This is a genomic window from Streptomyces sp. NPDC006235 (assembly GCF_040613735.1).
Classification (GTDB): Bacteria; Actinomycetota; Actinomycetes; order Streptomycetales; family Streptomycetaceae; genus Streptomyces.
Map to the genome: position 1 here is coordinate 1 of NZ_JBEXSR010000052.1, position 56,377 is coordinate 56,377.

53 protein-coding genes, 1 pseudogene and 1 riboswitch are annotated in these 56,377 nt (G+C 71.2%); of the genes and pseudogenes, 36 read left to right on the forward strand and 18 right to left on the reverse strand.

What is annotated here, in order from left to right; all coding sequences use genetic code 11:
• Window positions 1-429 precede the first annotated feature (429 nt).
• Both ABZ192_RS38020 and ABZ192_RS38025 read right to left on the reverse strand, forming a co-directional pair.
• Window positions 430-2,382 carry an ABC transporter ATP-binding protein gene (locus tag ABZ192_RS38020; RefSeq protein WP_356929027.1) on the reverse strand — a complete coding sequence of 651 codons (1,953 nt, stop codon included), beginning with the start codon at window positions 2,380-2,382 and terminating at the stop codon, window positions 430-432.
• Window positions 2,379-4,208, reverse strand: coding sequence for an ABC transporter ATP-binding protein (locus ABZ192_RS38025; protein WP_356929028.1), 1,830 nt, complete (start codon window positions 4,206-4,208; stop codon window positions 2,379-2,381). Before ABZ192_RS38025 ends, ABZ192_RS38020 begins: the two co-directional genes overlap by 4 nt.
• Before the next feature lie 183 nt (window positions 4,209-4,391).
• Here ABZ192_RS38025 and ABZ192_RS38030 point away from each other — a divergent pair, with 183 nt between their 5' ends.
• The 4 genes from ABZ192_RS38030 to ABZ192_RS38045 are packed head-to-tail and all read left to right on the forward strand — an operon-like array spanning window position 4,392 to window position 8,002.
• Window positions 4,392-5,297, forward strand: a complete 906-nt coding sequence (locus tag ABZ192_RS38030) for an ABC transporter ATP-binding protein (RefSeq protein WP_356929029.1) — start codon at window positions 4,392-4,394, stop codon at window positions 5,295-5,297.
• Entirely contained in the window at window positions 5,294-6,043 is a 750-nt protein-coding gene (locus ABZ192_RS38035) for an ABC transporter permease (RefSeq protein WP_356929030.1), read from the forward strand. The genes ABZ192_RS38030 and ABZ192_RS38035 overlap by 4 nt, the downstream gene beginning before the upstream one ends.
• A 26-nt stretch (window positions 6,044-6,069) precedes the next feature.
• Window positions 6,070-7,320 carry a sensor histidine kinase gene (locus ABZ192_RS38040; RefSeq protein WP_356929031.1) on the forward strand — a complete coding sequence of 417 codons (1,251 nt, stop codon included), beginning with the start codon at window positions 6,070-6,072 and terminating at the stop codon, window positions 7,318-7,320.
• Complete coding sequence (locus tag ABZ192_RS38045; RefSeq protein ID WP_356929032.1) at window positions 7,313-8,002, forward strand: response regulator transcription factor; 690 nt, start codon at window positions 7,313-7,315, stop codon at window positions 8,000-8,002. The genes ABZ192_RS38040 and ABZ192_RS38045 overlap by 8 nt, the downstream gene beginning before the upstream one ends.
• A 20-nt stretch (window positions 8,003-8,022) precedes the next feature.
• On the opposite strand, the gene ABZ192_RS38050 is transcribed toward ABZ192_RS38045, so the two are convergent.
• Window positions 8,023-9,561: an MFS transporter gene (locus ABZ192_RS38050; protein ID WP_356929033.1), complete on the reverse strand. Its 1,539-nt coding sequence runs from the start codon at window positions 9,559-9,561 to the stop codon at window positions 8,023-8,025.
• A 153-nt stretch (window positions 9,562-9,714) separates the two neighbouring features.
• On the opposite strand from ABZ192_RS38050, the gene ABZ192_RS38055 reads away from it, so the two are divergent.
• A complete protein-coding gene (locus ABZ192_RS38055) occupies window positions 9,715-10,377 on the forward strand; it encodes a TetR/AcrR family transcriptional regulator (RefSeq protein WP_356929034.1) in 663 nt (220 codons plus the stop codon).
• Between the two features lie 9 nt (window positions 10,378-10,386).
• Here the strand turns inward: ABZ192_RS38055 and glgX are convergent, their stop codons facing one another.
• Window positions 10,387-12,639, reverse strand: a complete 2,253-nt coding sequence (gene glgX / locus ABZ192_RS38060) for a glycogen debranching protein GlgX (protein ID WP_356929035.1) — start codon at window positions 12,637-12,639, stop codon at window positions 10,387-10,389.
• Window positions 12,640-12,825: 186 nt separating this feature from the next.
• Between glgX and ABZ192_RS38065 the strand changes: the two genes are divergently transcribed.
• The 8 genes from ABZ192_RS38065 (at window position 12,826) to ABZ192_RS38100 (ending at window position 20,565) form a co-directional block, all read left to right on the forward strand.
• Window positions 12,826-14,070 (forward strand): Ig-like domain-containing protein, encoded by a 1,245-nt coding sequence (locus ABZ192_RS38065; RefSeq protein ID WP_356929036.1) that lies wholly within the window; start codon window positions 12,826-12,828, stop codon window positions 14,068-14,070.
• Window positions 14,071-14,294: 224 nt separating this feature from the next.
• On the forward strand, window positions 14,295-15,458 hold the full coding sequence (locus ABZ192_RS38070) for an Ig-like domain-containing protein (protein ID WP_356929037.1): 1,164 nt from the start codon (window positions 14,295-14,297) through the stop codon (window positions 15,456-15,458).
• A 323-nt stretch (window positions 15,459-15,781) separates the two neighbouring features.
• Entirely contained in the window at window positions 15,782-16,549 is a 768-nt protein-coding gene (locus tag ABZ192_RS38075) for an enoyl-CoA hydratase-related protein (RefSeq protein ID WP_356929038.1), read from the forward strand.
• Window positions 16,550-16,723: 174 nt separating this feature from the next.
• A complete protein-coding gene (locus tag ABZ192_RS38080; RefSeq protein WP_356929039.1) occupies window positions 16,724-17,326 on the forward strand; it encodes an ATP-binding protein in 603 nt (200 codons plus the stop codon).
• A 110-nt stretch (window positions 17,327-17,436) separates the two neighbouring features.
• A complete protein-coding gene (locus ABZ192_RS38085) occupies window positions 17,437-18,615 on the forward strand; it encodes a PQQ-binding-like beta-propeller repeat protein (RefSeq protein WP_356929040.1) in 1,179 nt (392 codons plus the stop codon).
• Between the two features lie 93 nt (window positions 18,616-18,708).
• Entirely contained in the window at window positions 18,709-19,344 is a 636-nt protein-coding gene (locus ABZ192_RS38090) for an ADP-ribosyltransferase (protein WP_356929041.1), read from the forward strand.
• A gap of 45 nt (window positions 19,345-19,389) precedes the next feature.
• Window positions 19,390-20,304: a MerR family transcriptional regulator gene (locus ABZ192_RS38095; RefSeq protein ID WP_356929042.1), complete on the forward strand. Its 915-nt coding sequence runs from the start codon at window positions 19,390-19,392 to the stop codon at window positions 20,302-20,304.
• A 48-nt stretch (window positions 20,305-20,352) separates the two neighbouring features.
• Complete coding sequence (locus tag ABZ192_RS38100; protein WP_020271014.1) at window positions 20,353-20,565, forward strand: EF-hand domain-containing protein; 213 nt, start codon at window positions 20,353-20,355, stop codon at window positions 20,563-20,565.
• 69 nt (window positions 20,566-20,634) lie between these two features.
• Here ABZ192_RS38100 and ABZ192_RS38105 read toward each other — a convergent pair.
• Window positions 20,635-21,425 (reverse strand): annotated as a pseudogene (locus tag ABZ192_RS38105) (ATP-binding cassette domain-containing protein).
• Window positions 21,422-23,137, reverse strand: coding sequence for a 2-isopropylmalate synthase (locus ABZ192_RS38110; protein WP_356929043.1), 1,716 nt, complete (start codon window positions 23,135-23,137; stop codon window positions 21,422-21,424). Before ABZ192_RS38110 ends, ABZ192_RS38105 begins: the two are co-directional and overlap by 4 nt.
• A 195-nt stretch (window positions 23,138-23,332) precedes the next feature.
• Between ABZ192_RS38110 and ABZ192_RS38115 the strand changes: the two genes are divergently transcribed.
• Together ABZ192_RS38115 and ABZ192_RS38120 are read left to right on the forward strand one after the other, a co-directional pair.
• The gene (locus ABZ192_RS38115) at window positions 23,333-24,025 is read left to right on the forward strand and encodes an FCD domain-containing protein (RefSeq protein ID WP_356929044.1); all 693 of its coding nucleotides are present in this window, start codon (window positions 23,333-23,335) and stop codon (window positions 24,023-24,025) included.
• 78 nt (window positions 24,026-24,103) lie between these two features.
• Entirely contained in the window at window positions 24,104-24,766 is a 663-nt protein-coding gene (locus tag ABZ192_RS38120) for an NAD(P)-binding domain-containing protein (RefSeq protein ID WP_356929045.1), read from the forward strand.
• Between the two features lie 14 nt (window positions 24,767-24,780).
• Here the strand turns inward: ABZ192_RS38120 and ABZ192_RS38125 are convergent, their stop codons facing one another.
• From ABZ192_RS38125 to gcvT, 5 genes are all read right to left on the reverse strand, one after another.
• Window positions 24,781-25,338, reverse strand: a complete 558-nt coding sequence (locus ABZ192_RS38125; RefSeq protein WP_356929046.1) for a glycoside hydrolase family 25 protein — start codon at window positions 25,336-25,338, stop codon at window positions 24,781-24,783.
• Window positions 25,339-25,519: 181 nt separating this feature from the next.
• On the reverse strand, window positions 25,520-26,887 hold the full coding sequence (locus ABZ192_RS38130; RefSeq protein ID WP_356929047.1) for an L-serine ammonia-lyase: 1,368 nt from the start codon (window positions 26,885-26,887) through the stop codon (window positions 25,520-25,522).
• A gap of 95 nt (window positions 26,888-26,982) precedes the next feature.
• The gene (glyA, locus tag ABZ192_RS38135) at window positions 26,983-28,245 is read right to left on the reverse strand and encodes a serine hydroxymethyltransferase (protein WP_356929048.1); all 1,263 of its coding nucleotides are present in this window, start codon (window positions 28,243-28,245) and stop codon (window positions 26,983-26,985) included.
• Between the two features lie 14 nt (window positions 28,246-28,259).
• The gene (gene gcvH, locus ABZ192_RS38140) at window positions 28,260-28,637 is read right to left on the reverse strand and encodes a glycine cleavage system protein GcvH (RefSeq protein WP_086562694.1); all 378 of its coding nucleotides are present in this window, start codon (window positions 28,635-28,637) and stop codon (window positions 28,260-28,262) included.
• A gap of 99 nt (window positions 28,638-28,736) precedes the next feature.
• Window positions 28,737-29,855, reverse strand: coding sequence for a glycine cleavage system aminomethyltransferase GcvT (gene gcvT / locus ABZ192_RS38145; protein ID WP_356929049.1), 1,119 nt, complete (start codon window positions 29,853-29,855; stop codon window positions 28,737-28,739).
• A 146-nt stretch (window positions 29,856-30,001) separates the two neighbouring features.
• Window positions 30,002-30,101: riboswitch (glycine riboswitch) on the reverse strand.
• Between the two features lie 183 nt (window positions 30,102-30,284).
• On the opposite strand from gcvT, the gene ABZ192_RS38150 reads away from it, so the two are divergent.
• The 9 genes from ABZ192_RS38150 to ABZ192_RS38190 all read left to right on the forward strand — a co-directional run bounded on the left by ABZ192_RS38150 (window position 30,285) and on the right by ABZ192_RS38190 (window position 39,945).
• The gene (locus tag ABZ192_RS38150) at window positions 30,285-30,953 is read left to right on the forward strand and encodes an AAA family ATPase (protein ID WP_356929050.1); all 669 of its coding nucleotides are present in this window, start codon (window positions 30,285-30,287) and stop codon (window positions 30,951-30,953) included.
• Between the two features lie 67 nt (window positions 30,954-31,020).
• On the forward strand, window positions 31,021-31,809 hold the full coding sequence (locus tag ABZ192_RS38155) for an enhanced serine sensitivity protein SseB (RefSeq protein ID WP_356929051.1): 789 nt from the start codon (window positions 31,021-31,023) through the stop codon (window positions 31,807-31,809).
• A 162-nt stretch (window positions 31,810-31,971) separates the two neighbouring features.
• Window positions 31,972-32,772, forward strand: a complete 801-nt coding sequence (locus ABZ192_RS38160) for an enhanced serine sensitivity protein SseB C-terminal domain-containing protein (protein ID WP_356929052.1) — start codon at window positions 31,972-31,974, stop codon at window positions 32,770-32,772.
• A gap of 340 nt (window positions 32,773-33,112) precedes the next feature.
• Window positions 33,113-34,111, forward strand: coding sequence for an ABC transporter permease (locus tag ABZ192_RS38165; RefSeq protein WP_356929053.1), 999 nt, complete (start codon window positions 33,113-33,115; stop codon window positions 34,109-34,111).
• A gap of 8 nt (window positions 34,112-34,119) precedes the next feature.
• A complete protein-coding gene (locus ABZ192_RS38170) occupies window positions 34,120-35,889 on the forward strand; it encodes an ABC transporter substrate-binding protein (RefSeq protein WP_356929054.1) in 1,770 nt (589 codons plus the stop codon).
• Window positions 35,890-35,980: 91 nt separating this feature from the next.
• Complete coding sequence (locus tag ABZ192_RS38175; RefSeq protein WP_037673243.1) at window positions 35,981-36,991, forward strand: ABC transporter permease; 1,011 nt, start codon at window positions 35,981-35,983, stop codon at window positions 36,989-36,991.
• Window positions 36,988-38,070: an ABC transporter ATP-binding protein gene (locus ABZ192_RS38180; protein WP_356929055.1), complete on the forward strand. Its 1,083-nt coding sequence runs from the start codon at window positions 36,988-36,990 to the stop codon at window positions 38,068-38,070. The genes ABZ192_RS38175 and ABZ192_RS38180 overlap by 4 nt, the downstream gene beginning before the upstream one ends.
• A 14-nt stretch (window positions 38,071-38,084) precedes the next feature.
• Window positions 38,085-39,206, forward strand: coding sequence for a dipeptide ABC transporter ATP-binding protein (locus ABZ192_RS38185; RefSeq protein WP_356929056.1), 1,122 nt, complete (start codon window positions 38,085-38,087; stop codon window positions 39,204-39,206).
• Window positions 39,207-39,270: 64 nt separating this feature from the next.
• On the forward strand, window positions 39,271-39,945 hold the full coding sequence (locus tag ABZ192_RS38190; RefSeq protein WP_307177611.1) for a trimeric intracellular cation channel family protein: 675 nt from the start codon (window positions 39,271-39,273) through the stop codon (window positions 39,943-39,945).
• On the opposite strand, the gene ABZ192_RS38195 is transcribed toward ABZ192_RS38190, so the two are convergent.
• Window positions 39,836-41,071, reverse strand: a complete 1,236-nt coding sequence (locus ABZ192_RS38195) for an alpha/beta hydrolase-fold protein (protein WP_356929057.1) — start codon at window positions 41,069-41,071, stop codon at window positions 39,836-39,838. The two genes, ABZ192_RS38190 and ABZ192_RS38195, sit on opposite strands and share 110 nt — an antisense overlap.
• 147 nt (window positions 41,072-41,218) lie before the next feature.
• Here ABZ192_RS38195 and ABZ192_RS38200 point away from each other — a divergent pair, with 147 nt between their 5' ends.
• The gene (locus tag ABZ192_RS38200) at window positions 41,219-42,079 is read left to right on the forward strand and encodes a thioesterase family protein (protein ID WP_356929058.1); all 861 of its coding nucleotides are present in this window, start codon (window positions 41,219-41,221) and stop codon (window positions 42,077-42,079) included.
• Here ABZ192_RS38200 and ABZ192_RS38205 read toward each other — a convergent pair.
• Window positions 42,066-42,653, reverse strand: coding sequence for a TIGR03086 family metal-binding protein (locus ABZ192_RS38205; protein WP_356929059.1), 588 nt, complete (start codon window positions 42,651-42,653; stop codon window positions 42,066-42,068). The genes ABZ192_RS38200 and ABZ192_RS38205 overlap by 14 nt on opposite strands.
• A gap of 104 nt (window positions 42,654-42,757) precedes the next feature.
• Between ABZ192_RS38205 and ABZ192_RS38210 the strand changes: the two genes are divergently transcribed.
• Window positions 42,758-43,735 (forward strand): YafY family protein, encoded by a 978-nt coding sequence (locus tag ABZ192_RS38210; protein ID WP_356929060.1) that lies wholly within the window; start codon window positions 42,758-42,760, stop codon window positions 43,733-43,735.
• Between the two features lie 33 nt (window positions 43,736-43,768).
• Here the strand turns inward: ABZ192_RS38210 and ABZ192_RS38215 are convergent, their stop codons facing one another.
• The gene (locus tag ABZ192_RS38215) at window positions 43,769-44,407 is read right to left on the reverse strand and encodes a TetR family transcriptional regulator (RefSeq protein WP_356929061.1); all 639 of its coding nucleotides are present in this window, start codon (window positions 44,405-44,407) and stop codon (window positions 43,769-43,771) included.
• 116 nt (window positions 44,408-44,523) lie between these two features.
• Here ABZ192_RS38215 and ABZ192_RS38220 point away from each other — a divergent pair, with 116 nt between their 5' ends.
• The 3 genes from ABZ192_RS38220 (at window position 44,524) to ABZ192_RS38230 (ending at window position 46,345) form a co-directional block, all read left to right on the forward strand.
• Window positions 44,524-44,691, forward strand: coding sequence for a hypothetical protein (locus ABZ192_RS38220; RefSeq protein ID WP_356929062.1), 168 nt, complete (start codon window positions 44,524-44,526; stop codon window positions 44,689-44,691).
• 56 nt (window positions 44,692-44,747) lie between these two features.
• Complete coding sequence (locus ABZ192_RS38225) at window positions 44,748-45,014, forward strand: hypothetical protein (RefSeq protein WP_020276693.1); 267 nt, start codon at window positions 44,748-44,750, stop codon at window positions 45,012-45,014.
• 161 nt (window positions 45,015-45,175) lie between these two features.
• Window positions 45,176-46,345, forward strand: a complete 1,170-nt coding sequence (locus ABZ192_RS38230) for a cysteine desulfurase family protein (RefSeq protein WP_356929063.1) — start codon at window positions 45,176-45,178, stop codon at window positions 46,343-46,345.
• 7 nt (window positions 46,346-46,352) lie between these two features.
• On the opposite strand, the gene ABZ192_RS38235 is transcribed toward ABZ192_RS38230, so the two are convergent.
• Window positions 46,353-46,730 (reverse strand): helix-turn-helix domain-containing protein, encoded by a 378-nt coding sequence (locus ABZ192_RS38235; RefSeq protein WP_356929064.1) that lies wholly within the window; start codon window positions 46,728-46,730, stop codon window positions 46,353-46,355.
• Window positions 46,731-47,129: 399 nt separating this feature from the next.
• Between ABZ192_RS38235 and ABZ192_RS38240 the strand changes: the two genes are divergently transcribed.
• On the forward strand, window positions 47,130-47,612 hold the full coding sequence (locus ABZ192_RS38240; RefSeq protein ID WP_356929065.1) for a hypothetical protein: 483 nt from the start codon (window positions 47,130-47,132) through the stop codon (window positions 47,610-47,612).
• 34 nt (window positions 47,613-47,646) lie between these two features.
• Here ABZ192_RS38240 and ABZ192_RS38245 read toward each other — a convergent pair whose 3' ends face one another.
• Entirely contained in the window at window positions 47,647-48,312 is a 666-nt protein-coding gene (locus ABZ192_RS38245) for a peptidoglycan recognition family protein (RefSeq protein WP_356929066.1), read from the reverse strand.
• A 60-nt stretch (window positions 48,313-48,372) separates the two neighbouring features.
• On the opposite strand from ABZ192_RS38245, the gene mnmA reads away from it, so the two are divergent.
• A complete protein-coding gene (gene mnmA / locus ABZ192_RS38250) occupies window positions 48,373-49,503 on the forward strand; it encodes a tRNA 2-thiouridine(34) synthase MnmA (protein ID WP_356929067.1) in 1,131 nt (376 codons plus the stop codon).
• Window positions 49,504-49,599: 96 nt separating this feature from the next.
• Here the strand turns inward: mnmA and ABZ192_RS38255 are convergent, their stop codons facing one another.
• Both ABZ192_RS38255 and ABZ192_RS38260 read right to left on the reverse strand, forming a co-directional pair.
• Window positions 49,600-50,382 carry an alpha/beta hydrolase gene (locus ABZ192_RS38255; RefSeq protein WP_356929068.1) on the reverse strand — a complete coding sequence of 261 codons (783 nt, stop codon included), beginning with the start codon at window positions 50,380-50,382 and terminating at the stop codon, window positions 49,600-49,602.
• A 61-nt stretch (window positions 50,383-50,443) separates the two neighbouring features.
• On the reverse strand, window positions 50,444-50,767 hold the full coding sequence (locus tag ABZ192_RS38260) for a DUF427 domain-containing protein (RefSeq protein ID WP_356929069.1): 324 nt from the start codon (window positions 50,765-50,767) through the stop codon (window positions 50,444-50,446).
• 81 nt (window positions 50,768-50,848) lie between these two features.
• On the opposite strand from ABZ192_RS38260, the gene ABZ192_RS38265 reads away from it, so the two are divergent.
• The 5 genes from ABZ192_RS38265 to ligA are packed head-to-tail and all read left to right on the forward strand — an operon-like array spanning window position 50,849 to window position 56,176.
• A complete protein-coding gene (locus ABZ192_RS38265) occupies window positions 50,849-51,652 on the forward strand; it encodes a class I SAM-dependent methyltransferase (protein WP_356929070.1) in 804 nt (267 codons plus the stop codon).
• Complete coding sequence (locus ABZ192_RS38270) at window positions 51,649-52,188, forward strand: TIGR00730 family Rossman fold protein (RefSeq protein WP_356929071.1); 540 nt, start codon at window positions 51,649-51,651, stop codon at window positions 52,186-52,188. The genes ABZ192_RS38265 and ABZ192_RS38270 overlap by 4 nt, the downstream gene beginning before the upstream one ends.
• 41 nt (window positions 52,189-52,229) lie before the next feature.
• A complete protein-coding gene (locus ABZ192_RS38275; RefSeq protein WP_356929072.1) occupies window positions 52,230-52,928 on the forward strand; it encodes an SDR family oxidoreductase in 699 nt (232 codons plus the stop codon).
• Window positions 52,929-52,957: 29 nt separating this feature from the next.
• Complete coding sequence (locus tag ABZ192_RS38280; RefSeq protein ID WP_356929073.1) at window positions 52,958-53,965, forward strand: methionine synthase; 1,008 nt, start codon at window positions 52,958-52,960, stop codon at window positions 53,963-53,965.
• Window positions 53,966-53,980: 15 nt separating this feature from the next.
• The gene (gene ligA, locus ABZ192_RS38285; RefSeq protein WP_356929074.1) at window positions 53,981-56,176 is read left to right on the forward strand and encodes an NAD-dependent DNA ligase LigA; all 2,196 of its coding nucleotides are present in this window, start codon (window positions 53,981-53,983) and stop codon (window positions 56,174-56,176) included.
• Window positions 56,177-56,377: the final 201 nt, after the last annotated feature.

A 56,377-nucleotide genomic window follows, 5' to 3' on the forward strand; every position in this document is an offset into this window, starting at 1 on the left:
TACGACAAACAGCCCGACCGCTACCTCGCCGCCATAACCCTGGCCAGCACACTCATCTGGCTCGATGCGTGATCGATAAGACGCTACCTAGGGGCTGCGGTGGCGGTGCCGCTCTGCACGGCGGCGGCGATCAGCGCGGCGACGCCGGCGAGGGCCACGGCCGCGGTACGGCGGGGGGTGTGGGGAGTGCGTCTGTGGGGGGTGCTTCTTCGCGAGGAACTGCTTCTCAACACTGACTCCTTCTGCGGGACCGGGGGTCGCCCGGCCTGGGGAGGTGGAGGTGTTGCTGTGGGGTTGCTGTGGAGCAGTCGTGGGAAGCGTGGCAGGCGAGCGCGCTTTCTGTCAGGAGCGCGTCAAGAGTATGGCCGGAAACGGTTCGTTGACCGGAAAGCCGTGTTCGCTATGCGGATGGTCCCTGTCGTCGCCGTCCTACGCCAGGCTGTCCCGCCAGGCCCGGTGCAGATCCGCGAACCTGCCCGTGCCCGCGATCAGTTCGGCCGGTTCGCCGTCCTCGACGATCTTCCCGTGTTCCATCACCAGGACCCGGTCCGCGATCTCGACGGTCGACAGCCGGTGCGCGATGACCACCGCCGTACGGCCCTTCAGCACCGTCGCCATCGCCCGCTGCACCGCGCGCTCGCCCGGGACGTCCAGCGAGCTGGTCGCCTCGTCGAGGATCAGCACCGCCGGATCGGCCAGCAACGCCCGCGCGAACGCGACCAGTTGCCGCTGACCGGCCGAGATGCGGCCGCCCCGCTTGCGTACGTCGGTGTCGTAACCGTCGGGCAGGGAGCTGATGAAGTCGTGCGCGCCGATCTCCTTCGCCGCGCGCTCCATCTCCTCGCGGGAGGCGTCCGGCCGGCCGATCGCGATGTTGTCGGCGACCGTGCCGGAGAACAGGAAGGCCTCCTGCGTCACCATGACCACCCCGCGCCGCAGTTCGGGCACGGCGAGGTCGCGCAGGTCGACGCCGTCCAGCAGCACCCGGCCCTCGGTCGGGTCGTAGAACCGGGCGAGCAGCTTGGCCAGCGTCGACTTGCCGGCGCCCGTGGAGCCGACGACCGCGACCGTCTGCCCGGCCGGGATCGTCAGGTCGAAACGGGGCAGCACCTCGCCGCCGGTGCGGTAGCCGAAGCGGACGCCGTCGAAGACCACGCCACGGCCAGGGTGTTCGCTCTCGAGCGGCGGGAGCTGCCGCGGTGTGGCCGGCTCGGGGACCGACGGGGTCTGGGCGAGCAGCCCGGCGATCTTCTCCAGCGAGGCCGCCGCCGACTGGTACGAGTTGAGGAACATGCCGAGCCGGTCGATCGGGTCGTACAGGCGCCGCAGGTACAGCACGGCCGCCGCCAGCACGCCGAGGGCCAGCGTGCCGTCCGCGACCCGGTAGGCGCCCCACAGCACGATCGAGGCGACAGCCGTGTTGGCGACCAGCCGCGAACCCGTGACGTACCGGGCCATCTCCAGCGTCGCGTCGCCGTTGGTCCGCTCGTGCCGCTGGTTGAGCGCGCCGAAGTCCGCGTCGTTGACGGCCTCGCGGCGGAAGGCGCGCACCGGGCGGATGCCGTTCATGGTCTCGACGAACTTGACGATGACGGCCGCGATCGCCGTCGACCGTGCCCGGTACACCCGGCCGGCCCGCCGCTGATACCACCGCACGAGCGCGTGGAGCGGCACCAGGGACGCCACCGCGACACCGCCGAGGCCCAGGTCGAGCCAGAGGAGCATGGCCGAGATGTAGACGAAGGACAGGATGACCGTCACGAGTTCCTGGAGGCCCTCGTCCAGCAGCTCGCGCAGCGACTCCACGTCCGTGGTGGAGCGGGAGATGAGCCGGCCCGAGGTGTAGCGCTCGTGGAAGTCGACACTCAGCGCCTGCGCGTGGCGGAAGATCCGGCCGCGCAGGTCCAGCAGCACGTCCTGGCTCACGCGGGCCGCGGCGCCGACGAACGCGAACTGGAGTCCGCCCGCGGCCAGCGCGCACGCCAGATAGCCGACGGCCACCGCGATCAGCGGCCCGTTGTCCTGCGCCCGGAACGCCGGCACGGCACGGTCGATGGCGTACGCCACGAGCAGCGGGCCCGCCTGCACGACCGCCTGCTGGAGCAGCAGCAGGAGCGTCGTGACCGTGACGCGGGCCTTCATGGGCGCGAGCAGGGAGCGCAGCAGGGCGGCGGTGGCGCCTGGGGGCGTGGGCAGGACGTCCCGGTCGAAGGGGTCGCCGGTGGCCGGGGTACGGGCGTCGGCTTTCCCGTCGCGGGCCTTCCCGTCGCCAGGTTTCGTGGCTTCGGGCCTCTCGTCGTCGGGTTTCCCGCCGTCGGGTGTCCGGTCGGGTTTCCCGCCGTCGGGTGTCCCGTCGGCCGGTGCGGTGGTGGCCGCCGTCATCGTGCGTCCTCCTGTTCGGCCGGCTGTTCCCCGGACGGTTCGCCTGACTGTTCCCCGGACTGTTCGCCGGACATCAAGTGCGCGTACTCGGCGTTCGTACGCAGCAGTTCGTGGTGGGTGCCGACCGCGGTGATCCGGCCGCCGGAGAGCAGGGCGACCCGGTCGGCGAGCAGCACGGTGGACGGGCGGTGCGCCACGATCAGGGCGGTGGTGTCCGCGAGGACCCGCCGCAGGGCGGCCTCCACGGCGGCCTCCGTGTGCACGTCCAGGGCCGACAGCGGGTCGTCCAGGACGAGGAACTCCGGCTGCCCGACGACGGCTCTGGCCAGTGCCAGGCGCTGCCGCTGCCCGCCGGAGAGGCTGTGGCCCTGCTCGCCGACCTGGGTGTCCGTCCCCTGCGGCAGCGCGTACACGAAGTCGGCCTGGGCGACGGCCAGGGCGCGCTCCAGCTCGGCCGGACCGGCCGTGTCGTCGGCGCCCATGAGAACGTTGTCGGCGACCGGGGCCGAGAAGAGCGTGGGCTCCTCGAAGGCGACCGCGACCCTGGCGCGCAGCTCCTGCCTGGACAGCGTCGTGATGTCGACGCCGTCGAGGGTGATGCGGCCCGACGTCACCTCGTAGAAGCGGGGGATGAGCGCGGTGAGGGTCGTCTTGCCGCTGCCCGTCGTGCCGACCAGGGCCATGGACTCGCCGGGGCGGACGTGGAGGTCGATCCCGTCCAGGACGGGAGGGGAGTGGGGCGGGGCGTCGGGGTAGCGGAAGGTGACGCCGTGGAACTGCAGACCGGGCCGGGCAGCGGGCACCGGCGCCGCGTCACCGGCACTCCCCGGCTCCTCCACCCCTTCGTCCATCACCTCGAAATACCGCTCCGTCGCCGTCGCCGCCTCCTGGCTCATCGCCAGCAGGAAGCCGATCGACTCCACAGGCCACCGCAACGCCAGCGCCGTGGACAGGAACGCCACCAGCGTCCCCGCCGACAGCCCCCCGTCGGCCACCTGCACCACCCCGACCACCAGCGCCGCCCCGATCGCGACCTCCGGCAGCGTCACGATGACGCCCCAGATCGTCGCCAGCAGCCGCGCCTTGCGCAGCTCCGTGCCGCGCAGCGTCCCCGACAGCTCCCGGAACGCCCGGGCCTGGCTGCGGTGCCGTCCGAAGCCCTTGATGATGCGGACGCCGAGCACGCTCTCCTCGACGACCGTCGTCAGGTCGCCGACCTGGTCCTGGGCGAGCCGGGCCACCTTGGCGTACCGCTTCTCGAAGATCACGCAGGTGACCATGACGGGCACGGCGGGCCCGAGGATCACCAGCCCCAGCGTCCAGTCCTGGAGCAGCATGATGACCACGCCGACGAGGATCGTCACGCTGTTGACCAGCAGGAACGTCAGTGGGAAGGCGAGGAACATGCGCAGCAGCATCAGATCCGTCGTCCCCCGGGACAGCAACTGCCCCGAAGCCCACCGGTCGTGGAAGGCCACCGGCAGCCGCTGGAGGTGCCGGTACAGAGCCGCCCGCATGGACGCCTCGACGTGGGCGAGCGGCCGGGCCACCAGCCACCGCCGCAGCCCGAACAACAGGGCCTCGGCGAAGCCGAGCAGCAGCAGGTACAGCGCGCCGAGCCACACCCCGCCCGGATCCCGGTCGGCGATCGGCCCGTCCACCATCCACTTCAGGACGAGCGGGATCACCAGGCCCACACAGGAGGCCAGTATCGCGACGAACGCGGCGGTGAACAGCCGCGTCCGCACGGGCCGCACATACGGCCACAGGCGCAGCAGCGTACGCACGGTGGAAGGGTTCCGGGCGGGGGCGGATGTGGTGGCCATCAGCAGCGAGCCTACGGAACGCCACTGACACTGCCCACCGAGTTTCCGCCGTACCGAACTCCGGTGCCGGTCCTGCGACCTGCCCGTTCGAGGAGTCGTACGACGACATCAGCCGATCGGATGATGTCCGTTCGAGCGCGACGGCCGATGCGCGGACCCGGCCGCCGCCGGGACCCTCGACGCATGTCCGTCATCGAAGTCACCGACCTGCGCAAGGCCTACGCCGGCCGCCCGGCCGTCGACGGTGTCTCCTTCGCCGTCGAGGAGGGCGAGATCTTCGGCATCCTCGGCCCCAACGGCGCCGGCAAGACCACCACCGTGGAGTGCGTCGAGGGGCTGCGCGTGCCCGACTCCGGCCGGGTCCGCGTCACCGGCCTCGACCCCGTCACCGAGCACGAGGCCACCCGCCGCGTCCTCGGCGCGCAGCTCCAGGAGAGCGAGCTCCAGGCGAAGCTCACGGTCCGTGAGGCGCTGGAGCTGTACAGCGCCTTCTACCCGAGCCCGCTCGACTGGCGGCCCCTCGCCGAACGCCTCGGCCTCACGGACAGGTTGACGACCCGGTTCGCCAAGCTGTCCGGCGGCCAGAAGCAACGGCTGTTCATCGCGCTCGCCCTGGTGGGCAACCCCCGGGCCGTCGTGCTGGACGAGCTGACCACCGGGCTCGACCCGCGCGCCCGCCGCGACACCTGGGAGCTGATCGAGGACATCCGCGCCAACGGCGTGACCGTCCTCCTCGTCACCCACTTCATGGAGGAGGCACAGCGGCTGTGCGACCGGATCGCCGTGATCGACAAGGGCCGGGTGGCCGCCCTGGACACCCCGGCCGGCCTGATCCGCCGCTCGGCCGGTTCCACCGTCATCAGCTTCACCCCGTCCGCCCCGCTGGACGACCGTGACCTGAACGCGCTGCCCGCGCTCGCGTCGGTCGCGCACAAGGACGGCCGCGTCACCCTGTCCGGCACCGACGAGACCGTCAACGCCGTCATCTCCCTCCTCGCCCGCACCCGCGTGACGGCCCACCAGCTCCGGGTCACCGACGCCACGCTGGACGACGCGTTCCTCGACCTCACGAAGGAGGTGGCGGCATGAGCACGGCCGTCGTCAACACCGCCGTACTGAAAAGCGAGATCCGTCTCTTCCGCCGGGAGCCCGGCAGCCTCTTCTGGGTCCTGGGCTTCCCGACGCTGCTGCTGGTGATCCTCGGCTCGATCCCGTCCTTCCGGGAGGCCGACCCGGCTTTCGGCGGGCTGCGCCCGGTCGACGGTTACGTCCCGGTGAGCGTGCTGCTCGGCCTGATCATGGCCGGGGTCCAGGCGATGCCGCAGACCCTCACCGGCTACCGCGAGCGCGGCATCCTGCGCCGGATGTCCACCACCCCGGTCCGGCCCGCCGCCCTGCTGTCCGCGCAGATGCTGCTGTACGGCGGGGCCGCCCTGGTCTCGGCGCTGCTCGTCCTGACGGTCGGCCGGCTCGCCTTCGCCGTACGGCTGCCGCGGCAGGCCTTCGGATACGCCCTCGCCCTGCTCCTGGCCGTGCTGGCCGCCCTCGCGCTGGGCGCGGTGATCTGCGCGCTGTCCCGGTCGACGAAGATCGCCGGTGCCATCGGGTCGGCGGTGTTCTTCCCGGCGATGTTCTGCGCGGGCGTGTGGATGCCGGTGCAGACCATGCCGGACGCCCTCGCCCGGTCCGTCGGCTTCACGCCGTTCGGCGCGGCGGCCGAGGCCCTGAACCAGGCGGCGGCGGGGGACTGGCCGGGCTGGGGACACCTCGGGGTGCTCGTGGCCTGGACCGTGCTGCTGACGGCCGGTGCCGCGCGCTGGTTCCGCTGGGAGTAGGCGAAGCAGGAGTGCACACTGGGCAGATGACCTCGGCGGACGAGCGGATCGAGCACCGTCAGAACCAGTTCCACACCTGGGGCGTCTACGGACTGCTCGCCGCCTCCACTCTCCTCTCGGTCGCCGCGCACGACCTGATGACGAGCCCGGCCGAGTGGTACGCGGCCGGGGCGCTGATCGTCGCCGCGGTGCTGCTCCAGCTGTGGCACGGACCCCGCCGCGGCCGCCGGACGCCGTCCGTCCGCGGGACCGTGTACTACGTCCTGCGCTGGGCCGTCTCCTTCGCCCTCACGTGGCTGAACCCGCTCTTCGGGTTCTACGCGGCCACCGGCTACTTCGACAGCGACGAACTGATCCTCGGCAGGCGCCGGCAGTGGCTCGGTCTCCTCGCCACCGTCGTCGTGGTGGCGGGCTCGCAGTCCGGAGGGATGCCGATCCGCAGCCCCACCCAGTGGCTGCTGTTCGGCGGGATGCTGGTCGCGAACTTCGGCCTGCTGACGGTGGTCGGCCACATCTCCCAGCAGGAGGAACAGCGCTCCCGCGAGCGGGCCGTCACCATCACCGAACTCGAACGCACCAACGCCGCCCTGCAACAGGCCCTCGACGAGAACGCCGCCCTGCACGCCCAACTCCTCGTCCAGGCCCGGGAAGCGGGTGTAGCCGACGAACGCCGGCGGCTGGCCGCCGAGATCCACGACACCATCGCCCAGGGGCTGACCGGCATCATCGCCCAGCTCCAGGTCGTCGCGAACGCCCCCGACCTGGCGGTGGCCCGTACGCACCTGGAACGCGCCTCGGACCTCGCCCGGCACAGCCTCGGCGAGGCCCGCCGCTCCGTGCACAACCTCGCCCCTGTCGCGCTGACCGACGCCGGACTGCCGGAAGCCCTGAAGAAGACGGTCGCCGAGTGGGGCGAACGGACGGGCGCACGCGCCGAGTTCACGGTCACCGGCACCACCGAGCAGCTCCACGAGGAGGTCGCGGCCACGCTCCTGCGGATCGTCCAGGAGGCCCTCTCCAACGCCGCCCGGCATGCGTCCGCCGGCCGCGTCGGCGTCACCCTGTCCTTCCTCGGTGACGAGGTGATCCTCGACATCCGCGACGACGGCCACGGCTTCGACCCCCTCACCGTCCCCGCCCGCACCCGCTCCGGCGGCTTCGGCCTCGACGGCATGCGCGCCCGCGCCGAACGCATCGCCGGCTCCCTCACCGTCGAGTCCGAGCCGGGCCACGGTACGGCGGTCTCCGCTCGCGTACCGTTGGTCCGCCATGACTGAAGACGCCGCTACGAGTGACGCCGCGACCCGTGACGCCGCTGCGGGTGACGCCCCGATCACCCTGCTCATCGTCGACGACCACCCCGTCGTACGGGACGGCCTGCGCGGCATGTTCGAGTCCGCGCCGGGCTTCCGGGTCCTCGGGGAGGCGTCGAACGGCGTCGAGGCGCTCTCGCTCGCCGCCGGACTCGATCCGGACGTGATCCTGATGGACCTGCGCATGCCGGGCGGTGGGGGAGTGGACGCCATCCGCGCACTGACCCGCACCGGCGCCCGCGCCAAGGTCCTCGTCCTCACCACCTACGACACCGACTCCGACACCCTCCCCGCGATCGAGGCGGGCGCCACCGGCTACCTGTTGAAGGACGCCCCCCGCCAGGAGCTGTTCACCGCCGTACGGGCGGCGGCACAGGGCCGTACGGTCCTCTCCCCGGCCGTGGCCTCCCGCCTGGTCTCCGCCGTCCGCACTCCGAGGGCACCCGGCAACGAGCCGCTCTCCGCGCGCGAACGCGAGGTGCTGGCCCTGGTCGCCAAGGGCACGTCCAACCGCGAGATCGCCCGCGAACTGTTCATCAGCGAGGCGACCGTGAAGACCCACCTCACGCACCTGTACGCCAAGCTCGGCGTCAAGGACCGCGCGGCGGCGGTGGCGGTGGCGTACGACCGCGGGATCCTCGGCTAGCCCGGGGCGGTGGAAGGGGCTCACACGTCCCGGGCTGCGGAGGACTGGTCCAGGTCACGGTCACGGACCAGCGTGAAGATGGCGATCGCCCCGGCGAGGGCCACACAGGCCAGCACCACGTGGACGACGCCCCAGCCGTGCTGGAGCCCCTGGACCGCCCGGTCCACCAGGTCCTGACCGCCGCTCGCGCGTACGGAACCCAGCCGGCCTTGCACCACGTCGTCGGCCATCGCACCGTCGTCGGCGGACAGTTGCCGACGGGTCGAGGTGAGCAGCAGCCCGCCCACACACGCCACGCCGATCGTCTCGCCGGCGACCCGGAGGGTGTTGAACATGCCCGACGCCATACCGCTGCGCTCGGCCGGCACCACGCTGACCGCCGCGTTGTCCATGACGCCGAAGGCCAGTCCGATACCGACACCGGCCAGCAGCAGCGCCGCGTACAGCCCGGTACGGGAGGACACCGGGTCGGTGAACGTCATCAGCAACAGCGCGACGGCCAGCACCGCCGGTCCGAGGGCCAGCAGCATCCGCACGGACAGCAACCGCACCAGCGTGCCGGTGAACAGCGGCAGGACGAAGACCGGCAGCGTCAGCGGCAGCAGCATCGCTCCGGACATCGTCGAGCCCGCTCCGCCCGCGCCCTGGAAGTAGGGCGGCAGGTAGACGAGCAGGGCCGCGAACGCGAAGACGATGCTCACCGGCTGCCAGATGATGGCGACGAACGTGGGGCGCCGCAGCAGGCTCAGGTCGAACATCGGCTCGGCGACGCGCAGTTCGATCACGACGAACAGGGTGAGGAACAGCGCCGCACCCGCGAAGGAGCCGAGCGTGGCGATGCCGCCCCACCCTCGTGAGGGCCCCTCGACGAAGCCGAGGGCGAGCAGCATGAGGGCCAGGGTGAAGGTCAGCACGCCGGGCAGGTCGATGCGCCGCGCCCCCGGGTTCTTCGACTCGGGCAGCGTGCGGGCGAGGACGAGCACGACCGCGCCGAGCAGGACGTTGACCAGGAACACCGCGTGCCAGGAGGCGACGCCCACCAGCAGACCGGAGACGAACGGGCCCATCGCCAGGCCGAACCCGATCGAGGCGCCGAAGATGCCGAAGGCCCTGGCCCGGGCGGCTCCGCTGAACGTGTGGGCGAGCAGCGCGGAACCACTGGTCAGCACCGCGGCCGCGCCCACGCCCTGGACGAAGCGCGCCAGGTCCACGAGCAGGATGGTGGGCGCGGTACCGGCGACGAGCGAGGCCAGCGCGAAGACGGCCGTGCCACTCCGGAACAGGCGGCGGCGCCCGAAGAGGTCGGCCGCGGAACCGGCCGCGAGCATGAAGGCGGTGAACGCCACGTTGTAGGCGTTCAGCACCCACTGGGTGGAAGCGGCCGAGGCGTTCAGCGCGCCGGACATGTCGGCGAGGGCGACTCCCGGCCCCGTGACGGAGAGGGGCAGCATCACGGCGGCCAGCGCGACGGCCACCAGCACACGCGTGGGACCGGGGGTGGTCTCCGCAGGGACGGTTCTGGGCGGTGACGGCTCGGAATCGACGGGCGTCTGGGGCATCGAATGTGTCAGTCCTGTTCTCGGGTCGGGTGCGGGTCATGGCTCGAGCAACCTGTGTAGCGGTCTATCCATGGACTGTAGTCCATGTTTTTACGGTGGTATATTTTTCATGCCGGGGAGCCCGCACAGTGACGTGAGAAGGCGAGGAAGCGCATGGCCTCGGAACCTGCCCGGCCCCTCGGGCGCAGAGAGCGCAGCAAGCAGCGGGTGCGGGACCGCATCTACACCTCTGCCCTGACCCTCTTCGCCGAGCAGGGGTACGACCGCACGACGATCGACCAGATCGCCGAGCACGCCGACGTGGCCCGGGGCACGTTCTTCAACTACTTCCAGCGCAAGGAAGACCTGGTCACCGCTTGGGCCGAGGCCCGCAAGCGGCGCCTGGAGCTGTGCATGGAAGAGTCGATGAAGTCACGGGACGACGATGTGACGGTGCACCTGGAGCGGTGCATGGCGGCACTCGCGGAGTTCAACGAGTCCGAGCGGGAGATCACTGCCGTCATGCTCCAGGCCTGGGTGAAGGCCGGCCGGCCCCTCCTCGAAGAGCCCTACGCGGGCCGGGTCTTCGCCGACATCATCGAAGCCGGGCGCCGGCGCGGGGAGGTCACCTCCGACATCGATCCGATGCGGGTCGGCAACATCCTCCGGGATTCCTACCTGGGCCTGCTCTACCGCTGGTCGCAGAACCCGGACGGGCCGCTCCACGACGAACTGCGCGAGGTCCTCAGGATCGTCCTCACAGGCGTCCTGCCGCACTCCCGGGACGGGCGCGGCACTCCGGCGCCGTCGACTGCGACCGCCCAGCCGACCGCCTAGCCGGCCGCCTCAGCCCGCCACCCGCAGCAGCAGCACCGCCCGCGCCGGCACCGTGATCTCCGTCCCCGACGGGTGCTCCACCCCCGGCGCCTCCCCCTGCTCCTCCAGACTCGTGTCGACGACGACCTCGTACCGCTCCGCCCAGGGCGGCCCCGGCAGCACGAAGCTCACCGGCTCCTCGCCCGCGTGCAGGACGGCGAGGAAGCTGTCGTCGAGGATCTGGTCGCCGTGCTCGTCCCGGCCCGGGATGTCCCGGCCGGACAGATACATGCCCAGCGTGGCGGCGGGCGCGTACCAGTCCTGCTCCGTCATCTCGGTGCCCCGGGAGGTGAACCAGGCCAGGTCGCGCAGGCCGTCCGCGGTCTGCGCCCGGCCCGAGAAGAACGCCCGGCGCCGGAGCACCGGGTGCCGGTGGCGCAGCTCGATCAGCCGGGCGGTCAGCGCGGACAGCGCCTTCCAGCCCGGGTCCCGCAGCAGGCCCCAGTCCACCCAGCTGATCTCGTTGTCCTGGCAGTACGCGTTGTTGTTGCCGCCCTGGGTGCGGCCCAGCTCGTCGCCCGCGACCAGCATCGGCACACCGGTCGACAGCAGCAGCGTGGTCAGCAGGTTCCTCAGCTGCCGCCGCCTGAGCGCGGTGACGCCCTCGTCGTCCGTCTCGCCCTCGGCGCCGCAGTTCCAGGCCCGGTTGTCGTCCGTGCCGTCCCGGTTGCCCTCGCCGTTGGCCTCGTTGTGCTTGCGCTCGTAACTCACGAGGTCGCGCAGGGTGAAACCGTCGTGCGCGGTGATGAAGTTGACCGACGCGTACGGCCTGCGCCCGCCCCAGGCGTACAGGTCGCTGGAGCCGGACAGGCGGTAGCCCATCTCCCGTACGTCCGGCAGCGCGTGCCGCCAGAAGTCCCGTACGGCGTTGCGGTACCGGTCGTTCCACTCCGTCCACAGCGGGGGGAACGCCCCCACCTGGTAGCCGCCCGACCCCACGTCCCACGGCTCGGCGATCAGCTTCACCCGGCGCAGCACCGGGTCCTGGGCGATCACCGCCAGGAACGGGGAGAGCATGTCGACGTCGTGCATGGAGCGGGCCAGCGCCGCCGCCAGGTCGAAGCGGAAGCCGTCCACGCCCATCTCCGTCACCCAGTACCGCAGGGAGTCGGTGATGAGCCGCAGCACATGCGGCTGGACCACGTGCAGGGTGTTGCCGCAGCCGGTGTAGTCGGCGTAGCGGCGGGGGTCGTCCTGGAGGCGGTAGTAGCCGCGGTTGTCGATGCCCTTCAGCGACAGCGTCGGCCCCAGCTCGCCCGCCTCCGCCGTGTGGTTGTAGACCACGTCGAGGATGACCTCGATCCCGGCCGCGTGCAGAGCGCGCACCATGCGCTTGAACTCGCCGACCTGCTGGCCGGTCGTCCCGGAGGCCGCGTAGGCCGCGTGCGGGGCGAAGTAGCCGATGGAGTTGTAGCCCCAGTAGTTGCGCAGGCCTCTGCGCAACAGATGGTCCTCGTGCGCGAACTGGTGCACCGGCAGCAGCTCCACCGCCGTCACGCCCAGCCTCACCAGGTGCTCGATCGCCGCCGGGTGCGCGAGGCCGGCGTAGGTGCCGCGCAGCTCCTCGGGGATGCCCGGGTGCAGCTGGGTGAAGCCCTTGACGTGCAGCTCGTAGATCACGGAGTCCGCCCAGGGCGTCTTCGGGCGGCGGTCGTCCGCCCAGTCGTCGTCATCGTGGACGACGACGCCCTTGGGGACGTACGGCGCCGAGTCCCGGTCGTCGCGCACGGTGTCGGCGACATGCTGCTGCGGCCAGTCGCGCACGTGCCCGTACACCTCCGGCGGCAGGCCGAAGTCCCCGTCCACGGCACGGGCGTACGGGTCGAGGAGCAGTTTCGCCGGGTTCCAGCGGGCGCCGGTCCAGGGGTCCCAGCGGCCGTGCACCCGGTAGCCGTAGCGCTGCCCGGGCAGCACGCCCGGGACGAAGCCGTGCCAGATCTCGTGGGTCAGCTCGGCGAGCCGGGCCCGCGACTCCTTGCCCCGCTCGTCGAAGAGGCACAGCTCGACCCCTTCGGCACCGCCCGCCCACAGGGCGAAGTTGGTCCCCGCCACCCCGTCCGGGCCGACCCGGAACCGGGCGCCCAGCGGCGTCGGCGCGCCCGGCCGGGCGGGCACCGCGGGCGGTGGCGCGGCCCGCCGCGCGCCGTTCACGGCGGCGGCCTGGCGCCCGTTCCCGGTGGCCTGATGACCGGCCACCGCCTCCTGCTCGGCTGCGCTGGACACCTGTCAGCCTCCCGCGGCTCGTGGGACGACGGGGGACAGAGGGGTGCGGCTCTGCTGCGGCCCGGGTCGCGGCTCCCCTGCGCGTCGTCCTCCCCACTGTTCTGCCCAGAGCGTGGGTCGCACTCACGTTTCCCCGGGGGCGGGCATGGTCGTTTCCCGGGGACGCGGCCGGTCGTTGGGCACCTCGTGAGGCACGTACAAGGGCGCGCGCGGCGCGCGAGGGCCGCGCTGGCCGCCGTAGTGACATGGGCAGGGCTCCTGGCCGGAGCCACCGGCTGTACCTCGGACGACGCGGGCGGGATCGCCGGTGCGTTCGGCGCGCCCCCGGCGCCCGAGGACGTCATCCGGGTCTCGCCCGACGACGGCAGCAGGGGCGTGCGCCCCGGGAAGAAGCTGCGGGTGCGTGTGCCCGACGGCAGACTGGAGTCGGTGAAGGTCGTCCGGTCACAGGACGCGCAGGAGTCCCCGGTGCCCGGGCACCTCTCCGCCGACGGTCTGTCCTGGGAGCCCGACGACGAGCGGCTCGCGCTGGCCGCCAAGTACACGGTGGACGCGGTGGCCGTGGACGGCGACGGACGCCGCTCGGCCCGGCACACCACGTTCACGACGTACGTCCCGGAGGAACGCTTCATCGGCTACGTCAGCCCGGAGAACCGGGCCACGGTCGGCACCGGCATGATCGTCTCGCTGGAGTTCAACCGGAGGATCGCCAACCGGGCCGCCGTCGAACGCGCGGTGGAGGTCACCGCCCGCCCGGCCGTCGAGATCCGCCCGCACTGGTTCGGCCGGACCCGCCTCGACTTCCGCCCCGAGCACTACTGGAAACCCGGCACCCAGGTCACCGTCGCCCTGCGCCTGCGGGACGTCGAGGGAGCGCCCGGGGTCTACGGACTCCAGCACAAGACGTTCTCCTTCACCGTCGGACGCAGCCAGGTCTCCGTGGTCGACGCCGCCCGGCACACCATGGAGGTACGGCGCGACGGCGAGCCCCTCGCCACCGTGCCCATCACGGCGGGCGCGCCGAAGAACACGACGTACAACGGCAAGATGGTGGTGACCGAGATGCTCGACGTCACCCGGATGAACGGCGCCACGGTCGGCTTCAAGAAGCGCAACGGCAAGGGGGAGTACGACATCCCGGACGTCCCGCACGCCATGCGCCTGACCGACTCCGGCACCTTCCTGCACGGCAACTACTGGGCCCACCACACCGTCTTCGGCCGCACCAACGTCAGCCACGGCTGCATCGGACTGCGCGATGTGAAGGGCGGCGGCTCGGACACCCCGGCCGGCTGGTTCTTCGACCGCAGCCTCATCGGGGACGTCGTCGAGGTGGTCCACAGCAACGACAAAAAGGTCGCTCCCGACAACGGGCTCGGAGGCTGGAACATGGGCTGGAAGGCATGGAAGTCGGGCAGCGCGGTGAAGTAACCCGACAGGGGGGTGGGCTGCTTCAACTTTCCGTGGAAGTTGGGACTGAACGGTGACAATCGCAGGTCGTCGGGGTGCGGCGCCTTGTGGTTAATATTCGCCGGTGCGCGGGGGACGCGCAGGGGTGCGGGCCTGACCAGGCCCTGGGAGGGGAGAACAACGTGAACGGGCGACCGATATCGGGGGCGTCGGCCCGCGGCAGGCAGGGACTGCTCGCGCTGATAATGGGAGTGCTGCTGCTCGCCGTCACGGCGTGCGGCGGTGGGGGGACCGGCTCCGGTTCCGGCGGGGGCAAGGGCAAGGGCGCGGACGCCGCGCAGAGCAAGCAGTCCGAGGCCGTCGTCGGCATCACGCCCGAGGACGGCGCCAAGTCCGTCGACACCAGCGGGGCGCTGAAGGTGACCGCCGCGAAGGGCAAGCTGACCGAGGTCGTGGTCAAGGACGCCAAGGGCGAGAAGGTCGACGGTGAGATATCCGGCGACGGCGCCACCTGGACGCCGTCCACCCACCTGGCCGCCGCCACCAAGTACACCGTCCACGCGGTCGCCAAGGACGCCGAGGGCCGCACGGCCGCCGAGGACGCGGACTTCACGACCCTGACGCCGAAGAACACCTTCATCGGCACCTTCGCCCCCGAGGACGGCTCCAAGGTCGGCGTGGGCATGCCGTTCTCGCTCCGCTTCAGCCGGGGCATCACCAACCCCGACGACGTGGAGAAGGCCATCCGCATCAAGACGGAACCGGCCGTGGACGTCGAGGGCCACTGGTTCGGCAACGACCGTCTCGACTTCCGCCCCGAGAAGTACTGGAAGCCCGGCACCAAGGTGACCGTCCACCTCGGCCTCGACGGTGTCGAGGGCCGCCCCGGCGTCTACGGCGAGCAGGACAAGAAGGTCGAGTTCACCATCGGCCGCAACCAGGTCTCGGTCGTCGACGCCAAGAAGCTCACGATGAAGGTCATGCGTGACGGCAAGGTCTTCAAGACCATCCCGGTCACCACCGGCAAGCCCGGCATGGAGACCTGGAACGGCCAGATGGTCATCAGCGAGATGCTCACGGTGACCCGGATGAACGGCGAGACCGTCGGCTACGGCGGCGAGTACGACATCAAGGACGTCCCGCACGCCGTGCGCCTCACGACCTCGGGCACGTTCCTGCACGGCAACTACTGGGCGGGCGGCGCCTTCGGCAACCACAACGCCAGCCACGGCTGCATCGGGCTGCGCGACGTGCGCGGCGGCTGGGACAAGAAGACGCCGGCCGCGTGGTTCTTCAACCACTCGATGGTCGGAGACGTGGTGGTCGTCAAGAACTCCGAGGACCGCATCGTCGACCCGGACAACGGGCTCAACGGCTGGAACATGTCGTGGGAGAAGTGGAAGAAGTGACACTCGGCTGACGACGAGGCCCCGGTGTGACGGACAGCACCGGGGCCTTACCTCTTAGCCCCCGGGCTGTGCCTGCCTGGGGGACAACCCCCAGACCCCCGGCCGAGTGTGACCCACCGCACCGGCGCAAGAGCCGTTGGCCCCCGTGCTGTGCCTGCCTGGGGGGCAACCCCCAGACCCCCGGCCGAGTGTGACCCACCGCACCGGCGCAAGAGCCGTTAGCCCCCGTGCTGTGCCTGCCTGGGGGACAACCCCCAGACCCCCGGCCGAGTGTGACCCACCGCACCGGCGCAAGAGCCGTTAGCCCCCGTTAACCTGCTGCCATGACCGTCTCTCTCGAAGTCGCCGAAGGCGTCGGCACGCTCCGTCTCGACCGCCCGCCCATGAACGCGCTGGACATCGCCACGCAGGACCGGCTGAAGGAACTCGCCGAGGAGGCCGCGCGCCGCGAGGACGTGCGGGCCGTGGTGGTCTACGGCGGCGAGAAGGTGTTCGCGGCCGGCGCGGACATCAAGGAGATGCAGGCGATGGACCACACCGCGATGGTCCTGCGCGCCCGCGCCCTGCAGGACTCGTTCACGGCGGTGGCCCGGATCCCCAAGCCGGTCGTCGCGGCGGTGACCGGCTACGCGCTCGGCGGCGGCTGCGAGCTCGCGCTGTGCGCGGACTACCGCATCGCCGGCGAGAACGCCAAGCTCGGCCAGCCGGAGATCCTGCTCGGCCTGATCCCCGGCGCGGGCGGCACCCAGCGCCTGGCCCGCCTGGTCGGCCCCTCCAAGGCCAAGGACCTGATCTTCACCGGCCGGATGGTCAAGGCCGACGAGGCGAAGGAGATCGGCCTGGTCGACCGGGTCGTGCCCGCCGACGAGGTGTACGCGCAGGCGCACGCCTGGGCGGCGAAGCTGGCGCAGGGCCCGGCCCTCGCCCTGCGCGCCGCCAAGGAGGCGGTCGACACGGGCCTGGAGACGGACATCGACACGGGCCTGGCGATCGAACGGAACTGGTTCGCGGGCCTGTTCGCCACCGAGGACCGCGAGCGCGGCATGCGCAGCTTCGTGGAGGAGGGGCCGGGCAAGGCGAAGTTCCTCTGAACCTCCCTCCAGGGGCTTGCACTTGACGCGGTGTCTGATCCGGGTCCCTCGATGGGGCGGTTTATGGCGGCCTTAAGACAGCCCTAAACGCGTCCGGTCGCTCTCCTTCGCCGCTTGCCCGGAATCGGGCCGTCGCCGCAGGTCAGGCGGGCTGTGGATGACTCCGAAGCGCCCTTGGCACATGCCGTCGGCCCGCCGTCGCGCACCCCGCTCCAGGGGCCGTTTTCCCCGGGAACGGCCCCCGAGGCCGCTCCGGGCGGCCATGATGGGGGCATGGCGGGGCTGGAGGGTACGGAACAGCCGCGGGGACACGCACATGCGGCCGCGGCGCGCTGGTCACCGACCGTCGAGGACGAACGCGCGCTGAAGGCGCTGGAGTTGTACGGCAACCCGACGGAGGCGGAGGTGCCGCTGCCGTCCCGCCCCGAGTCCGCGGCCACCGCCCGGCGGCTGACCCAGGTCGTCGTCCTGCGCCAGTGGGGGCTCACCCCCAAGATCACCGAGGACTCCGTCCTGCTCGTCTCCGAGCTGGTGGGCAACGCCGTACGGCACACCGGCGCCCGGGTCTTCGGACTGCGTCTGCACCGCCGCCGCGGCTGGATCCGTGTCGAGGTCCGCGACCCGTCCCGGGGGCTGCCCTGTCTGATGCCGGTCCAGGAGCTGGACATCAGCGGCCGGGGCCTGTTCCTCGTCGACAAGCTGGCCGACCGCTGGGGGGTCGATCTGCTGCCCCGGGGCAAGACCACCTGGTTCGAGATGCGGGTCAACGACCGCTGAGGACCGCCCCCGCGGAGCGGGCTCGACGAGGGCGTGACCTGCGACGGTTCGCCTGGCCGCCGATCGGGCGAATCACCGGTTTCCCCGCGAAGCGGACCTTAAATGGTGCAATGCACCGCCACCTTGTCAGAAGCGCCCTCGTCGCGGGCGCCGCCCTCGCCTGCCTCGCCGCCTGCGGCACCGGGGACGGGGAACGGGCCTCCGAGGCACACGGCACCAAGGCCGCCGTGCCCGCACCGCGCGAGAAGAAGCCCGTTCAGGGGCTGCCCGGGATGCCGCCCGTCCTCGACCCCGAGGACGTGTACGCGGCCGACCGCCCGAACAAACTGTCGCCCGTGGTCAAGGACTTCCCGTCCCGGGTCTACGTGCCCAACACCGAGTCCGACACGGTCTCCGTCATCGACCCGAAGACGTACGAGATCGTCGAGACCATCCCCGTGGGACGGCAGCCCCAGCACGTCGTCCCCTCCTGGGACCTGAAGACGCTCTGGGTCAACAACAACCGCGGCCACACCCTCACCCCGATCGACCCGAAGACCGGCAAGGCGGGCAAGGAGGTCGAGGTCCACGACCCCTACAACCTCTACTTCACGCCCCACGGCAAGTACGCCGTCGTGATGGCCTCCCTCGACCGCGAACTGGTCTTCCGCGACCCGCACACCATGGAGATCAAGAAGACGGTCCCGGTCTCCTGCTACGGCGTCAACCACGCCGACTTCTCCCTCGACGGCCGCTACTTCATCGTCTCCTGCGAGTTCAGTGGCGAACTGCTCAAGGTCGACACCGAGAAGATGAAGGTCGTCGGGCAGCAGCGACTGCCGTTCGAGGGCGCCATGCCGCAGGACGTGAAGGTCTCGCCCGACGGCAAGAAGTTCTACATCGCCGACATGATGGCCCACGGCATGTGGGTCCTGGACGGCGACACGTTCACCGAGCCCACCCTGATGCCCACCGGCAAGGGCTGCCACGGCTTGTACGTCAGCCGCGACTCCCGCGAGATGTACGTGTCCAACCGCGGCGAGGGCACGATCTCCGTCTTCGACTTCACGCAGGACGAGCTGACCAAGAAGTGGCGGCTGCCCGACGGCGGCAGCCCCGACATGGGCGGTGTCTCCGCCGACGGCAAGGTGCTGTGGCTCTCCGGCCGCTACGACGGCGAGGTGTACGCCATCGACACCCGCACCGGCACCCAGCTCGCCCGCATCCCCGTCGGCAGCGGCCCGCACGGTCTCGCGGTCTACCCGCAGCCCGGCCGCTACTCGCTCGGCCACACAGGCATCTTCCGGTGACGGTCAGCAGCCGTCCACCAAGGGGCAGTTGACACGCCCCTGATCGAGTGAGGGTCCCCGGCCCGGCGCCGCGGACCCGCGAGCGTGCTCCTCATGATCACCGCCAGCATGCGGCGGCGCACCGCTGCCGCCGCCCTCTCCCTCGTGGCCGTCCTCACGACCACGGCCGCCACGCCCGGGCAGGCCCCGGCCGGCTCCGCGGCTTCCGTGACAGGGGCCCTCAAGCCCGCCGCCCCCGGACCGGCCGCCTGCCCCGTCCAGTTCGACGACAAGGTCAAGGCCGCCGCCGACCGTCGGGTACAGGTCGACCGCATCACCCCCGACCCGTCCTGGCGCACCAGCTGCGGCACCCTCTACCGCGCCGACGGCCGGGGCCCCTCCGTGATCTTCGAGGAGGGCTTCCACCCCAAGGACGTGGTGAACGGCCAGTACGACCTGGAGAAGTACGTCCTGGTCAACCAGCCGTCCCCGTATGTGTCGACCACGTACGACCACGACCTGTTCAAGAAGTGGAAGTCCGCCTTCAACTACTACGTCGACGCCCCCGGCGGAGTCGACGTCAACAAGACCATCGGCGACACCCACAAGTGGGCCGACCAGCAGGAGGTCGCCTTCCCCGGCGGTATCGCCCGCGAGTACATCGTCGGCGTCTGCCCGGTCGACAAGCAGACCAAGACCGAGATCATGAGCGAGTGCGAGAGCAACCCGCACTATGAGCCCTGGCACTGAGCGGGGCTTGAGTCTCCACCCGCTGGAAGGCCCAGACTCCTCCACATGATCGACGACGGCACCGGACTGCTCACCATCGGCGAACTGGCCCGGGTCACCGGACTGTCCGTACGCACCATCCGGTACTGGTCCGACGAGGGCGCGCTGCCCCCGGTGGCCCGGTCCGCGGGCGGCTACCGGCTGTACGACGCCGCGTCCGTGGCGCGTCTGGAGCTGATCCGGACCCTGCGCGAACTCGGCCTCGCTCTGGCGGACGTCTGCCGGGTGCTGGCCGGCGAGACCACGGTCGCGCAGGTCGCGGCCGCGCACGTGGTCGCGCTGGACGCGCAGATCCGGTCGCTCAAGGTGACGCGTGCGGTGCTGTCGACGGTCGCGAAGCGGGGTTCCGACGCGGAGGAGACGAGCCTGATGAACAGACTGGCACGGCTGTCGGCGGCCGAACGGCGGCGCATCATCGAGGAGTTCGTGGACGAGGTGTTCCACGGGCTCGACACGGCGGACCCGGTGATCTTGGAGCGCATGCGGAACACCGCCGCCGACCTGCCCGAGGACCCGACACCCGAGCAGGTGGACGCCTGGCTGGAGCTGGCCGAGATGCTCCAGGACCCGGACTTCCGGGCCGAGATGCGCAAGGTCGCCGAGTTCAACGCGGCCGACCGCGGTCATGACACACCCGCCGGGGCGTCCCTGTGGTTCTCCCGGCGGCTCGTGCACCTGGGCGCCCGGGCCCGGGAGCGCGGGCTCGCCCCCGACTCGCCCGAGGCCGCCGAGGTAGTGGGCGAGCTGCTGGGCGATGCCGACCCCGCCGCCGTGCTGGAACGGCTGCGGTCGCACGCCACCCACCGGGTCGCCCGCTACCGCGAGTTGCTCGCCGTCGTGAAGGGAACCGGACCCGAGGCGGCCTACCGGGAGGAGTTCGCCTGGGTGGTCGCCGCGCTGGAGGAACGTACGGGCAGTTAATCTGACCTGCGTCAGCAAGACCTGGAACACGAGAGTAGGGGCGGATCGGTGGCGGACATCGAGGAAGCACGCAAGCAGTTCGAGCGGATCGATACGGACGGGGACGGATTCATCACCGCTGCCGAGTTCAAGACCGCCCTGGCCCGGTCCGGCGACTGGAACGTGACCGAGTCGGTCGCCGAGGTCGTCATCAAGACCCGCGACCTCGACGGCGACAAGAAGCTGAGCTTCGACGAGTTCTGGGCCTACCTGAACAAGTGACGCCGGCGCTGAAGGTGCCGCGAGGTGTGGGGGCCCGGGGCCGTCCTGCGGACGGACCCGGGCCCTTCGTCATGCCCGCCGGGCCGTGCGTACGCTCCAGCGGCCGTCGTGCCGTTCCAGCGCCAGCGGCAGGTCGAAGCACTTGCCGAGCCGGTCGGCGGTCAGCACCGCGGCCGCCGGGCCGCCCGCCGGCGGCCGCCCCTCGCGCAGCAGCAGCGCGTGCGTGGTGTGCGCCGGCAGCTCCTCCAGGTGGTGGATGACCAGGACCGTCGCCAGGCGCGGATGCTCCCGGCGCAGTTCCCCGAGCGCCCCGATCAGCTGCTCCCGGCCGGGCAGGTCCAGGCCGGTGGCCGGCTCGTCCAGGAGAAGCAGCCGGGGCTCCGGCATGAGGGCCCGGGCGATCAGGGCCCGGCCGCGCTGCCCCTGGGAGAGCGTGGGCCAGCGCGCCTCCCGGTGCTCGGCCAGCCCCAGCGTCGGATCAGCCGCTCCGCCCGCTCCCGCTGCTCCGGCGCCGGACGCCACCGGGGCAGCGGCTCCACCGAGTTGGTCAGGCCGGTCAGGACGGCGTCCCGTACCCGCAGCGGCGAGGTGAGCGGATGCCGCGGGTCGACATGCCCGACGTGCGCGCGCAGCTCCCGCAGGTCGACCCGGCCCAGCCGGTGGCCCAGCACCTCCACGCGGCCCCGGGTCGGGTGGACGAGCGCGCCGAGCAGGCCGAGCAGGGTCGACTTGCCCGCGCCGTTCGCGCCGAGCAGCGCCCAGTGCTCACCGGCTCGGACGGTCAGCGACACCTCCGCCAGGATCGGCCGGCCGTCGCGCACGACGTGGACGTCCTCGGCGCGCAGGACGACCGGCGTCACCGCAACGCCCTGTTCACCGCGGACAGCACCGCCCGGACCGAGGCGCCCAGGGACGAGGAGTCCCGGCCCGCGCCCCAGCATGCCCTGCCGCCGACACGGCACTCGGCGAAGGCGTCCGTGCCCTCGTCGCCGGCCTGCTCGCAGAAGTCGAGCACGTCGACGCCGATCCCGGCGCCGGCCAGCGCGTCGACGAACGCGGAGACCGGGCCGCCGCCGGTGCCCTCGTAGTCGCCGATGCGGTCCCCGGTGCGCAGCGTGCACACGAAGCGGTGGCCGCCGGCCTCGTCCCGGTGCACGGACCAGGCCTCCAGCGCCACCTCCCCGTCCTCCACCAGGTACCTCGCCCGGAACAGCGCGTACAGCTCCTTCGCCGTCATCTCCCGCCCGCTGTCGTCCGTCGCCTCCTGCACGGCCCGGGAGAAGTCCGGCCGCATGCGCGCGGGCAGGTCGACGCCGTGGTGGGTGCGCAGCAGATAGGCCACGCCGCCCTTGCCCGACTGCGAGTTCACGCGGATCACCGCCTCGTAGGAGCGGCCCACGTCGGCCGGGTCGATCGGCAGGTACGGCACCGACCAGGGCGCCCGCCCCTCCGGCACGCCCAGTTCCCGGGCCCGCTCCGCGTGCCGGGCCAGACCCTTGCTGATCGCGTCCTGGTGGGTGCCCGAGAAGGCGGTGTGGACGAGCTCCCCGGCGTACGGGTGGCGCGGGTGCACGGGCAGCCGGTTGCAGTGCTCGACCGTCTCCCTGACCGTGTCGATGTCCCGGAAGTCGATCATCGGGTCGACGCCCTGGGCGTACAGGTTCAGCGCCAGGGTCACCAGGTCGACGTTGCCGGTGCGCTCCCCGTTGCCGAACAGGCAGCCCTCGACGCGCTGGGCCCCCGCCAGCACGGCCAGTTCGGCGCAGGCGACGCCGGTGCCGCGGTCGTTGTGCGGGTGCACGGAGAGGATCACGCTGTCGCGCCGGGACAGGTGGCGGTGGACGTACTCGATCTGGTCGGCGTAGACGTTCGGCGTCGCGATCTCCACGGTCGCCGGGAGGTTGTGGGTCACCGGCCGGTCCGGGCTCGCGTCCCACAACTCGGTCAGCCCGTCGCACAGTTCCAGGACGAAGTCCGGCTCGGTCAGGTTGAAGGTCTCCGGGGAGAACTGGAAGCGCACGGACGAGGCCCGGTCCGCCCGGCGGGCCATGTGCTCGGCGGCCTCCCGCACGGTCCGCCACACCTCGGCCCGGTCCCGCCCCAGGACGACGTCCCGCCACACCGGCGAGGTCGCGATGTACAGATGCACGACAGCCCTCGGCAGGCCCTCGATCGCCTCGAAGGTGCGGTCGATCAGGTCCCGGCGGGCCGGGGTGAACACGACGGGCGTGACATCGTCCGGTACGGCACCGGAGGTCGTCAGGTGCCGCACGAAGTCGAAGTCGGTGCGGCTCGCCGACGGGTAGCCGACCTCGATCTCCTTGAAGCCCATGCCGGTCAGCAGGTCGAAGAAGCGGCGTTTGCGGGGCGTGTCCATCGGTTCGGCGAGGGCCTGGTTGCCGTCGCGCAGGTCGACGGGGACCCAGAGGGGAGCGCGCTCGACGCGGGCGGCGGGCCAGTCGCGGTCCGCGGCGGGCACGTGCACGCGCTCCTGGAAGGGGCGGTAGCGGTGGAAGGGCATGGGGCCCGGGCGCTGGGGGTTCCAGACCGGGGCAGCAGGGGTGGTGGTCATCGTCGGCTGTGGCCTTCCGGCTCGGTCGGACGGTGACCGGCAGCACGGCGCCCCGCGGCGGGGTGCCGGTCGCGTCAGGCCCCGCCGCGGCAGCCGAGAAGAAGACCGCGGAAGATCATGCGCAGTACGCTATCCACCACTCAGGTCCTCAGACAAGTGGAAACCTCCCACTCCTCAGACAAGTTGGTGCACCCCATGCCGCTGGCCGCCGTCCGCCCCAGCCCCCTGGTCGAGCAGGCCGCCGCCCGGCTGCGCGAGCAGATCGCCGGCGGCCACTGGCCGGTCGGCACCCGGCTGCCCGGTGAGACGACGCTGGCGAAGGAACTGGGCGTGGGCCGCTCCACCGTCCGTGAGGCGCTGCGCGCGCTGGCCGGAGCCGGGCTGGTCCGGTCCCGCCAGGGCGCCGGCGTCTTCGTCATCGCGACCGAGCCGGTCGAGGACTGGCCGACCCGGCTGCGCCGGGCCGCCGTGACCGACGTCTACGAGGTCCGGATGGCGGTCGAGGTGCACGCGGCCCGGCTCGCCGCGCGCCGCCGCACCCCCGAGGATGTCACGGCGCTCCGGGCCGCGCTGGAGGGCCGACGAGCCGCCGGCGCGGCCGACGACGCCGCCTTCGTCGACGCGGACATCGCCTTCCACGCGGCCGTGGTCGCCGCCGCCCACAACCCGGTGCTGGCCGACCTGTTCGCCCAGTTCAGTCCCGTTCTGCGCGAGGGCCTGATCGAGCTGCTGTCCCTGACCGGCCTGCGCGCCGACGACCCCGACACCGGCGACGAGGCGCACGAGGCGCTCGTCCGGGCGGTGGCGGACGGGGACGCCGAAGGGGCGGCGGAGGTGCTGCGGGGGGAACTGGAGGACCCGTTCGCACCTTCCCGGAAGCCGGAATAGCTCCTACGCCCCGCAGGTTGACCCTGATCACGAAGCTGGCCAGGAACTCCTGACTCCCTGGAAGGGCGAGGCGAGGACATGAAGATCGGCATCATCGGAGCGGGCAACATCGGCGGCAATCTGACCCGGCGGCTCACCGCCCTCGGTCACGACGTGTACGTGGCCAATTCCCGCGGCCCGCACACGCTCACGGCCCTCGCGGAGGAGACCGGCGCGACACCCGTGACGGTCGAGGAGGCACCGCGGGGCGCCGAGATCGTCGTCGTCACGATTCCCCTGAAGGCGGTCCCGGACCTGCCGTCGGGCCTGTTCGACGAGGCGGCCGACGGCGTCGCGGTCATCGACACCGGCAATTACTACCCCCGCCAGCGGGACGGCAGGATCGCCGCGATCGAGGACGAGGGGCTCACCGAGAGCCGCTGGACGGAACGCCAGATCGGCCACCCCGTCATCAAGGCCTTCAACGGCACGTACGCCCAGGACATCCTGGACCGCCCGCTCCCGGCCGGCGACCCCGACCGCATGGCCCTGCCGGTGGCAGGCGACGACGAGGCGGCCAAGCGCAAGGTACGGGACCTGATCGACGAACTCGGCTTTGACACCGTCGACTCGGGCGGCATCGACGACTCCTGGCGCCAGCAGCCCGACACCCCGGTCTACGGCCTGCGCGGTGGCGTCGAGGCGGTCACGAAGGCCCTGGCGGAGGCGTCCCGGGAGCGTACGCCGGAGTTCAGCGGCTGAGCCCCCCTGGGTGCTCAGGCGTCCGCCGCCCACTTGCGCAGCGCCGCCTTGCTCTCGAAGTCGGCCACGTTCTTGTCCAGCGGCCGGTCGGTGTACTGGTGGAAGCGCCACTTGGCCTTGATGCGGGGCTTGCCCGCGGAGACGTAGTCGGCGATCCACAGGGCGTCGCCCGCGTAGGACGTCGTGTCGTGGTTCAGCCAGAAGTTCCGGTTGCAGTAGAGCACCACCTGGTTGTCCGGCCGCAGGTCCTTCAGCTTCCGGATGAACAGGTCCTTCTCCGCGTTGCTCGCGTGCGTCCCGTTGCTGGTCGTCTCCCAGTCGACGGCGAGGATGTCGCCGGGCCGGTCCGGGGCCTTGGCGACGAAGTACTCGGCCTGGGCGGTGAGGTTGCCGGGCCACAGGAAGTGGTAGAAGCCGACGACCAGCCCGGCGTCGCGGGCCCGCTTCGTCTGGGCGGCGAGTCTGGGGTTGACGTAGGAACGCCCCTCCGTCGCCTTGACGAAGACGAAGGAGAGGCCGTCGGTGTCGTAGGAAGAGGACTGGTAGGCGCTCACGTCTATGCCGCGCAGCATGGGGATCTCCCTGAAGTGCTGGTGGGGAGGGGGAGTTGGTGCCTCCCACCATGGCACGGGCCGCTGTGGACCGACGTGGAAATGTCAACTTGAGTGGGTCATGGGACGGGCGCGGGCCGCCGTGGCGGTGATCCGGCCGGCCGCATCGGCGACAGTCGTCAGGCGGTCGGCCGGGACGGGGTCAGCACTCGATGATGTTGACGGCCAGCCCGCCCCGCGCCGTCTCCTTGTACTTGACCGACATGTCCGCGCCGGTGTCCTTCATGGTCTTGATGACCTTGTCCAGGGACACCTTGTGGGAGCCGTCGCCGCGCATCGCCATGCGCGCCGCCGTGACGGCCTTCACCGCGGCCATGCCGTTGCGCTCGATGCACGGGATCTGGACCAAGCCGCCGACCGGGTCGCAGGTCAGGCCGAGGTTGTGTTCCATGCCGATCTCGGCGGCGTTCTCCACCTGTTCCGGTGAGCCGCCGAGGACCTCGGCCAGCGCGCCCGCCGCCATGGAGCAGGCGGAGCCGACCTCGCCCTGGCAGCCGACCTCGGCGCCGGAGATGGAGGCGTTCTCCTTGAAGAGCATGCCGATCGCGCCCGCGGCGAGCAGGAAGCGGACCACGCCCTCCTCGTCGGCGCCCGGCACGAAGTTCATGTAGTAGTGCAGGACGGCCGGGATGATGCCGGCCGCGCCGTTCGTCGGGGCGGTGACGACCCGGCCCCCGGCCGCGTTCTCCTCGTTGACCGCCATCGCGTAGAGGGTGATCCACTCCATGGCGAGGGCCTTCGGGTCGCCCTCGGAGCGCAGTTTGCGGGCGGTGTTCGCGGCCCGGCGGCGCACCTTCAGACCGCCCGGCAGGATGCCCTCGCGGGACATGCCGCGCGCCACGCACGCCTCCATGACCCGCCAGATCTCCAGCAGTCCGGCGCGGATCTCCTCCTCGGTGCGCCAGGCCCGCTCGTTCTCCAGCATCAGCGCCGAGATGGACAGGCCGGTCTCCTGGGCCATCCGCAGCAGCTCGTCACCCGTGCGGAAGGGGTACTTCAGCACGGTGTCGTCGAGCTTGATGCGGTCCGCGCCGACCGCTTCCTCGTCGACGACGAAGCCGCCGCCGACCGAGTAGTACGTCTTCGACAGCAGCTCCGCGCCCGAGGCGTCGTACGCCCACAGGGTCATGCCGTTGGCGTGGTACGGCAGTGCCTTGCGGCGGTGCAGGACCATGTCGTCGTCGTAGGAGAACGCGATCTCGTGCTCGCCCAGCAGGTTCAGCCGGCCGCCGGCCTTGATCGTCTCCACCCGTTCGTCGGCCTTTTCCACGTCCACCGTGCGCGGCGAGTCGCCCTCCAGGCCGAGCAGCACCGCCTTGGGCGTGCCGTGGCCGTGGCCGGTGGCGCCGAGCGAGCCGTAGAGCTCCGCGCGGACCTTCGCGGTCGGGGCCAGCAGCTCCTCGTTGCGCAGCCGCCGGGCGAACATCCGTGCCGCGCGCATCGGGCCGACGGTGTGGGAGCTGGACGGGCCGATGCCGACCGAGAACAGGTCGAAGACCGAGATGGCCACGGGGACTCCTGACTACGGGGGTGGTGCAAGGGGTGGTGCAGGGGGAGAGGGCGCCCCGCCCCACGCGGAACGGGGCGCCCTGAAAGGCTTCTTCGTTATGCGGTCACACCCGGGTACAGCGGGTGCTTGTCGGCCAGGGCCTTCACCCGGGCCTTGAGGGCCTCGGCGTCGTACGACGGCTTCAGCGCCTCGGCGATGACGTCCGCGACCTCCGCGAAGTCCTCCGCCTGGAACCCGCGGGTGGCCAGGGCCGGTGTGCCGATCCGCAGGCCGGACGTCACCATCGGCGGGCGCGGGTCGTCCGGGATGGCGTTCCGGTTGACCGTGATGCCCACCTCGTGGAGGCGGTCCTCGGCCTGCCGGCCGTCCAGCTCCGAGTGGCGCAGGTCGACCAGGACCAGGTGCACGTCCGTGCCGCCGGACAGGACGTCCACGCCCACGGCCCGGACGTCGTCCTTCACCAGACGCTCGGCCAGGATGCGGGCACCCTCCAGCGTACGGCGCTGGCGCTCCTTGAAGTCCTCCGAGGCCGCGACCTTGAAGGCGACCGCCTTGGCCGCGATCACATGCTCCAGCGGACCACCCTGCTGACCGGGGAAGACGGCGGAGTTGATCTTCTTGGCCAGTTCGGCCGTGGACAAGATCACACCGCCGCGCGGGCCGCCCAGCGTCTTGTGGGTGGTCGTGGTCACCACGTGCGCGTGCGGCACGGGGTTCGGGTGCAGCCCCGCCGCGACGAGCCCGGCGAAGTGCGCCATGTCGACCATCAGGTACGCGCCGACCTCGTCCGCGATCCGGCGGAACGCGGCGAAGTCCAGCTGCCGCGGGTAGGCCGACCAGCCCGCGACGATCAGCTTCGGCTTCGACTCCTTGGCCAGCCGCTCCACCTCGGCCATGTCGACCCGGCCGTCGTCGCCCACGTGGTAGGCGATGACGTCGTAGAGCTTGCCGGAGAAGTTGATCTTCATGCCGTGGGTCAGGTGCCCGCCGTGCGCGAGGTTCAGACCCATGATGGTGTCGCCCGGCTTGAGCAGCGCGAACATCGCGGCGGCGTTGGCCTGGGCGCCGGAGTGCGGCTGCACGTTGGCGTGCTCGGCGCCGAACAGCTCCTTGACCCGGTCGATCGCGATCTGCTCGACCACGTCGACGTGCTCGCAGCCGCCGTAGTAGCGGCGGCCCGGGTAGCCCTCGGCGTACTTGTTGGTGAGGACCGAGCCCTGCGCCTCCATGACCGCGACCGGGGCGAAGTTCTCCGAGGCGATCATCTCGAGCGTGGACTGCTGCCGGTGCAGCTCGGCGTCGACCGCGGCGGCCACGGCCGGGTCGAGCTCGTGCAGGGGTGTGTTCAGGACGGACATACGGCTACGACTCCTCAGCCGGCGGAGAACGCGGTGTACTCGTCGGCGGAGAGCAGGTCGCCCGGCTCGTCCGTGACCCGCACCTTGAACAGCCAGCCGCCCTCGAAGGGGGCCGAGTTCACCAGCGACGGGTCGTTCACCACGTCCTCGTTGACCTCGGTGACCTCACCGGAGACGGGGGAGTACAGGTCGGACACCGACTTGGTCGACTCCAGTTCGCCGCAGGTCTCGCCCGCGGACACCGTGTCACCGACCTCGGGGAGCTGGACGAAGACCACGTCGCCGAGCGCGTTGGCCGCGTGCTCCGTGATACCGACCGTCGAGACGCCGTCCTCGGCGGCCGACAGCCACTCGTGCTCCTTGCTGTAACGCAGCTGCTGGGGGTTGCTCATGGCCTGGATTCTCCTGTACGCGCGGGAGTGCTGATGAAGGGGACTGCTGGTGAGCGCCGTGATGTGCCGGGGCCGCTGGTGCGGTCCGACGGCCAGTGTCTACTTCTGGCGCTTGTAGAACGGCAGCGCCACGACCTCGTACGGCTCGTGACTGCCCCGGATGTCCACGCCCACGCCGGTCGTGCCGGGCGCGGCGTGCGCGGGATCCACGTACGCCATCGCGATCGGCTTGCCGAGCGTGGGGGAGGGGGCGCCGGAGGTGACCTCGCCGATCACCTCGCCGCCGGCGACGACCGCGTACCCGGCGCGCGGGACCCGGCGGCCCTCGGCGACGAGCCCGACCAGCACGCGCGGCGGGTTCTGCTCGGCCCTGGCGGCGGCTTCGCGCAGGGCCTCGCGCCCCACGAAGTCGCCCTCCTTCTCGAACTTCACCACCCGGCCGAGCCCGGCGTCGAAGGGCGTCAGCGAGGTGCTCAGCTCGTGCCCGTACAGCGGCATGCCCGCCTCCAGGCGCAGCGTGTCGCGGCAGGACAGCCCGCACGGGACCAGCCCGGCACCCTCGCCGGCCTTGGTCAGGGCCTGCCACAGCTCGACCGCGTGCTCCGGCTTCACGAACAGCTCGAAGCCGTCCTCGCCGGTGTAACCGGTGCGGGCGATCAGGGCCGGGACCCCGGCGACCGTGCCGGGCAGCCCGGCGTAGTACTTCAGCCCGTCGAGGTCGGCGTCGGTGAGGGACTTCAGGATCCCGGGGGACTCCGGGCCCTGGACGGCGATCAGCGCGTAGGCTTCCCGGTCGTCGCGCACCTCGGCGTCGAAGCCGGCGGCGCGCTCGGTCAGCGCGTCCAGGACCACCTGGGCGTTGGAGGCGTTGGCGACGACCATGTACTCGGTCTCGCCCAGCCGGTAGACGATCAGGTCGTCGAGGATGCCGCCGTCGGCCCGGCAGATCATGGTGTAGCGGGCGCGGCCGGGCTTGACGCCGCCGATGTTGCCCACCAGGGCGTGGTCGAGGAGGGCGGCGGCCTGCGGGCCGGTGACGGTGATCTCCCCCATGTGGGAGAGGTCGAAGAGCCCGGCCCTCGTGCGCACGGCGTTGTGCTCGTCGCGCTCGGAGCCGTAGCGCAGGGGCATGTCCCAGCCGGCGAAGTCGGTCATCGTCGCGCCGAGCGAACGATGCAGGGCATCGAGCGCGGTGTGGCGCAGTGGCGTACTGCTCATCGGGCGGTCGTCTCCAAGGGCATGACGGGCGAGGTCGTTCCTCCCCATCTGTCATCGGAACCTGAGAGGTTCGCCATGACCGCACAGGACATGGCTTGCACCTTGGGTGGGACCACCGAGGACGGCGGCCCGCTTTTCAGATGTGCCTCGCCCGCGCGGTAACGGGGCCTGAGAGATTCAAGGGAGGGACTTGCTCCTTCGGCGCCCCAGCGTCAGCGGTGCTGGGAACTCTCCCGCGCGGATTCAAACGGCCGGTATGCAGTTGGCGCGCACATCATTGCACGCATCGTCGCGGGGTGGCAGGGGCACCACCCTGTAGCAGGGCTGTTGCGGGAAGAGGACTAAAACGAGAGACATCGGGCATTACCTTCTCTTTACACTCGGCGGGGATGGGACTGAAGTACCTGGCCCCAGGGGAGGACGATCACGGTGAACAGGACCACCGCGTACGCCACGACATCGGGCGTCGCGCTGCCCGAGCAGCCGGCCGCTCCGGCACGGGCGGCCTGCGGCCCGCTGCCGGTGCCGGTCGTCCGCGATCTGCGCGAGCGCGAAGGCCGAGGCCCGCATGCGCTGCTCTTCGGCCCCCGCGACCTCGTCGTGGTCACGGGCCTGCCCGGCAGCGGCAAGTCCACGCTGATGCGGCGCACCGTGCCGGGCCGGCGCATCGACTCCCAGGACACGCGCGACCGCTGGGACGGCCGCATGCCGCGCTTCCTGCCGTACGGGGTCTACCGCCCGCTCGTCCGCCTCGCCCACTACGCCGGACTGCGGCGCGCCCTGCGCACCGGCGAGGGCGTCGTCGTGCACGACTGCGGCACTCAGGCCTGGGTCCGCCGCTGGCTGGCCCGCGAGGCCCGCCGCCGGGGCGGCACCCTGCATCTGCTCATGCTCGACGTCACCCCCGAGGAGGCCCTGGCCGGCCAGCGCGACCGGGGCCGCGGCGTCTCGCGGTACGCGTTCCTGCGCCACCGTGCGGCGGCCAACCGCCTGCTGCGCTCCGTGGAGCGGGGCGAACTGCCCGCGGGCTGCGGCTCGGCGATCCTCGTCGACCGGGACGCGGCGGGCACCCTGCGCCGGATCGGCTTCACGGGCTGACCGCAGGCGGCCGGGGAGCCGCTAGCCTTTTGAGCCACAGCAGTGGTTCCAGGCAGGCGGTAGGCAGATGGACTTCCCGGCGGACTTCTCCGCGGACTTCCCGGCGCACACGCAGACCCACCCGCACGGCGGATGGCCCGGCAACGAACTGGAGGAGGTGCTCTCGGCCTCCCTCGGGGCCGGGCCGTCGGCCGGCGGGCGGATCGTCGAAGTGCTCGGCCGGAGTTTCGTCTGGGTCCCCCTGCCGAACGGCGGCGGCCCGCAGAGCGGTCCCCTCGACCTGCCCGGCATCGAGATCGAGGGCCAGGCGTACGTACCTGTGTTCAGCTCCGAGGAGCAGTTCCGCCAGGTCGTCGGCTCCCACATGTCGTACACGATTGCGCCCGCCGTGGAGTTCGCCCGCGGCCTGCCCCCGCACGCGGGGATAGCCGTCAACCCGGGTGGCGTCGTCGGCATACCCCTCCCGCCGCCCGCGGTGGCCGAGCTCTGCCGGGCCGGCCGGACCCCCTTGGACGGTCCCGCGAGCGGCGGCCGGGTCCGCCTCTTCGAGCCCGACTGGCAGGACGACCCGGTGGACTTCCTCGCCGCCGCCTCCGCCGAGTTCGAGGCCATCGGCGTCGTCCTCACCGCCCGCCGCTGCCTCGCGGCGATCGAGACCGCCGACCCGGTGATGTTCGTGGGCGTCGAACTCTCCCAGTGGGAAGGCGACCTGCGGGCCCTCCCCCTGGAGGCCCTGTCCCGAGCCGTGACCCGGTGCCCGGCCCCCTGGCAGGTCAACCTGGTCCTCCTGGACGTCGCGGAGGACCCGGTGGGCACCTGGATGAGGGACAGGGTCCGGCCCTTCTACCAGCGGTAGGGCGATGCCCTGAAGGGGCGCGGGCTGTAACATCATGCGGCTTCGCCGCGTGGCGCGACCAGCAACAGACGGGCCGCACCCGCCGGACGGGAACGAGTCCCGAGTCGGTGGGCGGGCTTAAGCTAGGTCACGGTCGAGGCGTTGTACGAAGGGGCGGTAAAGGTGAGCGCGAGCGGCACGGCCGCGGCCGGACAGGTCGAGCACATGCTGCGCCAGGTCACGCCCGGGCGTTACGACGCCTACGAGGCACTCCTGCGCGCGCTCGCGACCCCGAACTCCGGCCGGATCTGGATGCTCCTCTGGCACGGCCAGGCGGGCTCCCCCGACGCCCAGTACGGGAACATGGAGGTCGACGGCTACGGCTACGCCCCCTGTGTGACCTCCGCCCAGGAGCTCTCGGCGAGCGGCTGGAACCGCAGCTACGAGGTGGTCGACGGAGTCGACGTCGCCCGCGCCCTCTACCCCGACCACTACGGCCTCTGGCTCAACCCGCACGCCCCCGGCGGCGGCGTCGGCATCCCCTGGCTCGACCTGCGGCGGATCGCCACCGGCCTGGACCGCCAGCCCGCCGGCCCGCTGCGGCTGTCCGAACCGGCCATCGAGCTCCCGCAGTTCTACGCCCTGCTCGCGCAGAACGCCCACCGCACCCCGGCCGTCCGCTCGCTGCGCCGGGCCTGGGTGCAGCCCGCGCTGGGCGCGCCGTACCTCGCCATCGGACTGGATGTGTACGACACCTCGCCGCCGGCCGTGGATTCCGTGCGCGCGATGATGCAGCAGTCCCTCGGCGCCGTACCGGACGGGCTGCCCGTCTCGACCGTCGCCATGTCCGACGAGCACGACCCGGTCGCCATGTGGCTGCGCGCGAGCGCCCGCCCCTTCTACGACCGCGAGGCCCACGCCACCGCCCCGGTCCAGGCCCCCGCCTCGGGCTACGGCTACCCCCCGGTCCAGGGCCGCTACTGACCCACTCGGCGAGTCCCCGGGGCCCCTCATTCCTCACCTTCAAACGCGACCGGCTCTCGGCTCTCCGCGCGTAGATAGGGGTGAAGGATGCAAGTCTGTCCTAAAATGCCCCTGTCTCAGCGCGTCCGCCCCCCGCTACCCACTGTCCGGATAACGGAACCCCGCAGCCAGCATCACGTTTACGCATCCTTTCACCGCCAAGTCTGGCAACTGATCGCCAAAGCGTTGAAGACTCCCCGCAAGACACGGGCCGGGTCGGTCTCGTGTACGAGACAAACAAACCGCTACAGCGGCAGCCAGGGGCTCGGCGATCGCCGGCCCGAGAGGGGTCAATCGCACCGTGACCGCACCGATCGAGACCACCGGGGCGGAAGCCGGAGCACAGCCCGAGGCCGTGCTCTCCGGGGTCAAGAAGAGCCAGATCGAGGGGCGCTCGCTCACCCAGATCGCCTGGATGCGCTTCAAGCGGGACAAGGTGGCGATGGCGGGAGGCGTCATCGTCATCCTGCTCGTACTGATGGCGGTGTTCTCCAAGCCGATCCAGTGGATCTTCAATCTCGATCCCAACAAGTTCAACCAGGACCTCATCGACCCCGCGCTGCTCGCCCCCAAGGGCGGCTGGGGAGGTATGAGTTGGGATCACCCGCTCGGCGTGGACCCGCAGTACGGCCGGGACATGCTCGCCCGCATCATCGACGGCTCCTGGGTCTCCCTCCTGGTCGCGGGCGGCGCCACGCTGCTGTCCGTGTGCATCGGCACCGTGCTCGGCGTCATCGCCGGGTACTACGGCGGCTGGGTGGACAGTGTCATCAGCAGGCTCATGGACACCTTCCTCGCCTTCCCGCTGCTGCTGTTCGCCATCTCGATCTCGGCGTCCGTGCAGGACGGGTTCTTCGGTCTCGACGGTCTGTCCCTGCGCATCTGCGTGCTGATCTTCGTGATCGGCTTCTTCAGCTGGCCGTACATCGGCCGGATCGTGCGGGCGCAGACCCTGACCCTGCGCAAGCGGGAGTTCATCGAGGCATCCACGAGCCTCGGGGCGCGCGGCCCGTACATCCTGTTCCGGGAGCTTCTCCCGAACCTCGTCGCACCGATCCTCGTCTACTCGACGCTGATCATTCCGACGAACATCCTGTTCGAGGCCGCGCTGAGCTTCCTCGGTGTCGGTATCGCTCCGCCGCAGGCCTCCTGGGGCGGCATGCTCAGCAACGCTGTGGATCTCTACACGGCTGATCCGCAGTACATGTTCGTGCCCGGACTGGCGATCTTCATCACCGTCCTGGCCTTCAACCTGCTGGGTGACGGGCTGCGTGACGCCCTCGACCCTCGCAGCAAGTGATCCATCGAATGAGGGGGCTTCCTCAGGTGAAGACGAGAAGGGTGACCGCCGGCGTTGCGTCGGTCCTGGCACTGTCGCTGGGCGCTGCCGCATGTGGCGGCGGAGGTGACGACAACGACGGGAACGGAGGCAACGGCAAGAAGGACGCCGCGCTGACCTCGATCGTCAACCCGTCGAGCAAGAAGGGCGGGACGGTCACGTACGAGCACTCGGACGTGCCCGACTCCCTCGACCCGGGCAACACGTACTACGGCTGGGTGCAGAACTTCTCCCGCCTCTACGGCAGAACGCTCACCACGTTCAAACCGGCGGCGGGCAAGGAAGGCCTGGAGGTCGTCCCGGACCTCGCCGAGGGACTCGGCAAGTCCAGCCCGGACGCCAAGACCTGGACGTACAAGCTGCGCGCCGGCGTGAAGTTCCAGGACGGCACCCCGGTGACGTCCAAGGACGTGAAGTACGCCATCGAGCGCTCCAACTTCGCGCCCGAGGCCCTGTCCAACGGCCCGACGTACTTCAAGTCGTACCTGGAGGGCGGCGACAAGTACCAGGGTCCCTACAAGGACAAGTCCGCCGAGGGCATCAAGTCGATCGAGACGCCGGACGACCGGACGATCGTCTTCAAGCTGAAGCAGCCGTTCGCCGACTTCGACTACCTGGCGACCTTCTCGCAGACGGCGCCGGTGCCGAAGGCGAAGGACACCGGCGCGAAGTACGTGCAGAACATCGTGTCCTCCGGCCCGTACCAGTTCCAGTCCTACGACGAGGGCCGTGGCGCCACTCTGGTGCGCAACCCGCAGTGGGACGCGAAGACGGACCCGATCCGCAAGGCACTGCCGGACAAGGTCACGATCAAGTTCAAGGTCAACCAGGTCACGATCGACAACGACCTGCTCTCCGACAAGATCACGGCTGACGCCGCGGGCACCGGTGTGGCTCCGCAGACCCAGCCGAAGGTGCTGGCGGGCAAGAACGCCGGCCAGACGGACAGCTCGTACGCCGGAGCCACGCAGTACATCGCGCTGAACCTCAAGGTCGCCCCGTTCGACAACATCCACTGCCGCAAGGCCGTGCAGTGGGGCCTCGACAAGCAGTCGGTGCTGGACGCGATGGGCGGTACGCCGAAGGGTGACGTGGCGACCACGCTGCTGCCGCCGTCGGTCAACGGCTACACCAAGTTCGACACCTACGCGACCGAGGGTCACAAGGGCAACGCGGCCAAGGCCAAGGAAGAGCTGAAGGCGTGCGGCAAGCCGAACGGCTTCAACACGATCCTGACCGCCCGCTCCGACCGCCCCGCCGAGGTGGCGCAGGCCACGGCCGTCCAGGCGTCGCTGAAGAAGATCGGCATCAACGTCGAGATCAAGCAGTTCCCGGCCGGTAAGTACTTCTCCAACTTCGCCGGTGTCCCCAGCTACGTCCACGAGAACAAGCTCGGCATGCTCTCGATGGCGTGGGGTGCCGACTGGCCGACCGGCTACGGCTTCCTCGACCAGATCGTCAACGGCGCGGCCATCAAGCCCTCGGGCGGCAACAACCTGATGGAGCTGGACGACCCGAAGATCAACAAGGCCCTGACGGACGCGATCGCCAACACCGACGACGCGGCCCGCACCAAGGCCTGGGGCGAGATCGACAAGATGGTGCTCGACAACGCCTCGGTCGTGCCGGTCGTCTACCGCAAGAACCTGCTGCTCCGGCCGAAGTCCGCGACCAACGTCACGGTCACGCAGGCCTACCTCGGCATGTACGACTACCTGCTGATGAGCTCCTCCAAGTAACACCAGCAGGCCGGATCCTTCGAAAGGCAGGTGAAGGCACCGGGTGGCCGCGGCGGATGATCCCGCCGCGGCCACCCGGGGCCGTACAGCTGTGGCTGCGTACATCCTCCGACGCGTCATGGGCGCGGTGCTGTTGCTGCTGGTGGTCAGCGCAGTCACCTTCGCCATCTTCTTCCTGGTGCCCCGTCTCGGGGGCCAGACGGCCGACCAGTTGGCCACCCAGTACGTCGGCAAGGACGCGAACCCCGAGTCCGTCGCCGCGATCAAGAAGAACCTGGGACTGGATCAGCCCGTCTACGAGCAGTTCTGGAACTTCCTGAAGGGCCTCGTGGCGGGTGCCGACTACCGGTTCGGTCCCGAGGCGACGCACTGCGGCGCACCCTGCTTCGGGTACTCCTTCAAGAGCCACATCGAGGTGTGGCCGCAGTTGGAGCAGCGGATCCCGGTCTCCTTCTCGCTGGCCGTCGGTGCGGCGGCGATCTGGCTGATCAGCGGTGTGACGACGGGTGTGATCTCGGCGCTGCGCAAGGGCAAGCCGATCGACCGCATCTCCATGTTCATCGCGCTCGCCGGCGTCTCGCTCCCGATCTTCTTCACCGGCCAGGTGCTGAACGCGCTCTTCGTCTACGAGATCCCCATCTGGGACAGCATCGACTACGTCCCGTTCACGCAGAACCCGGCCGAATGGGCCTGGCACCTGCTGCTGCCCTGGATCAGCCTCGCCTTCCTGTTCTCCGCGCTCTACGCCCGGCTCACCCGGGCGGGCATGCTGGAGACGATGAGCGAGGACTACATCAGAACGGCCAGGGCCAAGGGCCTGAAGGAGACCACGGTCGTCACCAAGCACGGCCTGCGCTCCGCGCTCACGCCGATCGTCACGATCTTCGGCATGGACTTCGGCACCCTGGTCGGCACCGCGGTGCTCACCGAGACCGTGTTCTCCCTGCAGGGCATCGGCGCATACTCGGTACAGGCCATCAAGGACAACGACCTGCCCATCGTGATGGGCGTGACCCTGGTCGCCGCGTTCTTCATCGTCTTCTGCAATCTCGTCGTCGACCTGGTGTACGCCGCCATCGACCCCCGGGTGAGGTACTCGTGAGCAAGCTCGACAAAGCCGCGCTCGGCGAACCGGACACCGTCGCCCCGTCCGTGGACGACGACGTGTTCCTGTCCGTCCGCGATCTGCGCGTCCACTTCGACACGGACGACGGCCTGGTCAAGTCGGTGGACGGCGTCAGCTTCGACGTGCGCAAGGGCAAGACCCTGGGCATCGTGGGCGAGTCCGGCTCCGGCAAGTCCGTCACCTCGCTCGGCGTGATGGGCCTGCACCGCTCGGCGCGCGCCAAGGTCTCCGGCGAGGTCTGGCTGGACGGCCAGGAGCTGATCGCGGCCGACCCCGACGACGTGCGGCGGCTGCGCGGCCGGAAGATGGCCATGATCTTCCAGGACCCGCTGTCGGCGATGCACCCCTACTACTCGGTCGGACACCAGATCGTCGAGGCGTACCGGGTCCACAACGACGTCAGCAAGAAGGCGGCCCGGCAGCGGGCCATCGAGATGCTGGACCGGGTCGGCATCCCCGAGCCCGCCAAGCGCGTGGACGGCTACCCGCACGAGTTCTCCGGCGGTATGCGCCAGCGCGCCATGATCGCCATGGCGCTGGTGAACAACCCCGAGCTGCTCATCGCCGACGAGCCGACCACCGCCCTGGACGTCACCGTGCAGGCGCAGATCCTCGACCTGATCCACGATCTGCAGAAGGAGTTCGGCTCCGCGGTCATCATGATCACCCACGACCTGGGCGTGGTCGCCGAGATGGCAGACGACCTGCTGGTCATGTACGGCGGCCGGTGCGTCGAGCGCGGCCCCGCCGAGGACGTGTTCTCCGAGCCCCGGCACCCCTACACCTGGGGACTGCTCGGCTCGATGCCGCGCATGGACCGCGAGGAGACCGACCGGCTCATCCCGATCAAGGGCGCGCCGCCCTCCCTCATCAACCTCCCGTCCGGCTGCGCCTTCCACCCGCGCTGCCCGTACGCGGACATCCCGAAGGACAACGTCACCCGCACGGTCCGCCCCGAGCTGACCGAGGTCGGCGGCTCGCACTGGGCCGCCTGCCACATGACGCAGGAGCAGCGGGAGCGTATCTGGACCGAAGAGATTGCGCCGAAGCTGTGAGCGACGACAAAGCGGTGAGCACACCGGAAACGAGCGGGAGCACCCTCACCCAGGACACCGCCGCCGACGGCGAGATCCTGCTGAAGGTGACCGGCCTTCAGAAGCACTTCCCGATCCGCAAGGGCCTGCTCCAGCGGCAGACCGGCGCGGTGCGCGCCGTCGACGGCATCGACTTCGAGGTCCGCAAGGGCGAGACGCTCGGCGTCGTCGGTGAGTCGGGCTGCGGCAAGTCCACCATGGGCCGGCTGATCACGCGGCTGCTCGAACCGACCGGCGGCACGGTCGAGTTCGAGGGCAGGGACATCACGCACCTGAAGACCGGCGAGCTGCGCCCGATGCGCCGCGACGTGCAGATGATCTTCCAGGACCCGTACTCCTCGCTGAACCCCCGGCACACGATCGGCACGATCGTCGGCGCCCCCTTCCGGCTCCAGGGCGTCGAGCCCGAGGGCGGGGTGAAGAAGGAGGTCCAGCGGCTGCTGTCGGTGGTCGGCCTCAACCCCGAGCACTACAACCGCTATCCGCACGAGTTCTCCGGCGGCCAGCGCCAGCGCATCGGCATCGCCCGCGCGCTCGCGCTCAACCCCAAGCTGGTGGTGGCGGACGAGCCGGTCTCCGCGCTGGACGTGTCGATCCAGGCCCAGGTGGTGAACCTGCTGGACGACCTCCAGGAGGAGCTGGGCCTGACGTACGTGATCATCGCGCACGACCTGTCGGTCGTCCGGCACGTCTCGGACCGGATCGCGGTGATGTACCTCGGCAAGATCGTCGAGCTGGCCGACCGTGACAAGCTGTACAAGTCGCCGATGCACCCGTACTCCAAGGCGCTGCTGTCGGCCGTGCCGATCCCCGACCCGAAGCGCCGGGGCGCCAAGAGCGAGCGCATCCTGCTCAAGGGCGACGTGCCCTCGCCGATCGCCCCGCCGAGCGGCTGCCGCTTCCATACCCGGTGCTGGAAGGCGACGGAGATCTGCAAGACCACGGAGCCGCCGCTGGTGGAGCTGCGGGCCGGGCAGCGCGTCGCCTGCCACCACCCGGAGAACTTCGAGGACCAGCAGCCGCAGGACACCAAGCTGCTCTCCTCGGCCAAGGAGGCCGCGGCCGGCAACGGCGGCGCCACCCCCGTGGAGAAGTGACCCCGCCCGAGCCCCCGCCCTCGCAGATCAGGGCGGGGGCTCGGCCGTGGGTAAAAATGTTCGGGTGCTCCAGCAACTCTTCAGCCCGTCCGTCCAGCACACGCTCGACCTCATCGGCATCTTCGTCTTCGCGATCTCCGGCGCCCTGCTGGCCGTGCGCAAGAACTTCGACGTGTTCGGCATCGCCGTGCTCGCCGAGGTCACCGCGCTGGGCGGCGGGCTCTTCCGTGACCTGGTCATCGGGGCCGTACCGCCCGCCGCCTTCACGGACCTGGGGTACTTCCTGACCCCGCTGCTCGCCACCCTCCTCGTCTTCTTCCTGCACCCGCAGGTGGAGCGCATCCAGGTCGCCGTGAACGTCTTCGACGCGGCCGGCCTCGGGCTGTTCTGCGTCGCCGGCACGATCAAGGCGTACGAGTACGGGCTCGGCCTGACCGCCTCCGCCGGCCTGGGTCTGACCACCGCGGTGGGCGGCGGTGTGCTGCGGGACGTCCTCGCCAACGAGGTGCCCTCGCTGCTGCGCTGGGACCGCGACCTGTACGCGGTCCCGGCGATCGTCGGCGCCGCCCTGGTCGCGCTGTGCATCCGTTACGACGCCCTGAACCCGCTCACCAGCGGCCTCGCGGTGATCACCGCCTTCGTACTGCGCCTGCTCGCGATGCGGTTCCACTGGCGAGCTCCGCGGGCCTGGCACCGGCGGTCGACGGTGAGCGAGGAGGAGCAGCCCGTCCTGCCGTGACGTGGCCGAGGCCCGTCACCTCCGTCAGCCAGCGGAACGCCGGGACCACCTGCGGCCGCCACAGCGCCATGGTGTGACCGCCCGCGCTCCGCGGGATGTACACCACGTGCACGGTCGTCGGCGCCTTGGCGGCCTGCTCCAGGGCGACGGCCGCCTCGTAGCCGTCGTGCGGCTGGCCGGAGAGGTAGAGCGAGACGCGCGGCGGGACGGGCGCCCTGCGCAGCAGCAGGTAGGGGTTGTTCCCGGCCCGCAGGGCGGGGGTCTGCGCGGCGAGCGAATCGCGTTCGCCGATCGGGTCGTTGTAGCCGGACAGGCTGACGGCGGCCCCGTAGCGGTCGGGGTGGGCGACGGCGAGCTTGGCCGCGCAGTGCGCCCCGGCCGAGTAGCCGGCCACGGCCCAGCCCCGCGGCGCTGACTCGGCGCGGAAGTTGTCCATGACCATCATCGGCACGTCGACGCTCAGCCAGGTGTCGGCGTTGACCGTGCCCGGGATGTTGGCGCAGCCCGTGTCCACCCCGGCCAGCAGATTGGTGCGCGGCGCGACCAGGATGAACGGGGCGACCTGCCCGTCCCGCATCAGCGGCTCCAGCTGCTCGTGCGCGTGCAGCGAGCCGAACCAGGCCTTCGCCGAGCCGGGGTAGCCGGGCAGCAGCTCCACGACCGGGAACCTGTGGTGCCGGTAGGCCGGTTCGTCGTACTGCGGCGGGAGCCAGACGTAGACCTCGGCGTTCACCCCCGACACCCGGCCCTTGAGCTGGGTGACCCGTACCCCGCCGGCCGCGCCCATGCCGGGCCCGGTGGCCGGCCGGAAGGTCTGGCGCAGCTTGGGCAGCCGCTTCAGCGCGATGCCTCCGGTGCCGTCGGCGCCGAGGTCGGCCGCCTGCTGCACGTGGTCGCCGGTGCCGAGCAGGTCGGCCCAGTTGTCGTACAGGCTGTTGGCGTTGTTGACCAGTGTGAAGACCAGCGCCACGGCGGTTCCCTGGGCGAACAGCAGCATCAGCGCGCGCGTCGCGGTGCGCAGGGCGCGGGGGCCGCGGACGCGCGACCACAGGACCAGCGGCAGCACGAGCGCGACGACCGACAGCGCGATCAGCGTGTAGAGGAACGGAGTCCCGGTGAGGCTCATGTCTCTTCAGAGGGACGGGCGGCCTTCCGGGTTTACGGACGAGTGCGGACACTTACCGAGAAATTGCCCGGTCCTCACCTGAGTCCTCGCCTGGGTCCGAACCAACCAAAGCTACCGCTTAGTAGTTAGTTCTTGTACTGTTCAGCCATGCCAGAGTCAGCCTCCGCCCAGGCCGTCCGGGCCACGATCGGCGACAGCGAGTTCGACCGCGACACCGCGCTCACCCGCCGCGCGCCCGGCGTCTACGACATCGACCTCTCCGCCGGCTGGACGATCATCAGCGCCGTCAACGGCGGCTACCTGCTGGCCGTCCTCGGCCGCGCGCTCGCGGACACCCTGCCGCACGCCGACCCCTTCACCGTCTCGGCGCACTACCTGACCGCGTCCCAGCCCGGCCCGGCGGTCGTCCGCACGGACGTCGTCCGCACCGGCCGGACCCTGTCGACCGGCCAGGCCTCCCTCTTCCAGTACGACGACGCGGGCCGCGAGGTGGAACGCATCCGCGTCCTCGCCTCCTACGGCGACCTGGACGCCCTGCCCGACGACGTCCGCACGACGGCCAGGCCGCCCGCGATCCCGCCGCTGGAGCACTGCTTCGGCCCCGAGGACGGCCCCGCCCCCGTCGACGGCAGCTCGGCGATCACCGACCGTCTGATGCTCAAGCTGGACCCGTCGACCCTGGGCTGGGCCCTCGGCAAGCCCTCCGGCAAGGGCGAGATGCGGGCCTGGTTCGGGCTCGCGGACGGCCGGGACCACGACCCGCTCTCCCTGCTGCTGGCGGTGGACGCCCTGCCGCCCACCGCCTTCGAGCTCGGGCTGAAGGGCTGGGTGCCCACCGTCGAGCTGACCGTGCACGTCCGCTGCCGCCCGGCGCCTGGCCCGCTGCGCGTGTCGATCACCACGCGCAACCTCGCCGGCGGCTTCCTGGAGGAGGACGCCGAGGTGTGGGACAGCGCCGACCGGCTGGTGGCGCAGTCCCGTCAGCTCGCGCGGGTCAGGCTCGGCTGAGCGGCTCGCGTCCCAGCCAGGCCGCCAGCCTGCCGTAGGCGTCGGCGCCCTCGGGGGCCGGCCGGGCCGTGGCGAACGGCGTGTTGTCGTCGCGCTGTTCGTCCGGCAGCATGCGCCGGGCGACCGTCAGCGCGAACTCGGCGAGTTCCGGGTCGAGTTCGCGTGGATGCCCCAGGGCCTCGGACAGGTCCCAGGTGTGGGTCACCGTCTCCAGGGCGTAGGCCGACAGGGCCGCCCGGCCGGGCATCTCGCCGAACGGCAGGCGCACCACCGCGTCCAGCCGGTCGTCGTCACCCGCCCAGGCCTTCACGGCCCGGGTCCTGGCCTCGTCGTACGCGGCCGTCCAGCCGTCGTCCGGCACGCCCTCGGCGAACGCCCGTACCGCGGCCGCGTCACCGCCCTCGGCCACGACGGCCACCCGGTGGGCCCCGCCGGTGAGATGGCTCAGCAGGGTGCGCACGTCGAACTCGGTGCACGGCGTGGGGCCGTCCAGCTGCTCCGCGCGGACGGACGCGACGAGTTCGGCGGCCTGCTCCGTGGCGCGGCCGAACAGCGGGCGGGGATCGTTGGTCATGAAACTCCTCCTGAGTGCGTGGTGGACAGGAGGAGCATGGCCGGAAAACCTGACAGCCGCCGTCAGCATTTGCCCGGGCCCTCGCCCGCCACGATGCTGATGCCGTGAAGTCCGACCGCCTGCTGTCGATCCTGCTGCTCCTCCAGACCCGCGGCCGGGTCCCCGCACGCGAACTCGCCGAGCGGCTGGAGGTGTCGGTCCGCACCGTCTACCGCGACGTCGAGTCCCTGTCGGCCGCCGGCGTCCCGGTCTACGCCGAACGCGGCCGGCACGGCGGCATCGAACTGCTAGCCGGGTTCCGTACGGACGTCACGGGTCTGACCGCCGACGAGTCCCGCGCGCTGTTCGTCCTGGCCGCGCAGGGCGCGCACGCCGCGCTCGGCCTGGACGCGGCGTTCGGCTCGGCCCTGCGCAAGGTGATGGCCGCACTGCCGGCTCCGCACCGCCCGGCCGCCGAGACGGCGTCCCGCCGCATCCTCGTCGACGCCACCCGCTGGCGCGGCGGGCCGCAGCGGGCCGTCGACCTGGAGGTGCTGCGCGACGCGGTCTTCGCCGACAGCAGGCTGCGGCTGCGCTACCGGCACAGCGCAGAGCGCCAGGCGCGGACGTACACCGTCGACCCGTACGGCCTCGTCGCCAAGGCCGGCGTCTGGTACCTGGTCGCCGACCGGCGGGGTGAACCCCGGCTCTTCCGGGCCGACCGGGTGCGCTCCGCGCGGCTCCTCGACGAGCCCGTACGGCGGCGTCCGGGCGTCGAACTCGCCGATGCCTGGGAGGGCCTGCGCCGCCAGGTCGAGGAGCGGCCCGGCGGACTGGACGTCACCCTCCGGGTGCGGCGCGACCGGCTCGACCTGTTCCTGCGGCTGACGGCCTTCCTCCCGTCGAACATCCTCGACGACGACGGCGGGAGCGAGTGGGTGACCGTGCGGCAGACGTACGCGATCCTCCCCGAGACCCGCCACCTGCTCGTCTTCGCCGACCAGGTGGAAGTCCTCTCACCCCCTCAGGTGCGTGAGGAACTGGCCCGGGCGGCCGCCTCCGTCACGGAGCTGTACCGGCGCTCGGGCGAGGCTCCGGGGTGAGACGCCCGGTCGGCGGGGTGCTTCGAGGCGCGGTCAGTCCAGCCAGTGGTGGCGGCCCAGGCCGATGAGCCGCATCTGCCGCGTCGCCACCTGCGTGACGTGCCGGGTCCGCTCCTCGCGTTCCTGCTCCGGGCCCTCCAGTGCCTCCAGGAAGAGCGACGCGGTGATCAGCATCTGGTCGACGTAGAGGTGCGCGAGCATCAGCAGGTCGTCCTCGGTCCAGCCCGCGGACACCGGGTCCTTGGCCAGCTCGTCCTTGACCTCCTGGGCGAACCGGGCCAGTTGGTCCCTTATCGCAGCCCGGACCGGCTGGACTCCGCCATGTCGTTCACGGGCGATGAACCGGACATGTGCGGGGTACCCGTCGACGTGACGGGCGATCAGCTCGATGGTGCGCGCGATGCGTTCCTCACTGTCGCCCGTCGTGGACACCGTCGTCCGGATCATCGGGTGCAGGCTGCCCAGCGCCTCCTCGACCAGGGCCACGCCCAGATCCGCCGTGGAGCGGAAGTGGCGGTAGAAGGCGGTCGGGGCGACACCGACGGCGCGGGTGACCTCGCGCAGCCCCAGGCTGCTCAGACTCTGCTCCTCCAGCAGCCCGAGGGCCGCGTCCAGGAGCGCCTGCCGGGTCTTCTGCTTCTGGGCCTGCCGGATGCCGAGGGTGTGACTCATACCATGCAGTTAACAACTGTTCTCTGTAATTGGAAAGTCATGGGACAGGCTAGACTGGGAAGTCAGTGAACAACTGTAACCACAACCGTTCACCGAATCTCTGGGGGTTGTTTCCCGTGTTGTTCATCGTCGCCGCACTCCTGCTGCTGGGCTTCGTCCTGGGCACCGTGGCCCACGCGCCGCTCACCTTCTCCGTGGTCACGGGTGTCGTCATCGCCGTCTGGCTCGGCATCTTCGCGCTCCGCGAGCGCCACGGCCGCCGGCACCACACCCAGGCCCACTGACGCCGTACACGCTCACCGACCGCCCACCACCGACCCGACACCGGGAGTCGATCACCATGCAGCTCACCGCTCCGGCCACGCGCCGCACCGGTATCCGCGACACCGACGGCATGGCCGTCGCGTCCTTCATCCTGGGCCTGCTCGGCCTCCTCGTCCTGAACGTCTTCCTCGGCCCGATCGCCATCGTGCTGGCGAGCGTCGCCCTGTGGCGCGGCACCCAGCGCCGTGGCCGCGCGTTGCTGGGTCTGGGCCTCGGCGTCGCCGACCTGCTGGTCCTGGCCGCGTTCGTGCAGGCCGACAGCACGATCTCGTGGAGCTTCTGAGCCGCCGTCGGACAGTCCTGCGCCGACGAGCGGCGGCCGGCCCGGGGACGACGGGCCGCAGCCGCGCGGGAAAGCGGTTCACTTCCCTTCAGGCCGGCCTTCGGGTTCGGCCAACCTTGATCTGAGGACCGCCGCAGGGGAGCCGTAGAATCGGGCTCACCATGGCTTACCTCGACCACGCCGCGACCACCCCGATGCTCCCGGAGGCGGCAGAGGCGCTCACCGCCCACCTGGGTGCCACCGGCAACGCGTCCTCCCTCCACGCATCCGGCCGGCAGGCCCGCCGCACCGTCGAGGAGGCCCGCGAGACCCTCGCCGAAGCCCTCGGCGCCCGCCCCAGCGAGGTCGTCTTCACCTCGGGCGGCACGGAGGCCGACAACCTCGCCGTCAAGGGCCTTTACTGGTCACGCCGAGACGCCGACCCGGCCCGCACCCGCGTCCTCGCCAGCCCCGTCGAGCACCACGCGGTCCTCGACGCCGTGCACTGGCTCGGCGAACACGAGGGCGCCACCGTCGAGTACCTGCCGGTCGACACCCACGGCCGCGTCCACCCGGACGCCCTGCGCGAGGCGATCGCCCGCAACCCCGGCGACGTGGCCCTCGCCACCGTCATGTGGGCGAACAACGAGATCGGGACGATCCTGCCGATCCGCGAACTCGCCGACGTGGCAGCCGAGTTCGGCGTCCCCCTGCACTCGGACGCCGTCCAGGCCTTCGGCCAGATCCCCGTCGACTTCGCCGCCTCCGGCCTCGCCGCGATGACGGTGTCCGGCCACAAGATCGGCGGCCCGTACGGCATCGGCGCGCTCATCCTCGGCCGCGAGCACACCCCCGTGCCCGTCCTGCACGGCGGCGGCCAGGAACGCCACGTCCGCTCCGGCACCCTCGACGTGCCCGCCATCGCCTCCTTCGCGGTCGCCGGGAGGCTGGCCGCCGAGCAGCGCGAGTGGTTCGCCCATGAGATCGGCGCCCTGCGCGACGCCCTCGTCGCCGCCGTCCGCGAGGCCGTGCCGGACGCGATCCTCGGCGGTGACCCCGACCCGGAGGGACGCCTGCCGGCCAACGCGCACTTCACGTTCCCCGGCTGCGAGGGCGACTCCCTGCTGCTCCTGCTCGACGCCCAGGGCATCGAGTGCTCCACCGGCTCCGCCTGCACCGCCGGCGTCGCCCAGCCCAGCCACGTCCTCCTCGCCACCGGCACCGACCCGGACCTGGCCCGCGGCACCCTCCGCTTCTCCCTCGGCCACACCTCCACGGAGGCCGACATCGAGGCCCTGGCGAAGGCCATCGGCCCGGCGGTGGAACGGGCGCGGGCGGCGGGGCTGACCTGAGGGCAGGTCAGTCGGACACCGGCCGCGACGGCTTCTGTCCGCCTCCGGCCCGTGACGGCGCGGTGGCGGCCGCAGCCGTGATGGCGCGGAGCACGGACTTCTTGGGGTCGACGCTCGGCGTCGGCGGGAACTTGTCCGCCAGGCCGTTCAGCAGCCGGATGTAAGCGGCTCGTTGGGGCGCACGGGGCTCCGAACGGCCCGCTTCCCACGCACTCACGGTCTCCCTGCGGACCCCCAGTGCCTGGGCCACACGCTCCTGGCTGAGACTGCCGGCCTCACGCAGCCGTTTGCGCTCGGCGGGCTCGGGCAGCCCGTCCGCCGGCGAAGCCTCTTTCAGCAGGGCGTCGACAGCGGCGAGCAATGCTTTCCCCTGATCCTCGGACACGCTGGTTCACCTCCCGTTTTCATTCCTGGGAGAGTACCGGACCGAACGCTGAAACGCTCACTGAAACGCACAGAGAATCTCCCATTTGAAACGCACATCATCCGCACGCGGAACGCCCGCCACCGCTTTTACGGGAGGCAGTCGGTGGTGAAACCGCGTGGGCGCCGCTGACCTGGGGCTCTGTCGGTCGGATTCGGTGATCGCCACCGTCCCGGCCCCGGAACTGCTGTCGGATGGTTCTGTCAGACAGGGATAGTTTTCCGGGCCGCAGATTGTCGTCTTCCGCAGAAGAGCTCTCATCGTGCTCAACGTTAACGTGAGCGTTGCGCGCACGTTCCTCACGGGTCGCGCACGCTCCCCGTCTGCGGGAATCGCCTGCCCTTCGGAACGGAACATGCCATGCCTTCGCACGCGCTGACCGAAGCCGCTGCCGCTGCCGCGCCCGTGTATCTCACGGCCGCTGTCACGGCATGCCTCGGGCTCCTCGCTCTGGCGGTCAAGCTCGTCCTGCGCAAGCTCAAGCAGCGCCGCCAGGACCTCGCCGGTCCGCTGCAGGCGCTGACCGCCCTGTTCACACTGCTCAAAGTCCTGGACACCAGGCCCACGACCGCCAAGGACCTGGAACTCATCCAGGACCACGTCGACGTCCTCGAGGGCGCGGTACTCAGGCGGAAGAGGCTCGGCAAGATCCTCGACGAGGTCGTCCGCCTCGCCGGTGCGTACCGGGCCATCGAGTTACCGGAGGTCGGCCATCGCCTCCCGGCCGGTCTGAGCGCCAGTGCCCTGTACGAGCGCTCGCGCAGGCAGGGCACCGTCGCGCGGGAGCTCCAGGCCGCCGTCGTCGCCGCGACGGAACGGATCGGGCGGATGCACCGGCGCTGATCATCGCCGGCTCACGCCCGTGACCACTGCTCGCTCACGCCCGCGCCGTACGCGCCTCGCGCACCAGCCGCATGTACCTGTCCCAGTCCCAGTGCGGGCCCGGGTCCGTGTGGTCCGTGCCCGGGACCTCCACGTGGCCGATGATGTGCTCGCGGTCGACGGGTATGTCGTACCGCGCGCAGATCCGGGCCGTGAGCCGGGCCGAGGCCTCGTACATCTCGTCCGTGAAGTCCTGCGGGCGGTCCACGAAACCCGCGTGCTCGATGCCGACACTGCGCTCGTTGTAGGAGCGGTTGCCCGCGTGGTACGCCACGTCCAGCTCGCGGATCATCTGGGCGATGTGCCCGTCCTTGCGGACGATGTAGTGCGAGGCCGCCTTGTGCGCCGGGTCCTGGAAGGCCTTCACCGCGCTGTCGAAGCTGCCCTGGGTGACATGCACGACCACCATGTCTATGCCGTAGTCGTCCGGCCGGTCCGCGCGGCGCCAGTTCGCGTCCGACGCGGCCACCCAGCGCGCGCCCGCGTAGTCGACCTCGCCCGCCTTGCGCGGCTTCTCGACGCCGGGCACGCGCCACCACAGCCGGCCCAATTCGTCACGGGCCAGCACCGCGGACCCCACGGCGGCCGCCGCCCCGCCGATGATCAGGGCCCGCCGCCCGATGCGCCGGTCCGTGTCCTCGGATGCTCTTCTCGCCCCCATGTGATCGCCAACGGATACCCGGCGGCCTTGGTTCCCGCGCCCCCGTACCCTGGAAGGGTTATGACTGACACCCCGCAGCGCTCCCGTCCCCTCCGCGTCCTGGCCGCCATGTCCGGCGGAGTCGACTCCGCCGTCGCCGCCGCCCGCGCGGCCGAGGCGGGCCACGACGTGACCGGCGTCCACCTCGCGCTCTCCGCCAACCCCCAATCCTTCCGGACGGGCGCGCGGGGCTGCTGCACCATCGAGGACTCGCGCGACGCCCGCCGCGCCGCGGACGTCATCGGCATCCCCTTCTACGTGTGGGACCTCGCCGACCGCTTCCGCGAGGACGTCGTCGAGGACTTCGTCGCCGAGTACGAGGCCGGCCGCACCCCCAACCCCTGCCTGCGCTGCAACGAGAAGATCAAGTTCGCGGCGCTGCTGGACAAGGCGCTGGCGCTGGGCTTCGACGCGGTCTGCACGGGCCACTACGCCAAGGTGATCGAGCACGAGGACGGCACCCGCGAGCTGCACCGCGCCTCCGACATGGCCAAGGACCAGTCGTACGTGCTCGGCGTCCTGGACGACAAGCAGCTCGCCCACGCGATGTTTCCGCTCGGCGACACGGTCACCACCAAGGACGAGATCCGCGCGGAGGCCGAGCGCAGGGGCCTGGCGGTGGCCAAGAAGCCCGACTCGCACGACATCTGCTTCATCGCCGACGGCGACACCCAGGGCTTCCTCGCGAACCGGCTCGGCCGTTCCGAGGGCGACATCGTCGACGAGTCCGGCAACCGGCTCGGCACGCACGAGGGCGCGTACGGCTTCACCATCGGCCAGCGCAAGGGCCTGCGCATCGGCACCCCGGCGCCCGACGGCAAGCCGCGCTACGTCCTCGACATCTCCCCGGTCACCAACACGGTGACGGTCGGCCCGGCCGACGCGCTCGACGTCAGCGCCCTGACCGCGATCAAGCCGCGCTGGTGCGGCGTCGCCCCCACCGGCCCGGGCACCTACACGGCCCAGCTGCGCGCCCACGGCGGCGAGACGGAGGTCACCGCCGAGCTGGTCGACGGCCGGCTGGAGGTGTCCTTCGCGGAGCCGGTCCGCGGCGTGGCCCCCGGCCAGGCGATCGTCCTGTACGACGGCACGCGCGTGGTGGGCTCGGCGACGATCGCGTCGACCAGGCGTGCGAAGGCGGGCGTGGCCTGACCCTGCGGGCGAAGGCGGGCGTGGCCTGACCCTGCGAGCGCCGGGGGCAGGCCGGCTCCACGCGCGCGTGCCCCCGTGCCTCGCATCCCCGCGTGCTCAGCCCCGCGAGAAGAACTCCACCAGCACCGGCGCCATCACATTCGGCTCCACCATGTGCGTCTGGCCCTGGAGCGTCCGGTACGACCCGTCGGGGACGCAGTCCGCGATCGCCCGGGCCGCCTCGCGCAGCCAGCCGGGGCTCGCGTCGCCCGCCACCGCCAGGACGGGGACGCCGATCGAGGCCAGCCGGTCCCGGGGGACCCGCCCGTCGCGCATGACGGCGTCGTCGTAGGCGAGGCTCGGGGCGATCGACTCCATGGCGGCCCACATGGGGGACTGTCGGGCGCCCTGGATCACGGCCTCGCCGAGGCCGGTCAGCCGCAGGAACAGCTCCACCGCGTCCCCGCGCCGCCCCTCACCGAGTGCTTCCGTCAGCCGCCGGGTGTACTCCGCGCGCTCCTCGGCCCCCTCCTCCGTCATCGCGAACGGCGTCTCGTACACCGCGACCCGCCGCACCGGCAGACCGCTCGCCGTCGCCTCGAGGGCCAGCGCGCCGCCCGACGAGATGCCGTACAGGAACGCCTCGCCGCCCACCGCCTCGATCACCGCCGCCAGGTCCTCGACCTCGCGCTCCACGGCGTACGGCGCCGTGTCCCCGCTGGCACCGCGGCCCCGGCGGTCGTAGACGACGGCCTGGAAACGCTCGGACAGCGACACTGCGAGCGGCGCCAGGGTGCCGCCCGTCGACATCGCACCGCTCACCAGGACGACCGAGGGGCCCCGGCCGGTGCTCTCGTACGCGATGCGGGTGCCGTCACGCGAAAGGATCCTCTTGTCCATGTCAGTGCAGACTGCCGCACGGCACGGTGTTCATGGGTGAGGCGGGCCGTGCGTCAGCCGATCACAACACTTCGACTTCGTAGAAGCACAGGTGGTCCTTGATCTCCGCGACGTCCGGCTTCGGATCCTGATACGCCCAGACGAGGTCCGCGGCGTCCGGCAGCGACCAGTAGGAAGCGGTGCCCTTGAACGGGCAGTACGTGCGCGTGCCGGACGGCGTCAGCAGGTCGAGGCGGACGTCCTCGGCCGGGATGTAGTAGCGGTCGGGACAGCCCGTCTCGCGCAGGAGCAGCGGCCGGTCGCTCTCGGCCAGGACCCGGCCGGCGCGCGTCACGCGCACGGGCCGGTCGCTCCGCTCGACGGTGATGCGATGCCCGGTGGTCACGATCGCCCTCCTTGGGTAGCCGACTCCCCGGATACAGCGCACGCTGTAGCGGAGTTCTTCCCTCGCCGCAGGAGGCCACCCATGCGAGCCACGGAACGGGCCCGGAACCGCAGCGCCCTGGTCCACCAGATCCGGTACGCCCTGCGCCACCCGGAGCGCGTGCCCGCGCACGCCCGGCGCGCGGTGCGGGACGCCTGGCTGCGGCTGCGCTACCGCGACCACATCGCGTACTACCGCGCCGTGATGGCCTCCGACGCGGCGCGCAGTGCGGAGGCGGCGGTGGGGCACAACCCCTCGCGCGAGGCGTGGACGCGGATCGGGCGCATGCAGTTCGACTACCTCGTGGGACACGGCCTTCAGCCGCACCACCGCATGCTGGAGATCGGCTGCGGCAACCTGCGCGCCGGGCGCCTGTTCATCGACCACCTCGACGCCGGGCACTACTACGGCATCGACATCTCGCCGCACATCCTGCTCGCCGCCCAGGACACCCTCGTGGCCGAGGGTCTCCAGTCCAAACTGCCCTACCTCACGCTCGCCGACGACCTCACCTTCGCCTTCCTGCCCGACGCGCACTTCGACGTCGTGCACGCACACAGCGTCTTCTCGCACTCGCCGCTGCACGTCATCGAGGAGTGCTTCGCCCACGTCGGCCGGATCCTCGCGCCCGGCGGGTTCTTCGACTTCACGTTCGACCGCACCGAGGGCGAGGAGCACCAGGTACTGCACGAGGACTTCTACTACCGGACGGCGACGCTGACCGCACTCGCCGCCAAGCACGGCCTGGACGCCCGGTTCATGGACGACTGGGAACAACTCCCGCACCGGCAGTCCAAAATGCGGATCACCGCGACGGCGGACCGGGCCCGTACGGTGGGCTCATGAACATCTGTGTCTTCCTCTCCGCCGCCGACCTCGACGAGCGCTACACCACTCCCGCGCGGGAGTTCGCCAGACTGCTGGCCAAGGGCGGCCACACCCTCGTGTGGGGCGGTTCCGACGTCGGCCTGATGAAGGTGGTCGCCGACGGGGTGCAGGAGGCGGGCGGCCGGCTCGTCGGCGTCTCCGTGCAGTTCCTCTCCGCCAAGGCCCGCCCCGGCGTCGACGAGATGGTCGTCGCCCGTGACCTCGCCGAGCGCAAGAAGCTGCTCCTGGAGAAGGCCGACGCCGTGGTGATCATGGTCGGCGGCACCGGCACGCTGGACGAGGCGACGGAGATCCTGGAACTGAAGAAGCACGGCCACACGGACAAGCCCGTGGTCCTGCTCAACACCGCGGGCTTCTACGACGGCCTGAAGGAGCAGTTCCGCCGCATGGAGGACGAGGGCTTCCTGCCCCGCCCGCTCACCGACCTGGTGTTCTTCGCGGAGGAGCCGGTGGGCGCGCTGGCGTACCTGGAGGAGAGCCGTGGCGTGGCGTGATCCCGGGCCCGCGCCCTGTGTGACCCCCGTCTGATGCGAGCATGGCGGGCATGGCTACTCATGTGATCACCGGAGCCGGTTCCGGCATCGGCGCGGCCGTGGCCCGCCGCCTGCACGCGCGCGGGGACGACCTCGTGCTGCACGCGCGCGACGCGGGCCGCGCGAAGGAGCTGGCGGCCGAGTTCCCCGGGGCGAGGACCCTGGTCGGCGACCTCGCCGACCCCGACAGGCTCTCCTGGGCCTTCTCGCACCAGTCGCTGCCGGACCGCGTGGACTCGCTGCTGCACATCGCCGGGGTCGTCGACCTCGGCCCCGTCGGGGAGCTCACCCCGAAGACCTGGCGCCACCAGCTCAACGTCAACCTGGTCGCCCCGGCCGAGCTGACCCGCCACTTCCTGCCCCAGCTGCGGGCGGCCCGGGGCCACGTGGTCTTCGTGAACTCCGGCGCCGGCCTGAACGCCCACGCCGGCTGGTCCGCGTACGCCGCCTCCAAGCACGGCCTGAAGGCCCTCGCCGACTCCCTCCGCCACGAGGAGCACGCGGGCGGCGTCCGCGTCACCTCGGTCTACCCCGGCCGCACGGCCGGCCCCATGCAGGCCAAGGTGCACCAGCAGGAGGGCAAGGAGTACGACGCGTCGAAGTGGATCGACCCCGAGTCGGTCGCGACGACGATCCTGATGGCCCTGGACCTGCCGAGGGACGCCGAGGTCAACGACCTGACAGTCCGACCGGGGAACTGACCGGCCGGGCCGCTGCGTAGGCTGCTGCGGTGAGCGAAAACAGCCAGTTCAGGTTCGGTGGCGCCACGGGTGTCGGCTCCCTGCCCGGGGGCGACGCCCGGGAGGCCGTCAAAACGGCCACCGGAACCTTCGAGGACTTCCCCTTCCTGCCCGAACTGCCCGCCCGCGGACCCGGCGCCGACATGATCGGGCGGACCGCCGGCCTGCTCGTCGAGCTGTACGCGCGCGTGGAGCCCAGCGGCTGGCGGCTCGGCGACCGCCCGGGGCGGGACACCAAGCGGGCCCGTTCCTGGCTCGGCGAGGACCTCGACGCGCTGGAGGAATTCACGCAGGGGTACGCGGGGCCGCTGAAGGTGCAGGCCGTGGGCCCCTGGACCCTCGCCGCCCACCTGGAGATGCGCAACGGCGAGGCCGCCCTCTCCGACCCCGGCGCCTGCCGCGACCTCGCCGCCTCCCTCGCCGAGGGACTCCGTCAGCACCTCGCCGAGGTGCGGCGCCGGGTCCCCGGCGCACAGCTCGTGCTCCAGCTCGACGAGCCGTCCCTCACCGCCGTCCTGCGCGGCCAGGTGAAGACGGCCAGCGGTTACCGCACCCACCGGGCCGCCGACCGGCAGGTCGTCGAGCAGACGCTGCGCGACCTCGTCGGGGTGCACACCGACGGGCCGGTCGTCGTCCACTCCTGCGCCCCCGACGTCCCGTTCGCGCTGCTGCGCCGGGCGGGCGCGGCGGCCGTCTCCTTCGACTTCTCCCTGCTCACCGAGCGTGACGACGACGTGATCGGGGAGGCGGTGGAGGGCGGTACCCGGCTCTTCGCCGGTGTCGTCCCGTCCGCGGAGGGCCCATTGTCAGACCCTGCCGGTAGCGTCATGGGTGTCAGGACGCTGTGGCGCAGGCTGGGGCTGTCACCGGGGCTTCTCGCGGAGGCGGTCACGCTCACGCCGGCGTGCGGACTCGCGGGGGTCTCCCCGGGGTACGCGCGCACGGCCCTCGCCCACTGCGCCCGGGCGGCGAGATCCCTCGCGGACAACCCAGAGTAACGGGAGGACGACACGGTGGCCGGCGACAAGCAAGCGGAGACGACGACGGTGCCCGCCGAGGCACGGGAGAAGCACGCGCGCCTCGCGGAGCAGATCGAAGAGCACCGCTTCCGCTACTACGTGAAGGACGCTCCCGTCGTCAGCGACGCGGAGTTCGACCAGCTGCTGCGTTCCCTGGAGGCGCTGGAGGAGGAGTTCCCCGAGCTGCGCACCCCGGACTCGCCGACCCAGAAGGTCGCCGGTTCCTACGAGACGGAGTTCACGGCGGTCGAGCACCGCCAGCGCATGCTCTCCCTCGACAACACCTTCAACGACGAGGAGATGGCCGCCTGGTCGGAGCGCATCGCCCGGGAACTGGGCGAGCAGGACTACCACTTCCTGTGCGAGCTGAAGGTCGACGGCCTGGCCGTGAACCTCACCTACGAGCACGGCCGTCTCACCCGCGCGGCGACCCGCGGCGACGGCCGCACCGGCGAGGACATCACGCCGAACGTCCGGACGATCGCGGAGATCCCGGAGCGCCTCAAGGGCGACTCCGTGCCCGACCTCGTGGAGATCCGCGGCGAGGTCTACTTCCCGATGGAGAAGTTCCAGGAGCTCAACGCCCGTCTGGTCGAGGCCGGTGACAAGCCCTTCGCCAACCCGCGCAACGCGGCGGCCGGTTCCCTGCGCCAGAAGGACCCGCGCGTCACGGCCACCCGCCCGCTGCACATGGTGGTCCACGGCATCGGCGCCCTGGAGGGCTTCACCGGCCTGACCCGCCTCTCCCAGGCCTACGACCTGCTCAAGACCTGGGGCCTGCCCACCTCCCGGCACAACAAGGTGGTCGACGGCCTCGACGGCGTACGGGAGTTCATCGCGTACTTCGGCGAGAACCGCCACTCCGTGGAGCACGAGATCGACGGCGTGGTCGTCAAGCTCGACGAGATCCCCCTCCAGGGCCGCCTCGGCTCCACCTCGCGCGCCCCGCGCTGGGCGATCGCCTACAAGTACGCGCCGGAGGAGGTCAACACCAAGCTCCTCAACATCCGCGTGGGAGTGGGCCGCACGGGCCGGGTCACGCCCTACGCCCAGGTCGAGCCGGTCACGGTGGCGGGCTCCGAGGTCGAGTTCGCCACGCTGCACAACCAGGACGTGGTCAAGGCCAAGGGCGTCCTCATCGGGGACACGGTGGTGCTGCGCAAGGCCGGTGACGTCATCCCGGAGATCCTCGGCCCCGTAGCCGACCTGCGTGACGGCAGCGAGCGAGAGTTCGTGATGCCGGCCGAGTGCCCCGAATGCGGTACGGCCCTGCGGCCGATGAAGGAGGGCGACGTCGACCTGCGCTGCCCGAACGCCCGCACCTGCCCGGCCCAGTTGCGCGAGCGCCTGTTCTACCTCGCGGGCCGCAAGGCGCTGGACATCGAGCACTTCGGCTACGTCGCCGCCGCCGCGCTCACCAAGCCGCTGGAGCCCGAGGACCCGCCGCTGGCGGACGAGGGCGACCTGTTCGACCTCACCGTCGACCAGCTGCTGCCCATCAAGGCGTACGTCCTCGACCCGGACAGCGGCCTGCCCAAGCGCGACCCGAAGACCGGCGAGGAGAAGGTCGCCACGATCTTCGCCAACCAGGAGGGCCAGCCCCGCAAGAACGCGCTCGCCATGCTGGAGAACATCGCTGCGGCCAAGCAGCGTCCTCTCGCCCGCATCCTCACCGGTCTGTCGATCCGTCATGTCGGGCCGGTCGCGGCCGAGGCGCTGGCCCGCGAGTTCCGCTCGATCGAGCGCATCGACCAGGCCACGGAAGAGGAACTGAAGAACACCGACGGGGTCGGCCCGATCGTCGCCGCCGCCGTCAAGGAGTGGTTCGCCGAGGACTGGCACCGCGAGATCATCCGAAAGTGGAAGGCCGCCGGCGTCCGCATGGAGGAGGAGAGCACCGGCGAGGACGAAGGGCCGCGCCCGCTCGAAGGGCTCACGGTCGTCGTCACGGGCACGCTCGAACGGTTCACACGGGACGGCGCCAAGGAGGCGCTGCAGAGCCGCGGAGCGAAGGTGACCGGCTCGGTTTCGAAGAAGACGTCATTCGTCGTTGTGGGTGACAGCCCGGGATCGAAATACGACAAGGCGATGCAGCTGAAGGTCCCCGTCCTGAACGAGGACGGTTTCCAGGTTCTGCTGGACCAAGGACCGGACGCGGCGGCCGAAGTCGCTCTTTCGGCCGAGGAGTAGCGGTTGAAGGCCACCCGTTCGGCGCATACCAGATGCATACGGGTGGCCGGGGCGCATTCGGGCAACCGTCGGCGACCGCTGCCCGTGGAAGCCTTCTGCGGCCTACTGTTGAGATGTGCGCCTGCCGTGCCCAGCTGCGGTCGGGGCATCTTCGTGTTCGCGGAGCACGGGGAAGGGTTTTCCAACGCGGGCCGCCCAAGG

Bases quoted from the DNA above. Each gene is read 5' to 3' on its own strand.
- ABZ192_RS38110 (WP_356929043.1), bottom strand. From the start codon at position 23,137: ATGACCACCACCCCTGCTGCCCCGGTCTGGAACCCCCAGCGCCCGGGC.
- ABZ192_RS38230 (WP_356929063.1), top strand. From the start codon at position 45,176: ATGGCTTACCTCGACCACGCCGCGACCACCCCGATGCTCCCGGAGGCG.
- gcvH (WP_086562694.1), bottom strand. From the start codon at position 28,637: ATGAGCAACCCCCAGCAGCTGCGTTACAGCAAGGAGCACGAGTGGCTG.
- ABZ192_RS38245 (WP_356929066.1), bottom strand. From the start codon at position 48,312: ATGGGGGCGAGAAGAGCATCCGAGGACACGGACCGGCGCATCGGGCGG.
- ABZ192_RS38025 (WP_356929028.1), bottom strand. From the start codon at position 4,208: ATGGCCACCACATCCGCCCCCGCCCGGAACCCTTCCACCGTGCGTACG.
- mnmA (WP_356929067.1), top strand. From the start codon at position 48,373: ATGACTGACACCCCGCAGCGCTCCCGTCCCCTCCGCGTCCTGGCCGCC.
- ABZ192_RS38040 (WP_356929031.1), top strand. From the start codon at position 6,070: ATGACCTCGGCGGACGAGCGGATCGAGCACCGTCAGAACCAGTTCCAC.
- ABZ192_RS38030 (WP_356929029.1), top strand. From the start codon at position 4,392: ATGTCCGTCATCGAAGTCACCGACCTGCGCAAGGCCTACGCCGGCCGC.
- ABZ192_RS38115 (WP_356929044.1), top strand. From the start codon at position 23,333: ATGCCGCTGGCCGCCGTCCGCCCCAGCCCCCTGGTCGAGCAGGCCGCC.
- ABZ192_RS38225 (WP_020276693.1), top strand. From the start codon at position 44,748: ATGCAGCTCACCGCTCCGGCCACGCGCCGCACCGGTATCCGCGACACC.
- ABZ192_RS38045 (WP_356929032.1), top strand. From the start codon at position 7,313: ATGACTGAAGACGCCGCTACGAGTGACGCCGCGACCCGTGACGCCGCT.
- ABZ192_RS38055 (WP_356929034.1), top strand. From the start codon at position 9,715: ATGGCCTCGGAACCTGCCCGGCCCCTCGGGCGCAGAGAGCGCAGCAAG.
- ABZ192_RS38075 (WP_356929038.1), top strand. From the start codon at position 15,782: ATGACCGTCTCTCTCGAAGTCGCCGAAGGCGTCGGCACGCTCCGTCTC.
- ABZ192_RS38070 (WP_356929037.1), top strand. From the start codon at position 14,295: ATGGGAGTGCTGCTGCTCGCCGTCACGGCGTGCGGCGGTGGGGGGACC.
- ABZ192_RS38195 (WP_356929057.1), bottom strand. From the start codon at position 41,071: ATGAGCCTCACCGGGACTCCGTTCCTCTACACGCTGATCGCGCTGTCG.
- ABZ192_RS38035 (WP_356929030.1), top strand. From the start codon at position 5,294: ATGAGCACGGCCGTCGTCAACACCGCCGTACTGAAAAGCGAGATCCGT.
- ABZ192_RS38090 (WP_356929041.1), top strand. From the start codon at position 18,709: ATGATCACCGCCAGCATGCGGCGGCGCACCGCTGCCGCCGCCCTCTCC.
- ABZ192_RS38270 (WP_356929071.1), top strand. From the start codon at position 51,649: ATGAACATCTGTGTCTTCCTCTCCGCCGCCGACCTCGACGAGCGCTAC.
- ABZ192_RS38050 (WP_356929033.1), bottom strand. From the start codon at position 9,561: ATGCCCCAGACGCCCGTCGATTCCGAGCCGTCACCGCCCAGAACCGTC.
- ABZ192_RS38120 (WP_356929045.1), top strand. From the start codon at position 24,104: ATGAAGATCGGCATCATCGGAGCGGGCAACATCGGCGGCAATCTGACC.
- ABZ192_RS38215 (WP_356929061.1), bottom strand. From the start codon at position 44,407: ATGAGTCACACCCTCGGCATCCGGCAGGCCCAGAAGCAGAAGACCCGG.
- ABZ192_RS38125 (WP_356929046.1), bottom strand. From the start codon at position 25,338: ATGCTGCGCGGCATAGACGTGAGCGCCTACCAGTCCTCTTCCTACGAC.
- ABZ192_RS38240 (WP_356929065.1), top strand. From the start codon at position 47,130: ATGCCTTCGCACGCGCTGACCGAAGCCGCTGCCGCTGCCGCGCCCGTG.
- ABZ192_RS38275 (WP_356929072.1), top strand. From the start codon at position 52,230: ATGGCGGGCATGGCTACTCATGTGATCACCGGAGCCGGTTCCGGCATC.
- ABZ192_RS38200 (WP_356929058.1), top strand. From the start codon at position 41,219: ATGCCAGAGTCAGCCTCCGCCCAGGCCGTCCGGGCCACGATCGGCGAC.
- ABZ192_RS38170 (WP_356929054.1), top strand. From the start codon at position 34,120: ATGAGGGGGCTTCCTCAGGTGAAGACGAGAAGGGTGACCGCCGGCGTT.
- ABZ192_RS38155 (WP_356929051.1), top strand. From the start codon at position 31,021: ATGGACTTCCCGGCGGACTTCTCCGCGGACTTCCCGGCGCACACGCAG.
- ABZ192_RS38095 (WP_356929042.1), top strand. From the start codon at position 19,390: ATGATCGACGACGGCACCGGACTGCTCACCATCGGCGAACTGGCCCGG.
- ABZ192_RS38205 (WP_356929059.1), bottom strand. From the start codon at position 42,653: ATGACCAACGATCCCCGCCCGCTGTTCGGCCGCGCCACGGAGCAGGCC.
- ABZ192_RS38020 (WP_356929027.1), bottom strand. From the start codon at position 2,382: ATGACGGCGGCCACCACCGCACCGGCCGACGGGACACCCGACGGCGGG.
- gcvT (WP_356929049.1), bottom strand. From the start codon at position 29,855: ATGAGCAGTACGCCACTGCGCCACACCGCGCTCGATGCCCTGCATCGT.
- ABZ192_RS38085 (WP_356929040.1), top strand. From the start codon at position 17,437: ATGCACCGCCACCTTGTCAGAAGCGCCCTCGTCGCGGGCGCCGCCCTC.
- ABZ192_RS38255 (WP_356929068.1), bottom strand. From the start codon at position 50,382: ATGGACAAGAGGATCCTTTCGCGTGACGGCACCCGCATCGCGTACGAG.
- glyA (WP_356929048.1), bottom strand. From the start codon at position 28,245: ATGTCCGTCCTGAACACACCCCTGCACGAGCTCGACCCGGCCGTGGCC.
- ABZ192_RS38265 (WP_356929070.1), top strand. From the start codon at position 50,849: ATGCGAGCCACGGAACGGGCCCGGAACCGCAGCGCCCTGGTCCACCAG.